Raw genomic sequence first — 57,328 nt, forward strand, 5'->3', positions numbered from 1 at the left:
CGCGCCGGAGGGCGCGGCGGGCGGGTGGGTCAGCGGGGCGCGACGGGTGACGTCGCGTCACGCAAGGTGGCCGTGACGGCCGGCCTCGCTCCCTGCGCGCATGCGCCTGCTCCCTCGAGCTCCGTGCTGATCGGCCGCGGCGGTCCCGCGGCACCGGAGTGATTCTGCCACCACCCCCGGCGGGGTCGTCGACCTCTTTGCCGCGCGGACGACGACGGCCCCCCGACCGCGGGGGTCGGGGGGCCGCCGTGGCACGTGCGTCAGCGGGCGGTGCGCACCCGGCGGGCGACGACCACCAGGCCGGCCCCGACCAGCAGCAGGAGCCAGGCCCCGGCCATCAGGGCGCCGCTCTGGGCACCCGTCACGGCGAGGTCGTCGCCGGCCGCGGCCGGGCTCGCGGCCGGAGTCGCCCCGGGGACCGCGAGCACGACCGGGAGGCTCGCCCAGCGACCGGAGGTGCCACCGGTCGCGATGACCGTGTGCGCACCCGTCGGGACGTCCGCCGGGATGCTCGCCAGCAGGCGGGCGACACCGTTCGCGTCGGCCACCGCGGTGCCCAGGAACACCGGGTCGGAGTGCAGGTAGAACGCGACCGTCTCACCGGGCTCGAAGCCCTCGGCGACGAGCTCCATCTGCTGACCCGGGGCCGTGGCGGCCTTCGGGGTCTCCAGCTCCGCGGTCGGCAGCGCGCCCACGCGCGTCGGCTCGCCCCCGACCGTCACCCGGACCGCGCCGGAGGCGGCGAGGGTGGAGGCGGTCTCGGGCAGGTCGACGACGAGGTCGTGCGTGCCGGGCGTGAGCACCGGCAGGTCGATGGCGATGACGCCGTCCTCGGCGAGCTGGCCCTGGCCGAGCACCGTCTCGCCCTCCCGGACGACGAAGGTCTGCGGCAGGACGAACCCGCCGACGGTGACCTTCAGCGCGCCCTGCGTCGCCACCGGGACGTCGAGCGTCGCCGGCGCGGACACGGCGAGCGTGGCCTTGGTGACGGTGACGGCGCCGGACCCCTGGGCCTCGAGGTACGGGTTGGTCGACATGTCGACGGCCGTGACCGCGTACCGGGCGAGCATGCTCGGGGTCGGCAGGTAGGCCACCGAGACGGCGTAGGTGCCCACGGCCAGGCCGGGGACCGTGACGGAGGCCGAGCCCTTGCCGTTCAGCAGCGCGTCGTCCAGGACGATCGCCGGGCCGCCGGCCTTCGGGGTCAGCGTGACCCGCACGTCGCCGGCGGGCACGGGGGCGCCCGCGGGGCCGCTCACCTTGACCGGGACGACCGCGTCGCGGCCGACGACGACGGTCGACGAGCCGACGGTGACGGTCGGGGTGGCCACGGCCGCCCACGCCCAGGCGTCGTCGTGGACGGTCGTCATGCCGGGGGCGGTGACGGTGGCACGGACGCGGATGGTCTTGCCGAGGTCGGCCGCGGTGGGGGTGTAGGTGGCGCCGGGGACGGAGAACTCGTTGTCACCGATGAACCACTCGTACGCGATCGACGCGCCCGCCCAGCCGGACGGCCGCGGGGTCAGGACCTGGCCGAGGACGGCCTGGCCGTCGACCGTGCCGTCGAGGCCCAGGTCGCCCGCCGCGATCGTGCCGCGCTGGATCGTCCCCAGGGTCTCGGAGACCGACTTCGCGGTGCCGGGCGCGAGCGTCGGGTGCGAGCCCGTGACGGTCACGCTCAGCACCTTGCCCTCCTGGCCGGGCTGCGGGGTGAAGGTCGGGTCCTCGCTGACCGGCACGCCGTCGAGCGCCCACGACCAGCTCAGCTGCAGGCCCTGCTCGACGGTGGGCCTCCAGCCGGTCGTCTCGAAGTACGCCGGCTGACCGACGGTCGGGAACGGGCTGTAGTGCGTGCCGCCGGCGGTGACGTCGGTGATGACGTCCACCGAGGAGTAGGACCCCGACGGCTTGAACCCGGGCGCGCCGTAGTAGTTCGCGCGCAGCTCGGACCACTCGGTGAAGGTGTAGGTGATCTCCGCGCGGCCGTTCGCGTCGACCGGCGCGGTGCCGACGACGGCCGCCCCGACCTTGAACTCGATCGGCGAGCCGACCGGCACGCCGGTCGTGGTCGCGGCGAGCGTGGCCGGCTGGCCCGCGACGACCGTGCCGGGGGAGACGACGGAGGTGACGGTCTCGACGTCGCCGGCGAGGGTGACGGTCCGCGTCTTCCACGCAGTCGCGCTGGAGGAGGTGTAGCAGGCGAGGGTGATCGTGTACTGCCCGGGCTGGAGACCGCGGTAGTCGATCGTGAAGCTGCCCTCGCGGTGCAGGAGCGTGTCGACGTCCGGCTGCAGCTCGGCCCCGGAGACCCGGCCGCTGCTCGAGCTCAGGGCCCAGAAGCCGCCCGTCCGGTCGGTGCCCTCGTCGAGGTCGCAGGTGTAGTCGTACGTCGCGCTCTGGTCGACCCGCTCCGCGCCGGCGACCGGCTCGGAGATGGCGACGGTCGCCGCCGACGCGGACGCCGCGGGGACGCCCACGGCGAGCAGGGTGGCCACGGCCACCAGGGAGGCAGGGCGTCGCACGCGGCCCCACCAGGTCAGTCGTTCGCGTTGCATGGGCTTCCCCCGTCTCGACGGGGGACCACCCCGGCCGGTTCATGGACGACGCCCCTATCGACCGCGGTCCCCGACACATCAGGCATCTGCGGAAGCCTCACCCGGGACAGGGGTGCCAGCACCCAGAGCGGCCCCCCGACCCGTGAGGGTCGAGGGGCCGCCGTGGGCACGGGTCAGCGCGTGGCGCGCGCCCGACGGGTGGCGACGACCAGCGCGCCGCCGACCGCCACGAGGAACCCGGCGGCGAGGCCGATCGCGCCGGACTGCGAGCCCGTCACGGCCAGGTCACCGTTCGCGGAGGGCACCGCGGCCGAGGCAGCCGGGGCGACCGCCACGGGGACGGAGACCGGGCTGACCGCCGGCACGACGACCGGCACGGCCAGGGTCACCGGCAGCGAGGCCCAGCGGCCCGAGGTGCCGCCGGTCGCCATCACGGTGTGCGCGCCGGCCGGGACGTTCGCCGGGATGTCCGCCAGCAGGCGGGCGATGCCGTTGGCGTCGGCGACGGCCGTGCCGAGGAACACCGGGTCGGAGTGCAGGTAGAACGCGACCGTCTCACCGGGCTGGAAGCCCTCGGCGACGAGCTCCATCTGCTGCCCCGGGGCCGTGGCGGCCTTCGGGGTCTCCAGCTCGGCCGTCGGGACGGCGCCGACCTGGGCGGGCTCACCGGCGACGACCACCTGGACGGTGCGCGACGCGGCTGCGGTCCACTTCGTCGCCGCGACGTCGATGACGAGGGAGTGCGAGCCGACCGGGAGCACCGGCAGCTTCACGGTGAACGTGCCGTCCTCCCACGCCTCGCCCTGGGCCAGGACCGTGCCGCCCTCGCGGACGGTCCAGAAGCCGGGCATCGGGACGTCGGTCGCGGAGACCTTCGCCTCGAACGAGGCGCGGGTCGCCACGGAGACGTTCACCGTCGCGGGGGCCGTGATCGTCGGCACCGCCGCGGTCACGGTGAGGACGCCGGTGCCGGTGGCCGCGGTGTAGGCGTTCGGCGCGACCGGGCCCAAGGTGCGGAAGGAGAGGATTGCGTCCGGCAGATAGCGTGCCTCGACGGCGTACGAGCCGGTGGGCAGGTACGACACCGAGAACGGGGCGGCGCCCGCGGAGAGGGCGCGGGTCGCGAGGAAGGACTGCTGACCACCCTGCGGGGTCAGCCACAGGTCGACGGCACCGGTCGGCGTGGGGCCGCCGGGGACACCCGCGACCGTCACCGAGAGGGCGGCGTCGCTGCCGTACGCCACCGTCGTCGACGGCACGAGGACCGTCGGCTTGGTGAGGACCGTGCCGAGCCACCGGCCGGCCTGGGTGTCGGAGAAGCCGTCGGCGTGCGCGTCGACCTCGACGGAGATCTCCTTGCCGAGGTCCGCGACCTCCGGGGTGAACGTCGGCGCGGTGCCGCGGACGACACCGTCGACCTTCCAGCGGTACGCGACCGGCGTGGTGCCCTCGACCCAGCCCTGCAGCGAGACGGACAGGGTCTGCCCGACGAGCGCCTCGTGGCCCTGGATCCCGGAGACCTGGAGGTCGCCGCGCGGGAGCGCCGGGAGCTCGACCGGGTCGGAGCCCTTCGGGGCGATGGTGTCGACCGCCACGAGGCCACCGGCGCCGTACTGCACCTCGTCGGAGCCGGGGACGGACGGGTCCGCGACCAGGTAGATCTCCCGGCCGAGGTCCTCGACGCCCGGGACGTAGGACGGGCCCTCACCGCGCACGGGGCCCTCGTAGCCGTCGACGCGCCACTCGTACTCGAACGTGGTGCCGGGCTCCCAGTTGGTCGTGGGCAGCGCGGTGATGGTCTCGCCGATCACGGCGACGGGCTCGTCCCACTCGTTGCTGCCGAGGCCGGTGTAGACGAAGTCGGTCCACTCGTCCGGCGCCTCGACGAAGCCGCCGTCGCCGGGGGTCGGGTTCGGGTTGTCGCCCCCGATCGTGTACTGGGTGATGACGCGCTGGTAGCCCGGTCCGAAGCCCGCGTCGGAGCGCTGGGCGATGTCCAGGCGGATCTCCTTGCCGTAGTCGGCCTCGGAGGGCGTGTACTCGCTGGTCGCCGAGCGCCACTCGCCGCCCGCGTACCAGGCGTAGAACAGCGTCACGCCCGCGGGGACCTCGCCGACGTGCTCCACCGACAGGGTGCGGTCGATCTCGGCCACGTGCACACCGAGCTCGTCCACCAGGTAGCCCGAGACGACGAAGGCCTCCTCCGGGATGGCCGGCACCTCGACCTCGGGCTCGGTCTGCACCGGGTCGCTGCCGCTGCCGCTGTCCGTGTCCGTCTCGGTCGGCGTCGAGCCGCCCGAGCCCGAGCCGCCGGACTCGCCGTCGACGGGGACCTGCGTCGGCCCCTCCTCCTGCGGCGGAGTCTGCTCGACGGGCGGCTGCTCCTCGACGGGCTGCTCCTCCGTCGGCTGCTCCGGCGTCGGCTGCTCCGGCGTGGTCGCGCCGTCGCCGGTGACCTCGGTGGTCGTCGTCGGCTGCGGGTCGGACGGGTCGGACGGGTCGGCGACTGCTGCCCCTGCCGGGACCAGCATCGCCGCGACGACCGCTGCGGTCGCCAGGGCGACGGGCCGCCGCACGCGGCCTCGTCGCACGTCTCGCACTGCTTGCACTGGGAACTCCCCCCTCGGACGGGGAGACGTCCCCGTGCCTGTCGTTCGATCGGGGCCCAGATCGGCGGGAGATCACGACGCGTCAGGAAAACTGAGGGTCGGCTGCGACGGTCCAGGTGCTACCACCCACAGCGCATGCACAGCACGGCTCGTCGCGCGAGGCGCGAGCACGGCCCGTACGGTGAGGCGATGGCGATCGGGGAGACTCCCGGCCACGACGACGGCCGGGTGCTGGTGCGTGGCGACCTCGTGGTCGAGATCCCCGCGCGGTGCGTGCGCGTCGCGGACCGGCCGGTGCCGCTGACCCGCAGCGAGTTCGAGATCCTCGTGGCGCTCGCGGAGCGCGCCGGCCAGCCGGTGTCGAAGGACGAGCTCGCGCTCGCGGTGGCGGTGCACGGGCCGCACGCGGTGCCGTCACCGACGGACGCCGACCGGCGCAGCGTCGAGGTGCACATGGCGAACCTGCGCCGCAAGCTCGCGGAGGGCGTGGGGGACCGCGGGTCGATCAGCACGGTGCGCGGGCTGGGGTACCGCCTGGCCCCCGAGGTGCTCGTGCCCGGGCAGCGGGACGGCGACGCGGACTGAGCGCCGCCGCCCCGGTCGGGGTGCGGGTCAGTCCCGGGTGGCCTGCGCCAGCGCGGCGCGGAGGCCCTCGGCGTCGAGCTCGGTGCCGTACGCCGGCATGTCGCGCTGGAACCGCCAGCCCTCGGAGAGCGGGCCGGCGTCGACGACGTCGAAGCCCCACCGGTCGATGAGCTGCGTGACGACGGCCTTCGCCTCGGCGTCGTCCCCGGCGATCGCCAGCGCGCGGCGTCCGGGCGTCCCGGCGGGCGTGCCCTTCGAGCCGAGGTCCGCGGCGGTGATGTGGTTGAAGGCCTTGACGACGCGCGCGCCCCCGAGGTGCTCGGCGAGGAGCTCGGCGCTCGTGGTCGAGCCGTCGTCCAGCGCGGCGACGTGGCCGTCGCGCTCCCAGTAGTAGTTGTTCGTGTCGATGACGACCTTGCCCTGGAGCGGGGCGGCCGGGACCTCGCGGTAGGCGTGGAACGGCACGGTCACCACGACGACGTCCCCGTCGGCCGCGGCCTCCTGCGCGGTGCCGGCGCGGGCGTTGTCCCCGAGCTCGGCGACCAGGTCGACGAGGGTGTGCGGGCCGCGGGAGTTGCTGACGACGGCTGCCTGTCCGTGCTCGACGGCCAGCCGTGCGAGGGCGCCGCCGATGTGGCCGGAGCCGATGAATCCGATCGTGGTCATGCCGGGGCCAACGGGCTGGGTGCCCTCGTTGTTCCAGGTCACCGGGCCGGGTGTCCGCTCTGCGGAAAACCGGTTGGCCGGTCGCGGATCGCAGTCGTACGGTTTTTCCACACGGGAAGGAGGTGGTCCGAGACATGAAGTCTTCCAGGACGCGTGAGGTGACTGTCCGCTAGTCGCCCGAGCACATCGGACGGATTGCTCGATCCGTTCGCCCGCCCTGCCGGTCCGACCGGCACGGCGACGAGCGAATCCCCGCAGTCACCGCAGCCCGTGGGAGCCGCGACCTCGTCCTTCGCGGCAGGGCATCCCGATGGAGGCCCGGCCCACGGGCTGTTCCCTGCCCGGGCGCCGTCGTCCGGACCGCGATGCGGGACGCGCGCACCGCCGCCGCCGGCGGATCCCTAGAGTCCGGGCCGTGACCCCCGGACCGCCCGCATCCCCGCACCTCGCGCCCGTCGTGGGCGCGGACTGGCTGGCCCAGCACGCCGCCGACCCCGACCTCGTCCTCGCCGACGTCCGGTGGTACCTCGACGGGCGCTCCGGGCGCGCCGCCTACGACGCGGGGCACCTGCCCGGCGCGGTGTTCGTCGACCTGGACGCGTGGCTCGCCGGCGACCCGGGAGCCGGCCGCGGCCGCAACCCGCTCCCCGAGCCGGCCGTCTTCGCCCGGGGGATGTCGGTCCTCGGCATCGGGGACGCCTCGACGGTGCTGGCCTACGACGACGCGGGCGGCGTGATCGCGGCCCGCCTGGTGTGGATGCTGCGCGCGCTGGGCCGGGAGGCGGCGCTGCTCGACGGCGGCCTCCTGTCGCCCGACGTCCTCGCCGTCGCCGGCCCCGTCACGACGGCGGTCGCCCCGTGCCCGGAGGCGTCGTTCACCGCGCAGCCGTGGCCGGCGGAGCTGCTGGCCGACCTGGGCGACGTCGCACCGGGCTCGCGGGCCGCCGGCACGGTGGTCGTCGACGCCCGGCCGGCCGACCGGTTCCGCGGTGCGGTCGCGGACGTCGACGTCCGCGCGGGCCACGTGCCCGGGGCGGTGAACGTGCCGTGCCGGGAGCACCTCGACGCGTCGGGTCGCCTGGTCGGGGTCCCGCGGCTGCGCGACCGGTTCGACGCAGCGGGCGCCACGGCCGACGCGGTCGCGGCGGGGCGGGTCGTCGTGATGTGCGGGTCGGGCGTCACCGCGTGCCACGACCTGCTCGCCATGGAGCTCGCCGGCCTGGGCCGGGCGCGGCTGCACCCGGGGAGCTGGTCGCAGTACGCGGCCACCTCGCTCCCGGTGGCCACCGGCGGCTGATCCCGGCTCAGGCGGTGGCACCGAGCCGGGCCCGGAGCCCGTCGCGCACCGCGGGCCACTCCGCCGGCAGGATCGAGAAGTACGCGGTGTCCCCGCGGGTGCCGTCGGGTGCCAGCCGGTGGTTCCGCAGCACGCCCTCGGGCACGGCGCCCAGCCGGGTGATCGCGCCCACCGAGCGGGTGTTCCGGGTGTCTGCCCGCAGCGCGACCCGCGCGCAGCCCCACGTCTCGAAGGCGTGCGTGAGCATCAGCAGCTTGCACGCCGGGTTGTTGTCCGTGCCCCACCAGCGCGGCGCGAAGAACGTGTGCCCGATCTCGACGCGGCCGACGCGCGGGTCCCAGTCGTAGAACGAGGTGCTCCCGCGGACCTCGCCGCTCGCGGCGTCCAGGACCGCGAACGCGAGACGCCCGGGAGCGGCCTGCGCCGCCGTGATCTCGGCGCGCCACCCGTCGACCCCCACGGGCAGCGGGGACGACATCCCCGCCCACACGCGCGCGTCGACGAACGCGGCCAGCGCCTCGGCGTGCGGGGCGTCGAGCGGGACGAGCCGGGTTCCGTGGCCCTCCAGGGCGAGGTCGTGCTGCACGGGGTCGAGGATGGCAGAACGCACTTGCCACGCATTGGCTAATGGCACTAGCCTGTGGGCTATGGACACATCGACAGCACGGCGCACGCTCCACCTGCAGCGTCCCGAGGGGCTGGTGGCCTACGACGACTCCGGGACCGGCCCGCTCGTGGTCGCGGTCCCCGGCATGGGCGACCTCCGGTCCACCTACGACGAGCTCCGCGCCGCGCTGCTCGCCGCCGGGTACCGCGTCGTCACCACCGACCTGCGCGGGCACGGGGACTCCGACGCCGGGTTCCGCACCCACGGCGACGAGGCCACCGCCGGCGACGTCGCCGCCCTCGTGGAGCACCTCGGTGCCGGGCCCGCGGTCCTGGTCGGGAACTCGATGGGTGCCTCCGCCGCGGCCGTCGTCGCGGCGGACCGGCCCGAGCTCGTGCGCGCGCTCGTGCTCATCAGCCCGTTCCTGCGCGACGCACCGGGCGGTGCCGCCAAGCGCGCGCTGCTCGGGGTCGTGCTCCGCGTCATGCTGGCAGCGCCCTGGGGCGCCCGGGCCTGGGCCGCGTACTACGGCGTCCTCAACAGGGGCACCCGGTCGCCGCGCCTGGCCGCGCACATCGCCGCGATCCGCGCGAGCCTGCGCCGGCCGGGGTACCTGCGGGCGTTCCGCCGGCTCGCCCTCGGCCTCACGCACGCGGTCGTCGAGCCGCGCGTGGCCCGCATCCAGGCCCCGGCGCTCGCGGTGGTCGGGGCGCTCGACCCCGACTGGACCGACCCCGCCGCCGAGCTCGCGTGGATCGCGTCCGTGGTCGACACCCGCACGCTGCTCGTCCCCGACGCCGGCCACTACCCCCAGCACCAGACGCCCGAGGTGGTCTCCGCCGCGGTGCTCGCGCTCCTCGCCGACGCCGCCCCGGTCCCGGAGGCCCGTCGTGCCTAGGGCGGGGCTGTCCCGGGACGCGGTCGTCCGGATCGCGCTCGGCCTGGTCGACGCCGGCGGGCTCACCGGGTTCGCGGACCTCACGCTGGCCAAGGTGGCCGCCGAGGCCGGCGTCGCCACCCCCAGCCTCTACAAGCACGTCGCGTCGCTGGCGGCGCTCCGGCGCGACGTCGCCGTCCTGGCCGCCGGCGACCTCACGTCCCTGCTGGTGGACCGCACGCTCGGCCGGTCCGGACCCGAGGCTGTGCGCGCGCTCGCGGAGGCGATGCGGGAGTACGCCCACGCCCGGCCCGGCCGGTACGCCGCGGTGCAGGTCGCGCCCGACCCCGACGACCCCGCCGACGCGGAGCTGTCCGCCGCCGGCGCGCGGACCGTCGAGGTGATGATCGCCGTGCTGCGGGGCTTCGACCTGCCGGACGACCGGGCCGTCGACGCCGTGCGGGCCCTGCGCGCCGGGGTGCACGGGTTCGTCACGCTCGAGCTCGGCGGCGGCTACCGGCTGCCGCGGGACCTGGACCGGAGCTTCGACGTCCTCGTCGACATGCTCGTGGCCGGGGTGCAGGAGCTGGCGCGCGCATAGGGTGGCCGGGTGGTCGAGCTGAAGACACCCCGGGAGATCGAGGCGATGCGTCCCGCCGGCGCGTTCGTCGCCAGCGTGCTGAGCAGCCTGAAGGACGTCGCCCGCGTGGGCATGACGCTCGAGGAGCTCGACGCGCACGCCCACCGGATGATCGACGACGCCGGCGCGCACTCCGTCTACCTCGGGTACCACCCGTCGTTCGGCGCGATGCCGTACCCGGGCGTGCTGTGCACCAGCGTGAACGACGCCGCCCTGCACGGGCTGCCCTCGGACCGCGTGCTCGCCGACGGGGACGTGCTGAGCATCGACTTCGCGGCCCAGGTGAACGGCTGGGTCGCCGACTCCGCGCTGACGTTCCAGCTCGGCACCACCGACCCGGAGTCCCAGCGCCTCATCGAGGTCACCGAGCAGGCGCTGGCGGCGGGCATCGCCCAGGCGCGGCCCGGCAACCGGATGGGCGACATCTCGGCGGCGATCGGCGAGGTCGGGCGCGCGGCCGGACTCGGCATCAACGCGGACTTCGGCGGCCACGGCGTCGGGCGGACCATGCACGAGGAGCCGCACGTGCCGAACCTGGGACGCCCCGGCAGCGGGCTGAAGCTGCGCGCCGGCCTCGTCATCGCCATCGAGCCGTGGTTCATGGCCGGCGGAGACGACTACGAGATCGACCCCGACGGCTGGACGATCCGCACCGCCGACGGCGCACGCGCCGCGCACGCGGAGCACACCGTCGCGATCACGCCCGACGGGCCCCTGGTGCTGACCGCCCGCACGCGCTGACGGCGCCCGATGGTCGCCGCGGCGACGGTGCGCGTTCACCCGGCGGACTCCCCGCGGTCAGCGGGGCGGGTGATGCTTCGGTGGAACCTCCTCCCCAGGAGCTCCGGGCCGGTGGGGGTGGCGCGCGCTCGGGGGAGGTCGCGCGTCGCCCTCGCCACTCGGCCGCGGTTCAGGACCGCAGGTGCGCCCACTCCCGGGGGTTCAGCGTGAGCCACTCGGAGAACGACTGCGCGGGGCGTCCCGACAGCCGGCGCACCGTCGGCGCGGTCGCCTCGAGCTCGCCCGCGGCGATGGCGGCGTAGGACGACACCCAGCCCTCGACCTCCCACGGCTCCGCGGCGTACCGGGCGCGGGACGCGTACGCCTCGTCCAGGGTCTCCGGCACGTACGTGATGGTGCGGCCCGTGGCGCTGGACAGCACCTGCGCGGCCTCCGCGAGCGTGTACGCCGTCGGCCCCGTCACGTCGTAGGCCTGGCCGTCGTGCGCGGACGGCCGCTCGTCCAGCAGCACCGCGGTGGCCACGTCCGCGACGTCGTCGTGCGCGACCGCCGCCACCCGCCCGTCGCCCGCGGGCCCGCGGATGACGCCGTCCTCGCCGACGAACCGGGCGATCGCGTCGTGGTACAGGCAGTCCCGCAGGAACGTGAACCGCAGCCCGGAGGCCCGGATGTGCTCCTCCGTCGCCCAGTGGTCGCGGGCGAAGGTGAAGGTCGCGTCCGGTGCGGCCCCCATGAAGGACAGGTAGACGACCCGCTCGACGCCCGCGTCCACGGCCGCGTCGACCGCGGCGCGGTGCTCGGTCACGCGGTCCGCCGACTCCCGCCCGGACACGAGGAACACGCTGCGCGCCCCGGCGAACGCGGCCCGCATCGACTCCACGTCGCGGTACCCCGGGCTGATCGCCACCTCGGTCTCCGTGCCGGGCAGCGCGGGCGCGCGGTCCGGGGAGCGCACCACCAGCCGCTGGTGGGCGCCCTCCGCGGCGAGCCGGACGGCCAGCCGCCGCCCGATGCGCCCGGAGGCCCCGGTCACCACGATCAGGTCGTCGTCCATGTCAGCTCCTCGGCGCCGCGGGCGGTGCGCCCGGCTGGCAGCGACGGTAGCCGCCCGCGGCCGCGACGGCAGAGGGGGCACGGCGACCTGGGGGCGCGCCGGTGGGTGGGCGGTCCGCGGTGCCACGATGAGGGCATGCCCCTGTTCGCGCCGGACCAGCCGCACGCCCACGGCCGCCCCGACCCCACCGTCCGGGTTCGGGCCGCTCGCCCGTCGGACGTGGCCGGCATCGTCGCCGTCGCGGCCACGCGCGGACGCCCCTCGGACGACGTCGAGGACCGCGTCGCCGGGTGGGTCCGTGACCACGGACGGCTGGTGCTCGTGGCCGAGCGCGAGGAGGAGGTCGCGGGCTGGGCGATGCTCGCGGCGTGGGCGGGGTTCGACGACGCCCCCGACGGCCGGTACGTCTCGGCCCTGACCGTGGACCCCGGCTCGCGGCGGCGCGGCATCGGGAGCACGCTGCTCGCGGAGCTCAGGGCGTCGACGGGCGACGACGTGCACAGCGTCGTCAACGCCCGTAACCGCCCGTCGTTGGCGTTGCACGCACGGCACGGGTTCCGTGAGCTCCGGCGAGGGCGGACGTTCGCCGGGGTCGACTTCGACGGCGGCACGGGTGTGCTGCTGCGCGCACCAGGAGCGGAGGAGGGCACGTGACGGACGACCGCGGGCGGTACCGCGTCATGACGGTGTGCACCGGCAACATCTGCCGGTCGCCGATGGCGGAGGTCGTGCTGCGCGCGCGGCTCGACGAGGCGGGGCTCGGCGACCGGGTGGTCGTGGACTCCACCGGGGTCAGCGACGAGGAGCACGGCAACCCGATCGACCGGCGCGCCCGCGCGGCCCTCGCCGCCCGCGGCTACCCCGTCCCGGACCGCGCGGCGCGGCAGGTGCGCGCGAGCGACCTGCGGGAGCGGGACCTGGTGCTCGCCATGACCGCCTCGCACGCCCGCGCCCTGCGCCGGATCGCCGGCGACGACGAGGCCGCCTCCCGCGTGGTGATGTTCCGGACGTTCGACCCGGCCGCCCCGCGCGTGGCCGACGTGCGCGACGAGCACCTGCTCGACGTCGACGACCCCTGGTACGGCGGCCCGGAGAACTTCGAGACCTGCCTGGACGAGATCGAGGCGGCCGCGGACGGGGTGGTCGACGCGGTGCGTGCCGGGCTGGACGGGCGGGACGCGGCCACGGTCTGAGTGCGCCGACCGGGGTGAGCCCCCCCGCGGGTCCCGGCGGTCAGTCCGCGAGGAACGCCGTCGCGCGCCGGCCCCAGCCGCGGATCGCCTCGGGCGTGGCCGCGACCTCGAGCGTCGCCGACGGCAGCAGCCCGGTCAGCCGCTCGGCGGTGCTCACCGGGTGGCTCGGGTCGGTGGTCCACGGCAGGACGAGCGCCGGGTGGGGGAGCGCCGCCAGCGCGTCCGGGTCGGGCAGGTCCGACAGCGCCGCGCCGCGCAGGACCGACGGCAGCAGGTCCTCCGTGACGTCGGGGGAGCCCCCGCGGGGCCAGCCGCCCTGGGCCAGGACCGGCGTCTGCGGCTGCGCGGCGGCGGCACGCTCCCACACCGCGAGGCCGTGCCGCTCGATCGTGCGGGCGCCGATCTCGTAGCCCTCGGTCTGCGCGGCGCGGGTCGCCCACGCCGTCGGCGGGATGGTGAGGACGAGCCGGCGGAACCGGTCCGGGCGGAGGGTCGCCGCCCAGAGGATCGTCGCCGTGCCCATCGACGCGCCGACGGCGTCCACGGGCGCGTCCGGCGACACCGCGTCCACGAGCGCGAGCAGGTCGCCGGCGAGGGACCGCCACGTGTACTGCTCCGCCACGGGCTCGCCCGTCGACCGCCCGTGCCCGCGGGCGTCGTACCGGACCAGGCGACCGCGCCCGGCGAGAGGGCTCCAGTCGAACACCCCGCGCGCGTCGTCGGCCGCGCGGCTGGCGGTGAGGCCGTGCGCGGCGACGACCACAGGCCCCGGGGCGCCGGCGTCCGGGGACCAGGCGATGCGGGCGCCGGGGCGGTCGAGCAGCAGGTCGGGCACGACGCCACGGTAGGGCCCGGGAGCTCGCGCCGGGGACGGAGCAGCGCGCGGGAGCAGCGCGCCGCGCGGGCGGCCGGGGCAGGATGGCCGCATGAAGGTGTCGAGGCGCTCGCACGTGCCCCCGTTCGCGGTCATGGACATCGTCGCCGCGGCGAACGCGCGCCGGGCGGCGGGCCAGTCGGTGCTCAACCTCTGCGTCGGGGAGCCGTCGACCGGCGCGTCCGACGTGGTGCGCGAGCGCGCGGTGCAGCTGCTGGCGGGCGGCGACCTCGGGTACACGGAGGCGATGGGCTCGCCGGCGCTGCGGGCGGCGATCGCCGGGCACTACCGCTCCTGGTACGGCCTGGACGTCGACCCGGCGCGGGTCGCGGTGACGACCGGGTCGTCCGGCGGGTTCATGCTCGCGTTCCTGGCGGCGTTCGACGTCGGTGACCGCGTGGCGCTCGCCCGCCCGGGCTACCCGGCGTACAAGAACATCCTCGCGTCGCTGGGGTGCGAGGTCGTCGAGCTGCCCTGCGGGCCGGAGACGCGGTACCAGCCGACCGTCGAGCAGCTGGAGGCGCTGGACGCGCCGATCGACGGGCTGGTCGTCGCGGGCCCGGCGAACCCCACCGGGACGCTCGTCGACCGGGCCTCGCTGGACGCGCTCGTGCAGTGGTGCGCGGAGCACGGCGTCCGGCTGGTGTCCGACGAGATCTACCACGGCATCACCTACGCCGACGCGGCTGCCGCCGAGCCGGGCCCCGCCGGGGCGCCGACCGCCGCGACCGCCCTCGCCTCCGGCGTCGTGGTGGTGAACTCGTTCTCGAAGTTCTGGGCGATGACCGGCTGGCGGCTCGGCTGGCTGGTGCTGCCGGACGACCTGGTCCGGCCGGTCGACGCGCTGGCCGGGAACGTGGCGTTGTGCCCGCCCGCGCTCGCGCAGCACGCCGGGGTCGCGGCGTTCACGCCGGAGGGGTACGCCGCAGCGGAGGCGAACGTCGCGCAGTACGCCGCGTCCCGGCGCACCGTGCTCGACCGGCTGCCCGAGCTGGGCTGGTCCCGCGTCGCGCCGGCGGACGGGGCGTTCTACGTCTACGCGGACGTCTCGGCGTCGGGGCTGGACTCCCGCACGTGGTGCGCGCGCCTGCTGGACGAGGCCGGCGTCGCGCTGACGCCCGGGACGGACTTCGACCACGTGGACGGCCACGACTGGGTGCGGCTGTCGTTCGCGTCGGCACCGTCGGTGGTGGCCGAGGCGGTCGACCGCGTCGTCGCCTGGCAGGCCGGTCTCTGAGCGGCGCGCGGAACCCACGGTCCGGGTCGTTCGTTCGGCACCCCGAGCGCTGCGCCGGCCACCGGCGCGACGAGGCGAGGAGGACGACATGAGGTGTCCCACCGACGGGGCCGAGCTGGTGATGGCGGAGCGGCAGGGCGTCGAGATCGACTACTGCCCGTCGTGCCGCGGGATCTGGCTGGACCGCGGGGAGCTCGACAAGATCCTCGACCGCGCCGCGAGCCTGGGCGCCGGCGCGGCTCCGGCACCCGCCGCCGCGCCCGTCCCGCCGCCCGCAGCCGCGCCCGACCGCGGGTTCGAGCGGTTCCCGACCACCCCCGTGCCCGGCTACGGCGGCTACCGGGAGGACGGCTACCGGGACGACCGGTATCGCGACGACCGGTCCCGCGACGACCGGTACCGCGAGGGCGACCGCCGGTACGACGAGCGCGGCGGCGTCCGCGACCCGCGCTCCCCGTACGGCCGGAAGAAGAAGCGCGAGTCCTGGCTCGGCGACCTGCTCGACTTCGACTGATCCCGCGTCGGGGCCGTCACGCGGCCGTCATGCGGCTGACCTAGTCTCGGGCGCGTGGACGTGGCGGTGCTGGGTGCGACAGGGGACGTGGGGCGCCAGGTGTGCGCCCAGCTCATCGAGCGGCGGGTGCTGCCGACGACGTCGCGGCTGCAGCTGGTCGGGCGGCCCGGGGGTGCGTCGGGCCGCGCGTCCTACGGCCTGCGGGCCGACCTGGTCGACGCCTACGACGAGCACGCGCCGCTGATCGACGTCGCGCTGGACCCGGACGACGTGGTCGCCGACGTGATCGTGCTGACCGCCGGCCGCACGGCGCCGGCGCGGGCGGGTGCGAGCACGGACCGGGCGGCGCTCGCGGCCGAGAACCACGCGGTGTTCGCGTCGTACGCCCGGGCGATCGCGGAGCACGGGTCCGGCCACGAGGTCGTCGTGGTGGTGTCCAACCCCGTCGAGCTGGGCGTCGCGGTCGTCGCGCGCGAGCTCGGCCGGCACCGGGTCATCGGGATGGGCGCATGGCTCGACACGCTGCGGTTCCGCCGGGAGGTCGCGGTGTCGCTCGGCCTCCGCCGGCACCGCGTCGGCGGGTTCGTCGCGGGCCAGCACGGGGACGACCTCGTGCCGCTGTGGTCGACCGTGCGGATCAGCGGGCTCGACGCGGACGAGCGCCGGCGGGCCGTCGCGGGGCTGCGCGGCGGGCGGTCGCTGGACGGGTTCGCCGCGGAGATCGACGCGGCGAAGGAGACGCTGGCGGGGCTGATGGCGGACGACGTCGCGGCGGCGTTCGACCTGATCGAGTCCTGGCCGCCGGACCTGCGGGGCGTCGCGCGGCCGTGGCTGACCCACCAGAGCGGCGCCAAGACGGCGGCGGCCACCGCGAACGCGACGGTCGACCTGGTGGACACGATCCTCGACGGGCGCGACATCGTCGTCGCCGGGCAGGTCGCGCTGGACGGGGAGGTCGCGGTCGCCGGGACGCCGCTGCGCGGGGTGCTGGGGGTGCCCGTGGTGCTGGGGCCGGAGGGGTGGACGCGGGTGCTGCTGGACGAGCCGGACCCCGACGAGGCGCGACGGCTGCTGGCCTCGGCCGGGCGGATCGACGCCATGCTGCGGGCGTGGGACCTGGGCAGCGCGGCGGACGGGGGCGACCGGTGACCGCGACCGTGGGGACCGTGGGCAGCGCGGCGGACGACCCGCGCTGGGTGGCGTTCGTGGCCGGCGCGGACGCGACCGGGACGCTGACGGCGGTCGCCGGCGTGTTCTCGACCCGGGGCGTCTCGTTCGACTCGCTCAGCACGGGCGACGTCGCGGACGGGGTCGGCCTGATCGTCGTCACGTTCACCGCCTCCGAGCGCCGGCAGCGGCTGCTGATGCGCACGGTGCGGCGGCTGGCGGCGGTGCGCTCGGCGGAGGTCCGGCGGGCGGAGGACCCCACGGTGCGTGCGGCGGCGGTCGTGCACCTGTCCGCGACCGCGGACGGCTTCGCGCCGCCCGCCGCCGCCGCGGTGCGCTGGTCGGGCGACCCCGGCGTGGGTCAGCCGGTGCTCGTGGAGGGCACGCTGCGCGACGTCGAGCGCGTCGTGGCGGACGCCCGCGCCCTCGGCGCCCTGTCGACGGCCACGGTGCTGCTGCCGCCCCCGGGGGTCGCGGCGGACGCCGCCGAGGTGGCGCGCCCCGACGGGGTCCCGGGGGCAGACGCCGCGCCCGGGCCCGGCTAGGCTGGCGCGCAGACAACTCAACACGCTGCTCGAACCGCGGCGGGAGAGCCCTCCCGCACGGCCCCGCGCGCCCGCCCTTCCGGGTCGGGCACGCACGGCCGGACGCGAGGCGCCGAAGGAGCAACCCTCCCCGGGAAACTCTCAGGCCCCCGTACCGTCGTGGCGAGGCAACTCTGGAAAGCGACCGGCCTCGGCCGGTCCACCGACGGTGCAAGTCGGCGCGCCCCGGCCCTGACGGGCACTGGCGGACCGGCAAAACTCTCAGGTCGCACGTCCCGGGCTCCGTGCCCGTGGCCGGCGGATGACAGAGCGGGGAGGCGCACGCCCCATCCGCTCGTCCGACCCCGGAGCAGCCGCGTGACCCAGCTCGAGCACCTCCCGACCGACGCCCGCACGACGGACGCCGGCACGCCCGCCGACGCGTCCCGCACGGACGCCGCCCGCGGCTTCGCCGACCGGCACGTCGGCCCGCGCACGGCCGACCTCGACCCGATGCTCGCGCACGTGGGCGACGGCTGGCCCAGCCTGGACGCGCTGATCGACGCCGCCGTCCCGGCGAGCATCCGCACCGACCGGCCGCTGGCCCTGCCCGAGGCCCGCGGCGAGTCCGAGGTGCTGGCGGCGCTCCGCGAGCTCGCGGACAAGAACACCGTGCTGACCCAGATGATCGGCCTGGGCTACCACGACACCGTGACGCCGCCGGTGATCCGCCGGAACGTCCTCGAGTCACCCGCCTGGTACACCGCGTACACCCCGTACCAGCCCGAGATCGCGCAGGGCCGGCTCGAGGCGCTGCTGAACTTCCAGACCGTCGTCGCGGACCTCACCGCGCTGCCGGTCGCGAACGCGTCCCTGCTGGACGAGGCCACGGCCGTCGCCGAGGCGGTCGCCCTGATGCACCGCTCCGCGAAGGGCCGCACCGGCGTGGTCGTGCTCGACGCCGACTGCCTCCCGCAGACGCTCGCCGTCACGCTGGGCCGCGCCGAGGCCGCCGGGCTGGCCGTCCGGGTCGCGGACCTGTCCGCCGGCCTGCCGGACCTCGGCGACGAGGCGCTGGTCGGCCTCGTGCTGCAGGCGCCCGGCGCGTCCGGCGCGGTGCGGGACCTGGCGCCCCTGATCGCGGCGGCGAAGGACGCGGGCGCGCTCGTGACCGTCGCCGCGGACCTGCTGTCCCTCACGCTGCTCACGCCGCCCGGCGAGCAGGGCGCGGACATCGCCGTCGGCTCGGCGCAGCGGTTCGGCGTCCCGCTGTTCTACGGCGGGCCGCACGCGGCGTACATGGCCGTGCGGACGGGCCTGGAGCGCTCGCTGCCGGGCCGCCTGGTCGGCGTCTCGATCGACGCGGACGGCGCCCGCGCCTACCGCCTGGCCCTGCAGACCCGCGAGCAGCACATCCGCCGCGAGAAGGCCACGAGCAACATCTGCACCGCGCAGGCCCTGCTGGCGATCGTCGCCTCGATGTACGCGGTCTACCACGGCCCCGACGGCCTGCGGGAGATCGCCGAGCGGGTGCACGCGCGGGCGGTCGCGCTCGCGGACGGGCTGCGCGCCGGCGGCGTGCGGGTCGAGCACGCTCAGTTCTTCGACACGGTCCGCGCCGTGGTGCCGGGCCGGGCCCGCGCCGTGGTCGCCGCCGCGGCCGCCCGCGGGATCAACGTCTGGGCGGCCGACGACGACCACGTCCAGGTGACCTGCGACGAGGTGACGACCGAGGCCCACGTGGCCGAGGTGCTCGCGGCGTTCGCGGACGCCGACGCCGCGGCCGGCGCGCCCGGTGCCGCCGGGGGCCTCGACGCGCCCGCGATCCCCGCGTCGCTGCGCCGCACCAGCGCCTACCTCACCCACCCGGTGTTCCACCGGCACCGGTCCGAGACCGCGATGCTCCGGTACCTGCGGGCGCTGTCCGACAAGGACCTCGCGCTGGACCGGACGATGATCCCGCTCGGCTCCTGCACGATGAAGCTCAACGCGACGGTCGAGATGGAGGCCATCTCGTGGCCGGGCTTCGCCGGGCTGCACCCGTTCGTGCCGGCCGAGCAGGCCGCCGGGTACGCGGAGCTCATCGGGGACCTGACCGCGTGGCTGGCGGAGATCACCGGGTACGCCGCGGTGTCCGTGCAGCCGAACGCCGGCTCGCAGGGCGAGTTCGCCGGGCTGCTCGCGATCCGCGGGTACCACGAGGGCCGCCGGGCCGAGGCGGTCGCCGCCGGCGCCTCCCCCGAGGACGTCCCGGTCCGCGACGTCTGCCTGATCCCCGCCTCCGCGCACGGCACCAACGCCGCCTCGGCCGCCCTGGCCGGCATGCGGGTCGTCGTCGTCGCGACCGCCGAGGACGGCTCCGTGCAGCTGGACGACCTGCGCGCGAAGCTCGAGCAGCACGGCCCCCGGGTCGCGGCGATCATGATCACCTACCCCTCGACGCACGGCGTCTACGAGGAGGACGTGCGCGAGGTCTGCGACCTGGTGCACGCCGCGGGCGGCCAGGTCTACATCGACGGCGCCAACCTCAACGCCCTGGTCGGCCTCGCGCGGCCGGGCGAGTTCGGCGGCGACGTGTCGCACCTCAACCTGCACAAGACCTTCTGCATCCCGCACGGCGGCGGCGGCCCCGGCGTCGGGCCGATCGGCGTGGCGGCGCACCTGGTGCCGTACCTGCCGGCGACCGACGCGGTGTGGACCGGGGACGAGGGCGCGCTCGCGGGCGGGTCCGCCCCGGCGGTGTCCGCGGCGCCGTTCGGCTCGGCCGGCATCCTGCCGATCTCGTGGGCCTACGTCGCGCTGATGGGCGGCGACGGCCTGCGCCGGGCCACCGAGACCGCGGTGCTGTCCGCGAACTACCTGGCCTCCCGCCTCGCCCCCCACTTCCCGGTGCTCTACACCGGCCCCGCGGGGCTGGTCGCGCACGAGTGCATCCTCGACCTGCGCGCGATCACCAAGGAGACCGGGGTCACCGCGGAGGACGTCGCCAAGCGGCTGATGGACTACGGGTTCCACGCCCCGACGCTGTCGTTCCCGGTCGCGGGGACCCTCATGGTCGAGCCCACCGAGAGCGAGGACCTGGCCGAGCTCGACCGGTTCGTCGACGCGCTCGTCGCGATCCGCGGGGAGATCGACGCGGTGGCCGCCGGTCGGTGGACCGTCGCGGAGTCCCCGCTGCGGGGCGCCCCGCACACCGCCGCGGCCGTCACCTCGGACACGTGGGACAAGCCGTACGGCCGCGAGCTGGCCGCCTACCCGGTCGCGAGCCTGCGCGCCGGCAAGTACTGGCCGCCGGTCCGGCGGATCGACGGCGCGCACGGGGACCGGAACCTCGTGTGCGCCTGCCCGCCGATCGAGGCCTACGCCGAGGGAGCCGCACTGTGAGCGAGCCGACGACCACCGCGACCGAGCCGGTGCTGTCCCCGCTGCACGACGAGCACGTCGCCCTCGGCGCGACGATGACGCCGTTCGCCGGCTGGATGATGCCGCTGCGCTACGCCGGCGACCTCGCCGAGCACCAGGCGGTCCGCACCGCCGCCGGCCTGTTCGACCTCTCGCACATGGGCGAGCTGCACGTCGACGGCCCGCAGGCCGGGGTGGGGCTGGACCGCGCGCTGGTCGGGAACATCTCGGGTCTCGCGATCGGCCGCGCCCGCTACACGATGATCGTGCAGGAGGACGGCGGCATCGTCGACGACCTCATCGTCTACCGGCTGGGCGACGCGTCGTACCTGGTGGTGGCGAACGCGTCGAACGTCGACGTCGTCCGCGACGCGCTGGCCGAACGACTCGCCCCGTTCGACGCCTCGCTGACGGACCGGTCCCTGGAGACGGCGCTCGTCGCGGTGCAGGGCCCGCTTGCGGCGGAGATCGTCACCGGGCTGACCGACCCGGCGCAGGTCGAGGCGGTGCGCGACGTGAAGTACTACGCCGCCGTGCCCGCGACCGTCGCCGGCGTGGAGGCGCTCGTGGCGCGCACCGGCTACACCGGCGAGGACGGGTTCGAGCTGTTCGTGCCCGCCGCCGCCGCGCCCGGCCTCTGGCAGTCGCTGCTCGCGGCGGGCCGGCCGCTCGGGCTCGTGCCCGCCGGCCTGTCCGCGCGGGACAGCCTGCGCCTCGAGGCCGGCATGCCGCTGTACGGCAACGAGCTGGACCGGACCACGGCGCCGCACGACGCGGGCCTCGGGCGGGTCGTGCGCCTCGACAAGGTCGACGCCGACGGGAACCCGCTGCCGTTCGTCGGCCGGGAGGCCCTGGCCGCCCGCGCGCACTCGGCCCCCTCCCGCGTCCTCGTCGGCCTGGTCGGGACCGGCCGCCGCGCCGCCCGGCACGGGTACGAGGTCGTCGCCGGCACCGACCCGGACGCCGCCACCGTCGGGCGGGTCACCTCCGGCGCGCCGTCCCCGACGCTCGGCACGCCCATCGCGATGGCGTACGTGACGCCCGAGGTCAGCGCGGTCGGTACCGAGCTGGCCGTCGACGTGCGCGGCCGCCGCGAGCCCGTCCGCGTGGTCGCGCTGCCGTTCTACCGTCGGTCCTGACCGACCTCCCCGCCCGCCGCTTCCCACCGAGTCCCCGGAGAACCCCATGAGCGACGTCCCCGCCCACCTGCAGTACACCGCCGAGCACGAGTGGATCGAGGGCGAGACCCCCGCGACCGTCGGCATCACGAAGAACGCTGCCGACTCGCTCGGCGACATCGTCTACCTCGAGCTCCCGACCGTCGGCAGCGAGATCGCCGCGGGCGCGGTGGTCGGGGAGGTCGAGTCCACCAAGTCGGTCTCGGAGCTGTTCTCCCCCGTGTCCGGCACCGTGGTCGAGGTGAACCAGGAGGCGGTGGACGAGCCGTCGGTCGTGAACGCCGACCCGTACGGCGCCGGGTGGCTGTTCCGCGTGGACGTCACGGGCACCGGGGCGCTGCTCACGGCCGAGGAGTACGCGGCCCGGATCACGGACTGAGATGCACCCGAAAGGGTGTTAGCCCGTTCGGGTGGACTTGTGCCGGGGGGCTGGATATCGCTTGCCGGAGGGTGACCTGGGACTTCGGACCTACCACGGTACCCACCAGTACCGTCTGGTCCGCCGCGGGTGAGAAGCGGGTGAGATCCGAACTGCGACACCGACGGCCACACTTGCCGATCAACGGGGAGTAGGCCGCCGGAGACCCCCAGCAGCCGGTTTCTCGTCACTCGCACACGGAGGACACCCATGGCCACCCTGGAGCTCGCCCCCACGCCGTCCACCACCAGCATCCTCGGTGAGCCGCTCACGGTCCGTGAGCGGGTCGTACTCGCCGAGCTGGCGGAGGACGTCACGCTCGAGGACATCGCCCGCCGCCTGTTCGTCACCCGCAACACGGTGAAGTCCCAGGTCCGCTCGGTGTACCGCAAGATCGGCGTCTCCACGCGCGCCGAGGCGGTCGCCTGGGCGAAGGCCGCCGGCATCCGCTGACCCACGTCGGCCGGCCCCCGGGCCGACCGCCGCCGGACGCGTCCCGCCGCGCCGCCCCCACGGCGCAGGGACCGCCCCGCGGATCAGCGCCGCGCGCGCCCCGACTCCCGCAGCACGTGCTCCGCGAGGTCACGCGCCGCCGGGGACGGCCGGCGCCCGCGGGCCCAGACCACCCGCAGGGTGCGCCGCAGGTCGACCCCGTCGACCGGCACGCGGCGCAGGTCCCCGCGCGCGAGCTCGTCGGCCACGGTCAGCGCCGACAGCACGGCCGCCGCGGAGCCGCCCCGCACCACGTTCTTCACCGCCGACGTCGAGCCCAGCTGCGCCGGCGACCCGCCGAGCGGGTGTCCCGCCGCGACCAGCGCCCGCTCCAGCACCGCGCGCGTCCCCGACCCCGCCTCCCGCACGGCGAGCGGCGCCGCGCTGAGCTCGGCCGCGGTCACCGGCCGGCGCCGGCGGGCCCACGGGTGCCCGGGCGCGACCACCACCACCAGCTCGTCGTCGCCGACCGGGCGGGCGTGCAGCCCGTCGGGGACGTCCGGTCCCTCCACGAACCCCAGGTCGGCGCGACCGTGCAGCACGGCGTCCACCACGTCGCGGGAGTTGGCGACCTCCAGGTCCACCACGGGCGACCCGGCCGGGCGGGAGGCGAGCCAGCCGGGGACCAGGTACTCCGCGACGCTGAGGCTGGCCGCGACCTGCACCCGGCCCTGCTGGGCGGTCCGCAGCGCCGCGACCTCCCGCTCCAGGGCGTCCGACGCGGCCAGCACGTCGCGCGCGCGGCCCAGCAGCGCGGTCCCCGCGTCGGTCAGCCGCGTCCCGGACGCCGTGCGCACCACGAGCGCCAGGCCGGTCTGCCGCTCGAGCCGGCGCAGGCCCGTGCTCACCGACGGCTGGGCCATCCCGAGCGCGCGGGCGGCCGCGGACAGCGAGCCGTGCGCGTCCACGGCGTCGAGCAGCTCGAGCGCGCCGAGCGGGACGCGTCGGCCGGGTGCGTCCGGGGCCATAGCGTCAGGCTAGAGGGTGCGAGGGCATCGGGCGTTCCGGCGGGCGCCGGCGTCGCGGATCGTGGCAGGGTGCCGCAGCCCGTCCCCCCGTCCCCGCCGTCCCCCGCCGCTCCGCCCTCGCCGGGCGCGCGCTCCTGCCCGTGCTGCTGCCGGGCGTGCTCGTCGCGGTCGGCGTCTCCGCGGCGTGCCTCGCGCTCACCCGCGCCGTCCCCGTGCTCCCGGGGCTGCTGGTCGCGATCCTGCTCGGGGCGGTCGCGCGGTCCGCGGGGCTGCTGCCCGCGGCGCTCGAGCCCGGCCTCGCGTGGACCGGCCGGCGGGTGCTGCGGGCGGGCGTCGTGCTGCTGGGGCTGCAGCTGTCGGTCGGCGACCTGCTGGGGCTCGGCGTCGCCGAGGCCGCGGTCCTGCTGGTCACGGTGGCGGCGACCTTCGCGGCGACGCGGTGGCTCGGGCCGCGCCTCGGGGTCGGGCGCGCGCTGACGCTGCTGGTCGCGACCGGGTTCTCGATCTGCGGCGCCGCCGCGGTCGCCGCGATGAGCCCGGTCGCCGACGCCGACGAGGAGGAGGTCGCCACCGCGGTCGCGCTGGTCACCGTGTACGGCAGCCTCGCGATCGTCGGGGTGCCGCTCGCCGCCGCCGCGCTCGGGCTCTCCGACCGGACCGCCGGGCTGTGGGCGGGGATGTCGGTGCACGAGGTCGCGCAGGTGGTCGCGGCGGCGGGCACCGTGTCCGCCGCCGCGCTGTCGGTCGCCGTGGTCGCGAAGCTCGCGCGCGTGGTGCTGCTCGCGCCGCTGGTCGCGGGGGTCGGGGTCGCGCGGCGGGCGTCCGCCCCGCCGGACGCGGGTCGGCCGGGTGCCGGACGGCCGCCGCTCGTGCCGCTGTTCGTCGTCGGGTTCGTCGTGGCGGTGGCCGTGCGGTCGTCGGGCGTGCTGCCCGACGCGGTGCTGCCGGCGGTGAAGCCCGTGACCACCCTGCTGCTCGGCGCCGCGATGACCGCGCTGGGGACGCAGATCCACCTGGGCCGGCTGGTCCGCACGGGCGGCCGGCCGCTCGCGCTCGGTGCGGCGTCGACGCTCGTCGCGGCCACCGTCAGCCTGGCGGGCCTCGTCCTGGTCGCCTGACCCGCCCGCTGCCTCCCGGGTGGACGGTTCCGGCCGACACGCCCACGACGTGTCCGCTCGAACGTTCCACCCGGGGCGTCGCGACGGCGCAACGCGCAGGACATGTCGCGCTGGCAGACTTTCCGCATGGACCTCCCCGTGCTCGTCGTGGCCGCCGCGATCGTCGACGACCTCGACGCCCCCGCGGAGCTGCTGGCCGCGCGGCGGCGGTCGCCCGCCAGCCTCGCCGGGCGGTGGGAGTTCCCCGGCGGCAAGGTCGAGCCCGGCGAGGCGCCCGAGGACGCCCTGCACCGCGAGCTGCGCGAGGAGCTCGGGGTCCGCGTGGGCCTGGGCGACGAGCTGCCCGGGCCGGACGACGGGTGCTGGCGGCTGAGCGAGCGGTACACGATGCGGCTGTGGCTCGCGGAGGTCGTCGCCGGCACGCCCGAGCCGCTGGTCGAGCACGACGCGCTGCGCTGGCTGCCGCGCGGTCAGTGGCTCACGGTGCCGTGGCTGGACGCCGACGTGCGCATCGTCGACGCCCTCGGGCGACGGGTGGAGGGCGACGTCCGCAGCGCCTGACCAGCGCGTTCATCTCTGAGCGAACACCCGGGGACCGATCTGGCACTCACCACACGAGAGTGCTAAAACATGTCTCGTAGCCCTCCCGGGCCGACCAGGCCCGGGACAGCACCGCGGTCCCGGACCGTCCGGGGCCCGATCGCTCGGAGGAGGTGACGGGCTGTGGCTACGCGATTCGACCCGTTCCAGGAGATGGACCGGCTGATGAACCAGGTGCTCGGCTCGCAGCGGGCCGCGGCGACCATGCCGATGGACCTGTACCGCGCCGGCGACCACTACGTCCTGCACGTCGACCTGCCGGGAGCCGACCCGGGCTCGATCGACGTGAACGTGGACGACCGCACGCTCACCATCCGCGCCCAGCGCACGGCGCGGACCGAGGACGGCGTGCAGTGGCTCGCCAAGGAGCGCCCCGTCGGCACCTACGCGCGGCAGCTGACCGTGGGCCGCGGCCTGGCGCTCGACGCCATCTCCGCGTCGTACGCCGACGGCGTGCTGACGCTCACCATCCCCGTGGCCGAGGAGGCCAAGCCGCGCCGCATCGAGGTCACCACCGGTGGGACACCGGCGACCATCGAGCAGCGGGCCGACGCGTCGCAGCCGGAGCAGCACGCGAACGCCTGAGCCGGCGGCACGGCGCGCACGACGCCCCGGTCCCCCGCGCGGGGAGACCGGGGCGTCGTCGCGTCCGGGGCCGTCAGGCGGTCGGCACCGCCAGGCCCGCCCGCACCGTGCGCGTCGCCGCGAGGATGTGCTCCAGCGACGGCGTGACCTCGGCGTACCGCCGGGTCTTCAGCCCGCAGTCCGGGTTCACCCACAGCTGCGCCGGGTCGATCGCGCGGACGGCCTCCGAGAGCAGCTCGGTGACCTCCGCCTCGCTCGGCACGCGCGGCGAGTGGATGTCGTAGACGCCCGGGCCGATGCCGCGCGGGTAGCCCTCGGCGGCGATGTCGGCCAGGATCTCCATCTTCGAGCGGGCCGCCTCGATCGACGTCACGTCGGCGTCCAGGCCGTCGATCGCGCCGATCACCTCGCCGAACTCCGAGTAGCACAGGTGCGTGTGGATCTGGGTGTCCGGCCGCACGCCCGACGTCGCCAGGCGGAACGACCGCACCGACCAGTCCAGGTAGGCGGCGTGGTCCTCGGCACGCAGCGGCAGCAGCTCCCGCAGGGCGGGCTCGTCGACCTGGACGATCGCGGTGCCGGCGGCCTCGAGGTCGGCGATCTCGTCCCGCAGCGCCAGCGCCACCTGGTTCGCGGTGTCGGCGAGCGGCTGGTCGTCGCGGACGAACGACCACGCGAGGATCGTGACCGGCCCGGTGAGCATGCCCTTGACCGGCTTCGGGGTGAGCGACTGCGTGTAGGTCGTCCACGGCACGGTGATCGGTGCCGGGCGCGACACGTCGCCCCAGAGGATCGACGGGCGGGTGCAGCGCGAGCCGTAGGACTGCACCCAGCCGTGCTGCGTCACGTCGAACCCGTCGAGGTTCTCGGCGAAGTACTGCACCATGTCGTTGCGCTCGGGCTCGCCGTGCACGAGGACGTCCAGGCCGATCTCCTCCTGGAGCTCGACGACGCGGCGGATCTCCGCCTTCATCTCGTCCTCGTACTGCGCGGCGGTCAGCTCCCCGCGGCCGAACGCGGCGCGGGCCACCCGGATCTCCGGGGTCTGCGGGAACGACCCGATCGTCGTGGTGGGCAGGGCCGGCAGGCGCAGGCGGGCGGCCTGGGCGTCGCGGCGGGCGTCGAACGGCCCGCGGTGGAACGCGTCGGCGGGCAGCGCGGCGAGCCGGTCGCGGACCTCCGGGCGGACGACGCCGGGCGCCTCGGCGCGGCTCCGGCGGGCGTCGGCGGCGGCGAGCAGCTCCGCGTGCACGGCCTCGCGGCCCTCGGTCAGGCCCGTCGCCAGGGTGACGACCTCGCCGACCTTCTGGTCCGCGAACGCCAGCCACGACCGCAGGGTCGGGTCGAGCTGCTGCTCCTCCTCCACGTCGTGCGGGAGGTGGAACAGCGACGTCGAGGTCGCGACCGCGACCTGCGCGGCGCCCAGGCCCTCCAGACGCTCGAGCGTGCCGAGCGCGGCCGAGAGGTCGGCGCGCCAGACGTTGTGGCCGTCGACGACGCCGCCGACGAGCACCTTCGACCCCAGGCCCGGCACCGGCTCCGCCGGGACGTCGCCCCGCACGAGGTCGATCGCGAGGCCCTCGACGTCGGTGCCCGCGAGCACGGGCAGGGCGTCGCGGAGGTCGCCGTAGGGCGCGGCCACGAGGATCGCGGGGCGCTCGGCGGCGGGCAGCGCGGTGGCCAGCGCCCGGTACGCCTCGGCCGCCGCGGCGAGCAGCCGGTCGGCGGGCACGCCGGTCGACTCCGACACCAGCGCGGGCTCGTCGAGCTGCACCCACGTGGCGCCGGCGCGGGCGAGGTCCCGCAGCAGCTCCGCGTAGACCGGCAGCACGTCGGCGAGGCGGTCGATCGGCAGGAAGTCCTCCGGCGCGTCCTCGGTCGGCTTCGCCAGCGCCAGGAACGTCACCGGCCCGACGAGCACCGGGCGGGTGAGCACGCCGTCGGCCAGGCCCTCGGCGAGCTCGCGCACCGGGCGGTCGCTCGCGTAGCGGAACGTCGTCGTCGGGCCGATCTCCGGGACCAGGTAGTGGTAGTTCGAGTCGAACCACTTGGTCATCTCGAGCGGCAGGTCGTCCCCGCGGCCGCGGGCGACGGTGGAGTACCCCGCGAGGTCCAGCCCGCCGTCGGCCGTCGTCAGGTCGGCGAACCGCTCCGGCACCGCGCCCAGCACGGTCGCGGCGTCGAGCACGTGGTCGTAGAAGGAGAACGCGCTGGGGATCGCGGGCAGGCGGGTGTCCAGGCCCAGCCCGGCCAGGTGGGTGCGGGTGCGGCGGCGCAGGTCGGCGGCCGCCGCCTCGACCTCCTCGGCGCTCGCGCGGCCGGCCCAGAACGCCTCGAGGGCCTTCTTCAGCTCGCGGCGCGGCCCGATGCGGGGGTAGCCCAGGATCGTGCCGGCGGGGAAGGGGTGCGTGTGCTCGGTCATGTCTCGCCTCAGCTGGTGGGAACGGGGGTCGGGTCGTCGAGGGGGGCCGCGGTGACGCGGCTGTGCGCGCTGGGGGCGTCGCCACCGAGGCCGGCGCCCTCCAGCAGGTCCAGCGCGGGGCCGGGGGTGTTGAAGGTGTAGAGGTGGACGCCGGGCGCGCCGCCGTCGAGCACGGCGTTCGCCAGGTCGACGCCCAGGCGGGTGCCCGCGCGGTGCCGGCGGCCGACGTCGACGGGGTCCTCGGGGTCGAACGCGTCGAGCACGTCGAGGACCTGCGCCGGCACCTCCACGCCGGTGAGCTGCTGGACGCGGCGCAGGCGTGCGGGGTCGGTCATCGGGATGATCCCCGGGATGATCGGGATGACGACGCCCGCGTCCCGGGCCAGCGCCACGAGCTCGCAGTACGAGTCGACGTCGTAGAACACCTGGGTGATCGCGAAGTCCGCGCCGGCCTCCTGCTTGGCGAGCAGCGCCGCGATGTCCTGCTCCCGCGTGCTGCCCGAGCCGGCGTTGCCCCGCGGGAACGCGGCGACCGCCACCGACAGCGGCCGGCTCGCCGCGCGGACGGCCTGCGCGGGGCTGGTGGCGCACCGGCGCCGCTCGATCTCCCGGAGCAGCGCCACCAGGGCGCTCGCCGTCGGCAGGCCCTCGGGGTGCGGCCGCCAGGACTCGTCGGCGGGCGGGTCGCCGCGCAGCGCCAGGAACGAGCGGACGCCCTCGTCCAGGAACTCCTCGACCGTGCGGGTCAGGTCCTCCCGCGAGGTGCCCACGCAGGTCAGGTGCGCGATCGGGCTGAGCGACGTCTCGCGCAGCAGCCGCCGCACGAGCGCCCGGGTGGTCTGCCGGGTGCTGCCGGACGCGCCGTAGGTGACGGACACGAAGTCCGGGCGCGCGGCGGCGAGCTGCTGCACCGTGGACCACAGCCGCGGTGCGGCGTCCGGGTTCCGCGGCGGGAACAGCTCGAACGACACGGTGGGGCGGTCGACGGCACCGAGGCCGTCGGCCACCGCGTCGTCGGCCGTGGGGTGCGCGGGTGCGCCAGTACTGCTCATCGTCAGCTCCATCGAACCTGGCGGAAGCACCCACACCCTCACGAGGAGGGGGGTTGCTGCGACGTCGACGAGCCAGGTCTCTCGGCCGCTCTGGATGGTGTGGCCACCGTAGAGCCCGCCCCGGAGGGTGTCCAGTGCCCCTGATGCGTCATCTACTCGTGACGGGGACCACACGCGGAGGGCTGCGCGTGCGGGTCGCTGGGCGGCGTGCCAGGGTCGGCCGATGACCGACCTGCGCGCCGTCCCGCTGCCCGCCACCCGCCTCCGGGTCCCCGACCTGGTGGCCGCTGCCCGGGCGGCCGGCACCGTGACCGGTCGCGCCGAGGTGCTCGGGGACGCGCGCGCGGAGCTGGGGGAGCGGCCCCTCTGGGACGCGTCGGCGGACGCGCTGGTCTGGGTCGACATCGACGGCCGCACCGTGCACCGGTGGGCCGGCGGCGACCCCCTGCGGGACAGCCTGTCGAACGTCCCGTCGCAGGTGGGGGTCGCCTGGCCCACCGCGTCCGGGGGGCTGCTGCTCGCGACCGCGGACGGGCTCGGCGTCCACGACGGCACCACGCTCGGACCGGTCACCCGGCCCGGCGACATGCCGGCCGGGTACCGGTTCAACGACGGCGGGTGCGACCCGGCCGGGCGGTTCTGGGTGGCGAGCATGCCGCGGGACGGGTCACCCGGTGACGGCACGGTCTACCGGGTGTCGTCCGGCGGGTCCGCCGACGGGTCCGCCGCTGCGGACGGGCTCGACGTCCGGGCGGTGCACACGGGCGTCGGCATCGGGAACGGGCTGGCGTGGAGCCCCGACGGCGGCACGTGCTACCTGACGGACACCGCGGCCGGGGTGGTGTTCCGGATGCCGTACGACGTCGCGTCCGGCACGTGCGGGGAGCCGGAGGTGCTCCTCGCGTTCGACCCGGACGGGCCGACCCCGGACGGCACCGCGGTGGACGCCGAGGGGTGCCTGTGGCTCGCGGTGTACGGCGCCGGGTGCGTGCTGCGGGTCTCGCCGGACGGGACCCCGGTGGGCGTGGTCGAGGCGCCGACGCCGGACGTGACGTGCCCGGGGTTCGGGGCGCCGGGTGCCGGGCGGCTGTTCGTGACGACCGCCGCGGCCGACGGCGACCCGCTGGGCGGGGCGGTGCTCGGGTGCGCCGTCGCGGTCGACGGGCTGCCGGTGCCGCGGTTCGCCGACCGGTGAGCCGGCGCTCCCCGGCGCGTTGCCCGCGGTCCCACCTCAGTCCTCCCCGGGAGCAGGCTCACCGACGACGGTGAGGCGCCCACCCAGCGCGGACGCGAGGCGCACCAGCGTGTCCCTGGTCGGGTTGCCGAGCCCGCGTTCGATGCGGCTGATGTCCGCCTGCTGAACCGACGCCCGCTGCGCGAGCTGTGCCTGACTGAGGTGGTTCTCCCGGCGGAGTGCCGCGATGTCCTGGCCCAGCCGTTCGTCCGCTGCCAGCCGGGCACGGAGATCGGCCCCCGTCCGGTTCGCGACGGCCTGGACGTCGGGGGTCCACCCCGCTCGGACGTCCTCTGCGATCTGGCGGTACGGCGTCGTGGCCATGGCGCACCTCCCGTGCTGTCCTGGCTGATCTTATGTGCTGACGCACATGGGACGTCAAGTGCTCGCCCGCCAGGCGGCGAGGTGGCGCCTGGCCGCCGCGATCTCCCGGCGCTGCCGTCGTTCCGACGGGTCACGTCCCTTGTCGTACGCGTGGAGCAGCAGGACGACGCGATCGCCGTGGAAGGTCGCGAAGATCCGCAGGAGCACCGTGCGGCGAGCACCGCGGAACGGTTCGGAGGGCGACCTCTGGCCGCGGGAGAGGACGGCGGCGAGGGACTGCCGGACACGCAGCTCGTACAGGCCGCCGCCGAGAGCGCGGCACCACTCGGTTCCCACCAGGTCGAGGCCGTGCGGCTCGACGACATGAGTCAGCACCGCGTCGACCACGGCCTGCGTGTACGGGTCGGCCCGGCGGAACCACCGCTCGAACCCGGACGTTCCCGTGGCGTCGTCCCCCCAGACCTCGACCTGCCAGCGCCGTGGCGGTGGAGGATCGGCCGCCATCTGTGGTCAGCCCGCGGCGCGGGCCAGGACGACCGGGCAGTCCGCGAGGTGGTCGTCGACGATCCCGCACGCCTGCATCGCCGCGTACGCGGTGGTCGGGCCGACGAACCGGAACCCCCGCCGCTTCAGCTCCTTGGCGAGCGCGACGGAGGACGGCGTGGTGGCCGGCACCTCCGCGAAGCTGCGGGGGCGGGGCGCGTCGGCGCGGTCCACGGCGTAGGACCAGAACAGCTCGTCGAGGGTCCCGCCCGCGTCGTGCAGGTCGAGGAGCGCCCGCGCGTTCGCCACGGCGGCGACGATCTTCGCGCGGTTCCGGATGATCCCCGCGTCCGCCATGAGGCGCTCCACGTCGTGCTCGTCGTAGGTGGCGACGACCGCGGCGTCGAAGCCGGCGAAGGCCTCGCGGAACGCCTCGCGCTTGCGGAGCACGGTGATCCAGGCGAGGCCCGACTGGAACGCCTCGAGCGTCATGCGCTCGTACAGCTCGCGCTCCCCGTGGACGGGCCGGCCCCACTCCTCGTCGTGGTACCGCTCGTACAGCGGGTCGCCGTCGCCGAAGCAGCGGCGACCCGGGAGGGTCGGCCCGGCCGTGGCGGCGGTGACCGGGTGCACGGCGCCCGGTAGGAGCGGGCCGTCGTCGGGGGTGTCTGCGCTCGTCATGGCCGTCACTCTGCCCCACGGCGCCCACACCCCGCGGCCGTCCTCCACAGCCCGCGCCGCACCCGGAGCCTGTGGTCGGCTGGGCGCCCGGCGATCGGCCGACCGTCCGGGATGTGAACAAGATCCGTCTACGCACTGAGACGGCGTAGGGTCCATCCCGCGCTGGAGCACCACGAGCGTCACCTGAGCCGACCTGCGAGCCGACCACCACCGGGACGTCCACGGTGGTCCGCGCGCCGTCGACCGTCGCCGAACCGGAGCCCTCCCGCCATGTCAGCACCAGCAGTGCCCACCACCACGCCGGCCGCCCCGCGGCCGCTGAACTCGCCGTCCCGCGTCATCGCAGCGAGCCTCGTGGGCACCACCATCGAGTTCTACGACTTCTACGTCTACGCAACCGCCGCGGTCCTCGTGTTCCCGAAGCTGTTCTTCCCCACGGGGAACGACACGACGGCCCTGCTCGCGTCCTTCGCGGTGTTCGGCGCCGCGATGGTCGCCCGCCCGGTCGGCGCGATCTTCTTCGGCCACCTCGGGGACCGGCGGGGCCGCAAGACCACACTCGTGCTGTCCCTGCTCACCATGGGCGTCGCGACGTTCCTCATCGGCGTGCTGCCGACGTTCGGCCACATCGGCGTGGCGGCGACGGTCGCCCTGCTGGTGCTCCGGCTCGCGCAGGGCTTCGCGCTCGGTGGTGAGTGGTCCGGTGCGGCGCTGGTCGCCACGGAGAACGCCCCCGCCGGGAAGCGCGCCTGGTACGGCACCTTCCCGCAGCTCGGCGCTCCGCTCGGCTTCATCATCGCCAACGGCCTGTTCCTCGTCATCAACGGCGTGCTCGGCGAGGGGTCCGACGCGTTCATGTCGTGGGGCTGGCGCGTGCCGTTCCTGTTCTCCGCCGTCATGGTGATCATCGGCCTGTGGGTGCGGCTCCGGCTCGTGGAGTCCGAGGCGTTCACCGCCGCGGAGAAGAAGGGCCAGATCACCAAGATCCCGCTGGGCACGACGCTGAAGTTCCACTGGCGTGCCACGCTGCTCGGCACGTTCATCATGCTGGCGACGTACGTGCTGTTCTACCTGATGACGAACTTCACGCTCACCTACGGCACCCGCGCCGTGGCGCCGGAGGACGGCGAGCCGGGCGGCCTCGGCATCCCGTACGTGCACTTCGTGCTCATGCAGATCATCGGCGTGGTGTTCTTCGGGATCTTCACGCTGCTCGCCGGCCCGCTGGCCGACCGGGTCGGCCGCCGCAAGCTCCTGCTCTGGGTGACGTCCCTGATCATCGTGTTCGGGCTCAGCTTCAGCCTGTTCCTGACCGTGCGGGAGGACGTCGCGTTCACCGGCGCGATGACGCAGGCGTTCCTGGTGTTCGGCTTCACGCTCATGGGCGCGACGTTCGGCCCGATGGGCGCGCTGCTGCCGGAGCTGTTCCCGACGAACGTCCGGTACACCGGCTCCGCGATCGCCTACAACGTCTCGTCGATCCTGGGTGCCGCGCTGGCGCCGATCGTCGCGCTGGCGCTGTGGTCGGCGGCCGACGGGAGCACCTGGCTGGTCGGCGTGTACCTGTCGGGCGCCGCCGTCCTCACCCTCGTCGCGCTGATCCTCACGCGCGAGACGAAGGACCAGGACTACGGCCGCCTCTCCCACGAGGCCTGAGCAGCCCCACCCCAGCCGAGGTCGTCACTCCCGGCCGAGGTCGTCACGTCTGACGGACGACCTCGCGCCTGGGTGACGACCTCGCGGTGTGTCCGGGGCCTGTCCGGGACCGCTACGCCAGCGCCGCGAGGGCCTTGCGGATGCGCTTCTCGCTCACCGGGACCGGCGTGCCGAGCTGCTGGGCGAACAGGCTCACGCGCAGCTCCTCGAGCAGCCACCGCACCTCGGTCAGGGCGGCGAGGTCGGCCGGGACCGGCGTGCGGGACGTGACGCGGGCGCGGGTCTGGCCGAGCAGCTGCTCCAGGTCCCGCACCTGCCACGCCAGCTGCTCGTCCCGGGCGGGGTTCGACGAGGCGCGGTCGAGCCGGTACGCCGCGGCGCGCAGGTAGCGGCCGAGCTGGGGCAGCCGCTCGGCGCCGGTCTCGGAGACGAAGCCGTCGTGCACCAGCGCCTCGGCCTGGGCCTTCACGTCCTGCACGGTCCCGAGCAGCGCGATCGACCGGGTGCCGCGCACCGCCCCGTCGAGCTCCCGCGCGGCGGTGAGCACCGGGACGAGGTCGCCCACCACCCGGTGCACCGCGTCCTCGAGGCGGTCGCGGACGAACGAGCGGACGGCGGCGTAGGCGTCGGCGCTCCGCACCGTGGTCGCCGGGCGGCCGGCCAGGTGCTCGCCGAGCAGGGCGTCGACCGCGGTGAGCTGCACGTCCGCCACCAGGGCCTCGGTGCTCGGGTACGGGCTCGCGGCGAGGGTGAGCGCCTGGGTGCCGGTCCACCGGGACGTGATCCGGCCGGTGGCCAGCCCCACGTCGAGCAGCAGCAGCCGGCGGAGCCCGGCGCGGTGCCGCAGCGCCTGCTCGCCGGCGTCGGCGAGGACCTCGACCCGGACGGTCGCCGCGGCGCCGCGCCCGTGCTCGACCAGCGCGGGGTAGCCGCGGACGGTCAGCCCGCTCGGGTCCTGGGTCTCGACGCGCTCCGGGAGCGTCCCGCCGGGGAGGTCCGCGGGCCAGGTGGTGAGGTCGGCGCCGTCGAACCCGGGCAGGGCCGGTGGGGCGGCGTCGGCGCGGGGTCCGGCGCCGGGCCGGGGCGCCGGTGCCGCGACCCCTCGGGACCCGTCCGCCGCCCGCGCACGGGACCCGTCCGCGGCGCGGGCGTCCTGCATCGCGTCGCGGACGGCGCTGCGCACCGCGGTGCTGACGGCGTCCTGGGTGCGCGCCGCGAGCCGCCGCTGCAGCACCGCGAGCTCCTTGCCCTCGTCGACCACCCGCCCGCGGTCGTCGACCACCCGGAACGTCACGCGCAGGTGCGGCGGCAGCCGGTCGTCGTCGAACGCGTCGGCCGGCACGTCGACGTCCCGCAGCGCGCGCACCGCCTGCCGGAAGGCGTCGTGGAACGACGGCGCCGCGTCCGCCGCCCGGACGGTGTCCTCCCACGACGCGGTGTGCGCGTCGAGCCAGGCGACCACGTCCCGCGCGACGTCCGGCGCCGGCACGAGCTGGACCCGCACCGGCTTGGGCAGGGCGCGGATGGTGGCGGTCGCCAGCTCCTCGCGCAGCCCCGGCACCATCCAGTCGAAGCCCTCGGGACGCACCCGGGCCAGGGCCACGAGCGGCACGTGCACCGTCACGCCGTCCGCGTCGGCTCCGGGCTGGAACTGGTAGGTCAGCGGCAGCGCGAGGTCGCCCTGCGGCCAGGTCGACGGGAACGACGTCTCGTCCACCCCGGCGTCGTCGGCCACGAGCAGCTCGCGCGTGAAGCTCAGGAGCTCCGGCTGCGTGCGCCGGGCGCCCTTCCACCACTGGTCGAAGTGCCGGGCCGAGACGACGTCGTCGGGGATCCGCTCGTCGTAGAAGTCGAACAGCGCGTCGTCGTCGACCACCAGGCCGCGGCGCCGGGACCGCGCCTCCAGGTCCTCCGCCTCCTGGAGCAGGCGCCGGTTCTCCGCGAAGAACGCGTGGTGCGTCGTCCAGTCGCCCTCGACGAGCGCGTGCCGGATGAACAGCTCCCGCGCGTGCTCGGGATCGACCGTGCCGAACAGCACGCGGCGGCCGGTGACGATCGGCACGCCGTAGAGCGTCACGCGCTCCAGGGCCGTCGCCGCGCCCTGCTTGGAGGACCACGACGGCTCCGAGTACGACCGCTTCACCAGGTGCGCGGCCAGGTCCTCGGCCCACTCCGGCTGGACGCGGGCGACGTCGCGGCCCCACAGCCGGGACGTCTCGACCAGCTCGCCCGCCATCACCCAGGCCGGGGGCTTCTTGGCCAGGCCCGACCCCGGGAAGATCGCGAACCGGGCGCCGCGCGCGCCCAGGTACTCGTTCCGGGCGCGCCGGTCGGGCGTGCGGCCGCCGTCCCGGCCGCCCTTGCCGCGCGGGGGAGCGCCGCCCGACAGGTCCGACGCCTCCTGCATGCCGATCTGCGACAGCAGCCCCGCGAGCAGCGCGACGTGCACGCGGTCGGCGTCCCACTCGAGCCGCAGCGCGCCGCGGCCCTCGGTCGCCGGGTCGCGGTCGGCCGCGAGGTCCCGGTCGGTGCGCCGCGGCGGGTTCACCGTGATGCCCAGCGGCTTCGCGAGCTCCTTGAGCTGCGTCACGACGTCCTGCCACTCGCGCAGCCGCAGGTAGTTGAGGTACTCCGACCGGCACATCCGCCGGAACGCCGAGCCCGACAGGTCCCGCTGCGCGTCCCGCACGTACTGCCAGAGGTTCAGGTACGTGAGGAAGTCCGACGTCGGGTCCGCGAACCGGGCGTGCAGCTGGTCGGCCTGCGGGCGCTGCTCGACCGGGCGCTCCCGCGGGTCCTGGATCGACAGCGCCGCCGCGATGACCATGACCTCGCGGGCCACGCCGCGCCGGCCGCCCTCGACGATCATCCGGGCCAGCCGCGGGTCCATCGGCAGCTGGGCGAGCGCCCGGCCGGTGTCGGTCAGGCGCGTCCCGCCGGGCCCCTGCTCCAGCGCGCCGAGCTCGGTGAGCAGCTGCACGCCGTCGCGGACCGCCCGCACGTCCGGCGGGTCGACGAACGGGAAGCGCGCCACGTCGTCGGGCCCGGCCGCGACGCCCACCGAGATCATCTGCAGGATCACGGACGCCAGGGACGTCCGCAGGATCTCCGGCTCGGTGAACCGGGGGCGGGACGCGAAGTCCTCCTCGGAGTACAGGCGGATCGCGATGCCGTCCGCGACGCGCCCGCACCGGCCGGACCGCTGGTTCGCCGACGCCTGCGAGATCGGCTCGATCGGCAGCCGCTGGACCTTCGTGGCCTTCGAGTACCGGGAGATGCGCGCGGTCCCGGGGTCGACGACGTACCGGATGCCCGGCACCGTCAGGGACGTCTCCGCCACGTTCGTCGCGAGGACGACGCGGCGGGTGCCGTGCTGCTGGAACACGCGGTGCTGCTCGGCGGCCGACAGCCGGCCGTACAGCGGCAGCAGCTCGACCGCGTCGGGCCGGCGCGCGTCCTGGACCCGCGGCCCGAGGTGCCCGCGCAGGGCCTCCTCGGCGTCGCGGATCTCGCGCTCCCCGGACAGGAACACGAGGACGTCGCCGGGGCCCTCGGTCGCGAGCTCGTCGACGGCCTCGCAGATGGCCGTCATGAGGTCCCGCTCCTCGCCGCGGGCCGGCGCGGGCGGCGTCTTCGCGCGGGCGGCCGGGCGCGCGGGGGCGGCGTCGTCCAGGTCGTCGGGGTCGTCCGTCGGCCGGTCGGGGGACAGGGGCCGGTACCGGATCTCGACCGGGTAGGTGCGGCCGGTGACCTCGACGACCGGGGCCGGCGCGCCCTCGGGGTGCTCGGGGCTGGCCGGCCCGGCGAAGTGCGCCGCGAACCGGGCCGAGTCGATCGTCGCCGACGTGATGACGACCTTGAGCTCGGGGCGGCGGGGCAGCAGCTGCGCCAGGTACCCGAGGATGAAGTCGATGTTGAGCGACCGCTCGTGGGCCTCGTCGATGATCAGGGTGTCGTAGGCGCGCAGCTCCGGGTCGCGCTGGATCTGCGCGAGCAGGATGCCGTCGGTCATCACCTTGACGAGCGTCCGCTCCGACGACTCGTCGGTGAACCGCACCTGGTAGCCCACCAGCTCGCCGATGCTCGTGCCCAGCTCCTCGGCGATCCGCTCCGCCACCGTGCGCGCGGCGATCCGGCGGGGCTGGGTGTGGCCGATCTGGCCGTCGCGCCCCCGGCCGAGCTCCAGGGCGATCTTCGGCAGCTGCGTCGTCTTCCCGGACCCGGTCTCGCCCGCGACGATCACCACCTGGTGGTCGCGGATGGCGGCGGCGATCTCCGCGCGGCGGGCGGACACCGGCAGCTGCTCGGGGTAGACGACCGGCGGGAGCACCACCGCGCGGCGGGCGTCGGCGAGCGCGGCGAGGCGCCGGGTCCGGCCCTCGCGGCCCTGGGCGCGGGCATCACACCCTCGCGCGCGGCCGTCGCGGCCCGGGGGCTGGCCCTCGCGCCCGGAGGTGCGGGCCCCGGGCGTGCGGGCCTCGGCGTCACGGGCCGGCTGCGCGTCGCGCGGACGGCCGCCGCGGCCCCCGCGCCGCCCGCGTCGCCGCGGCGCGCCGGTCCCCTCGGAGGCGTCCCCGGGGCGCGCGTCGTCCCGGGGTGCGGGCGCGGCGGAGGTCGGGTCGGTGGCAGTCACGGGCCTCCATTGTCACCGCACGGGCCGTGCGCGGCGATCCCGATTCGCGCAGGGCGATCAGGGCGATCGGGCAGCACGCGCGCCCGGAGGCACGCGGACGCCGGGACCGGTGCGCCGTGCACCGGTCCCGGCGGGGCGACCCTGCGTGCGGCTGCTACCGGAGCAGCCGGTCCGAGATCGCCACGGACCCGCGCAGCCGGATGTCCTGCACGGACGCCCCGACCAGCACCGGGATGGTCCCCGTCGGGGTCCGCCAGGCGTCGAGGTCGACGTCCCAGTAGGACATCGACTCCGGGCTGAGGGTCACGGTGACGGCCTGCGTCTGCCCGGGCGCGAGCGTCACGGTGCCCCACCCGGCCAGGGAGACGGGCGCGCTGCTGACCCGGCGGGTCGGCAGGTTCCCGACGTAGACCTGGACCGTCTCGGTACCCGCGACCGCCCCGGTGTTCGTGACGTCGACCGTGGCCTGGAGCTGCGTGCCCTCGCCGTCCGGGTCGGGGACGGCGGCGGTGCGCAGGTTCGCGTAGGCGTACGACGTGTAGGACAGCCCGTGCCCGAACGGGTACTGCGGCTCGATGCCCTGCTCGGCGTAGCCCCGGTACCCGACGAAGATGCCCTCGCTGAACTGCTGGTCGAGCCCGTCGCCCGGGTACTGCGACGGGTCGCTGACCGGGGTGGACGCCTCGTCGACGGGGATGGTGACCGGCAGCCGGCCGGACGGGTTGACGTCGCCGAACAGGATCCGCGCGATGGCGTTCCCCTGCTCCTGCCCGCCGAACCAGTTGTGCAGGACGGCCGGCACGGCACCGTCCCAGTCGGACGTCTGGACGACGCCCCCGGCCTCGAGCACGACGATCGTGCGCGGGTTGGCCGCGGCGACCTGCCGGATCAGCTCCGCCTGCCCCTGCGGCAGGTCGAGGCTCGGCTTGTCGCCGCCCTCGCTGGAGTAGTCGCGGACCACGACCACCGCGGTCTGCGCGGACCGGGCGGCCTGCGCCGCGGCCTGCACGGAGGGCGTGACGACCGGCTCCGGCGGGGTCCAGCCGAGCCGGAACGCGGCCCCGGCGTCGGTGCCCTGCGGGGAGTCGTTGGTGTACTCGGCGCGCAGGGCGTACGTCGTGCCGGCGGTCAGGTCGACCGACGCCGTGGTGACCGCGGGGTCGCCCGACGGCCCGGTCGTCAGCACCGGCTCGTCGTCCAGGTACACCGTGCTGGTGCCGTTGGTGGTGACGGCGAGCTCGTACGTCCCGGAGACGGGCGGCGTGAGGGTGCCCGTCCAGCGGATCGACGCGTTGTGCTCGTTGTCCTGCACCGGGAAGTGCGGGGACTGCGCGTTGAAGCCCTCGAACAGGAAGAACCCGCCGAAGATGCCGGCGAACGGCTCGGTGCGGTCGACCGCCGGCGTGCCGGACAGGTCGGGGGTGTCGAAGTACTCGACCCGCAGGCCCTCCCCGTCGCCCAGCGCGGACGTGAGGAAGTCGGACGGGATCGCGTCCGGCCCCGGGAGCAGCGCGGCGGACGTCACCGGGTCGGTGCCGGGCGTGTGGGTCACGGAGACCCCCGCGCCGGCGCGCGCCTGGATGCCCTGCAGCGGACTGACCGTCTGCGTCGGGATCACCTGCGAGGAGCCGCCGCCCTGCACCACCGCGTCGGCGTCCGTGCCGATGACGGCGATCGAGCCGACGGTCGCGGCCAGCGGCAGCGCGCCGGCGTCGTTCTTCAGCAGCACCGAGGCACGCTCGGACACCGAGCGGGCGAACGCGGAGTTCGCGGCCTCGGGCAGCGGTCGGACCGTCGCCGGGTTGTCCAGCAGCCCGAGCGCGACGACCGGCCGCAGGATCCGCAGCACGGCGTCGTCGATCCGCGACATCGGGACCTGGCCCGACCGGACCGCGTCGAGCAGCGGGCCGCAGAAGAAGCAGGTGCCGGGCCCGACCTCGGGCGTGGTGTTGCCGGGCATCTCCTGGTCCAGACCCGCGAGGATCGCGGGGACGGTGCTGTGCGTGGCGCCGTAGTCGCTCATCACCCAGCCCTGGAACCCGAGCTGCTGCTTGAGGATCTGGTTGAGGAGCTCGTCGTTCTCGCACGCGAAGGCGCCGTTCACCTTGTTGAACGCGCACATGGCCGACCCGGGCCGGCCGTCGCGGACGCCGATGGCGAACGGGCGGGTGTAGATCTCCTGGAGCGTCCGCTCGTCGACGACGGCGTTGCCGCCCGCCAGGCGGTTCTGCTCCTGCGTGTAGACGTTGTAGTGCTTGATGTCCGCGACCACCGGGTTGGCCTGGATGCCGCGGATCCCGGCCGCGCCGAGCGTGCCGGACAGCAGCGGGTCCTCGCCGAACGCCTCGAACGCACGCCCCGCCTGGGCCACCCGCGCGATGTCGACCGCCGGGGACAGCAGGACGTTGTGCCCGGTGCGCAGGGCCTCGTCGCCCGAGCGCCGGCCGTACTCCTGCGCGAGGGCGGTGTCCCACGTCGCGGCGAGCGCGAGCGGGGACGGCAGCTGGGTCGACTGCTGCTCGTTGACGTCGGGGTTGGCGATCCGCACGCCCGCCGGCCCGTCGGCCATGGTCAGGGCGGGGATGCCCAGGCGCTCGAGCGGCCGGTTGTAGAACCCGTAGTAGTTGTTGAGCTCCCCGTGCAGCATGTCGACCTTCTCGTCGAGGGTCATCTGCCGCACCAGCGCCCGGGCCCGCGCCGTGTCGTCGGGGGACTCGTCCCACCAGAAGTCCGCGGGGAACGAGAGCCCCTCCTGCAGGCTCTCCGTGACGGCCCTCTCGACCGCCGGGTCGTCCTCGGCCGCCGCCGCGCTGCCGATCGGGACGGTCAGCGCCAGCGCCGCGAGGACGGCGGGCACGCTCACGCGCCGGGTTCCTGGATGCATCATCGACACCCCCTGTTGCACGAGGACCCGCCGGCACCGCTCCCGACCGGCCGTCCCCGCCGGTGCTCAGTACGTCACCGGTCCGGGTGATGGTCAAGGACTGCTTGCCCCGGTCAACGACGCCGGGCGGGCGCCGGTGTCGCCGGGCGCGACGCTGACCACCGGACTCGCACCCCCGCCGCGCCTGCCGCCCTCCGCGCCGCCGGGGAAATCCCTCGACCCGTCCCGGTCCTCGGACGTAGCGTCGTCACCATGTGGATCTGAGCGGCCCCGAGTCCTGACGTCCCGACTCTGCCGACCCGCGCTCGCGGCGTCGGCGCCGCTGGTGGTGATCTGCATGCCGGTACCCGGCAGCCCCGCGGACCCCGAGGTCCGTACCCCCGAGTCCCCCGTCCTCCGCGCCGTCGGCGTGTCCCGCCTCTTCGGCGACCGCCGGGTGCTCACCGACGTCAGCCTCGCCGTCGCGCCCGGGCACCGGCTCGGCGTCGTCGGCGAGAACGGCGCCGGCAAGTCGACCCTGCTCCGGCTGCTCGCCGGTGCCGACCGGCCCGACGCCGGCACCGTGCACCGGCCGGCCGACCTCGCCCACCTGCACCAGGAGCCGCCGTTCGGCCCGGACGCGACGCTCCACGACGTGGTCGAGGAGGCGCTCTCGGCGGTCCGGGCGCTGGCCGGGGAGCTCGAGCGTGCGGCGACGGCGCTCGCGGGCGGCGACGGCCCGGACGGCGACGCGGCCACCCGGTACGACCTCGCGCTCGCCCGCGCGCAGGCCGCCGAGGTGTGGGACGCCGACGCCCGGGCGCAGCGCGTCCTGGCCGGCCTCGGCCTGGCCGGCGTCGACCCCGCGCGGCCGAGCGGCTCCCTGTCCGGCGGTCAGCGCAGCCGCCTCGCGCTCGCGGCGGTGCTGGTCCGCCGGCCCGGTGCGGTGCTGCTCGACGAGCCGACGAACCACCTGGACGACGCCGCGTCCGAGTTCCTGGCCGCCTCGCTCGTCGAGCTCCCCGGCGCGGTGGTGCTGGCCAGCCACGACCGGGTGTTCCTGGACGAGGTCTGCACCGAGGTCCTCGACCTCGACCCGGTGCTGGGCGGCCCCCGCGTGGTCGGCGGCCGGTTCGCCGACTACCTCGACGCGCAGCGCACGGCCCGGCGGCAGTGGCAGGAGCGCTGGGAGGCGGAGCGGGAGCAGGTCGCGCTGCTGCGCGCCTCCCTGGCCGGCGACGGCAGCGCTCGCGCGGTGGCTCCGGGCCGCGCCATGACAGACCGCAACAAGATGGCCTACGGCCGGTACGGCGACCGCGTCGGCCACCAGGTGGCGCACCGGGTGCGGGACGCCCGCCGGCGCCTCGCCGACCTGGAGGCCTCCCCGGTGCCCCGCCCGCCGCGCGAGCTGCGGTTCCGTGGCACCCTCACCGCCGCCACCCGGTCGGACGGGCTCGCGGTGGCGGTCCGGGGCGCCGAGGTGCCGCGGCGGCTCGTCGTCGACGCGCTCGACGTGCACCGCGACACCGCGCTGCTGGTCACCGGGCCCAACGGCTCCGGGAAGTCGACGCTGCTGCACCTGCTGGCCGGGGACCTGGACCCCGCGCGGGGCACCGTGCACCGGGCGCGCGGCGCGCGGGTCGCGCTCCTGGAGCAGGACGTGGGGCTCGCCGACGACCCGCGCACCCCCCGCGGGGTCTACGGGCTCGTCACGGACGGCGTGCCCGACGCGGTCCCCCTCGTGGAGCTCGGGCTCGTCGCGCCGCGCGACGTGGACCGGCCGCTGCGCGAGCTGTCGGTCGGGCAGCGCCGGCGGGTCGTGCTCGCGCTCCTCGTCGCCCAGGCGCCCGACGTGCTGCTGCTCGACGAGCCGACCAACCACATCTCCCTCGCGCTCGCGGACGAGCTGGCCGACGCGCTGCGGTCCGCCCCGGGCGCCGTCGTCGTCGCGTCGCACGACCGGTGGCTGCGGCGGACGTGGCACGGGACGCGCGCGGAGGTGGTCGACGGCCGGCTCGTGTCGTAGCCCCCTCGTAGGGTGGCGGGCATGACGAGCACGGACGACGGCGCGGTGCCGCCCACGGAGGGTGAGCAGCGCGCGGCGCAGGCCCTGGAGGACGCCGGTATCGCGTACCGGATCGTGCGGCACGGGCCCGCCCGGTCCCTCGCCGAGGCCGCCGCCGCCCGCGGCATCGACCCGTCGGGCATCGTCAAGACCCTGGTGGTGCGCCGCGGGGACGACGACTACCTGTTCGTGCTCGTGCCGGGGGACCGGACCATCTCGTGGCCGAAGCTGCGGACGCTGCTCGGCGTGAGCCGCATGTCGATGCCCGACGCGGCGACGGCCAAGGAGGTCACCGGCTACGAGCGGGGCACCATCACGCCCTTCGGGTCGCTGCGCGCGTGGCCGGTCGTCGCGGACTCCCGCGTCCCGGGGCGGCCCGCGTCGATCGGCGGCGGGGGGCACGGCGTCGGCGCGACCGTCGACGGGGACGACCTCGTACGGGCGCTGGGCGCGACCGTGGCGGACGTCACGGAGCCGGTGCCCGACGCCGGGGAGTGACCTCCCCGCCCCGGAAAGCGCCCCGCGCGGTGGGGGAACGATGACGGCGGGCGTCGCGTTGACGCAGATGAGGACGACGCCCGCGGGTGCGGGGCGGGCGCGGACGGTCCATGATCTCCGCGGCCCCACGAACGACGACGAAGACGAGGACCGATGGACCTGACCGAGGATCCCACCCCTGTCGGGGGGATCGACGTGACCGCCGTGCAGGGACGCACCGTGGTCCGGTTGTGGGGCGAGGTCGACGGCGCGCTGCGGGCCGAGGCCAGCAGCTCGATGGCGCAGGCGCTCGCGAGCACCGCGCCGATCGTGGTGGACACGACCGGGGTGACGTTCATCGACTCCTCGGGCCTGGCGTTCGTCCTGCAGCTGCACCTGGCGGCGACGGAGACGGGGCAGCCCCTGACGCTGCGCGACCCGCACCGCGAGGTGCTGGAGAAGCTCGACATGCTCGGGATGGCGGGGGAGCTCGAGCTGGAGCCCGAGCGCGCGATCGCCTGACGCCCGGGCCGGCCGCCGCCGGAGGTGCGGGTGCGGGTGCGGGTGCGGGTGCCGAGACGACCACCGGCGGGCGCCACGCCGCTCGTCCACAGGCGACGCGGGCGCTGCGGGGTGATGTCGGTGCCGGCGGCTACGTTCGGGGCATGCGGCTGCTCCACACCTCCGACTGGCACCTCGGTCGCACCCTGCACGGCGTCGACCTGACGGCGCACCAGCAGGCGTTCCTCGACCACCTGGTCGAGGTCGTCCGCGACGAGCGGGTGGACGCGGTGCTGGTGGCGGGCGACGTCTACGACCGGGCGATCCCGCCGGTCGAGGCCGTCGCGCAGCTGTCGGACGCGCTCCGGCGGCTGGCGGAGCACGCGGTGGTCGTCGTGACGCCGGGCAACCACGACTCCGCGATCCGGCTCGGGTTCGGCGCCGACCTCATGCAGGACCGGGTGCGCGTGCTCGCCCGCCCGCAGGACGTCGGCCGGCCGGTGGTGCTGCCCGGCGAGGGCGCCGACGTGCTGGTGTACGGCCTGCCCTACCTCGACCCCGACGCGGCCCGGCACACGCTCGCGGACGGCGACGAGCCGCTCGCCCGGTCGCACGCCGCCGTCCTGGGCACGGCGATGGACCGGGTGCGGGCCGACCTGGCCACCCGCCGGGACGCGTCGGCCGCCGCCGGCCGGCCCGTGCCGCGCTCCGTCGTCCTGGCCCACGCCTTCGTCGTCGGGGGCGCCGCGACGGAGTCCGAGCGGGACATCCGCGTCGGCGGTGTGGACCACGCCCCCGCGGCGGTGTTCGACGGCGTCGACTACGTCGCGCTCGGGCACCTGCACGGCCCGCAGCGCGTGGGCGACGCCGGGGCGCCGACCGTCCTGCGGTACTCCGGGTCGCCGCTCGCGTACTCGTTCTCGGAGGCGCGGCACACGAAGTCGACCGCGCTGGTGCAGCTCGGCGCGTCGGGCCCGGCCGAGGTGCGCCTGGTGCCGGCGCCGGTGCCCCGCCGGATGACCGACCTCGCGGGCGCGCTCGACGACCTGCTGGGAGCCGCGGGGGAGCCGCACCTGGACGACTGGGTGCGGGTCACGGTGACCGACGCGCACCGTCCCGCCGACCTGTACCGCCGCGTGCGGGCCCGGTTCCCGCACGCCCTCGTCGTGCAGCACCAGCCGCCGGTGCAGGACGCCGGCGCCCGTGCGGCCGAGGTCACCGCCGCGCGCGACCCGCTGGAGGTCGCGGCGGAGTTCGTCGCGCACGTCAGCGGCAGCCGGCCCACGGACGCGGAGGCCGCGGTGCTGCGGCAGGCGTACGAGCACGTCGCCGCCGCGGAGCGGAGCGCCTGATGCGGCTGCACTCGCTCACGCTGCAGGCCGTCGGCCCGTTCGCGGGCCGGCACACGGTCGACTTCGCCGCCCTCTCCGCGGGCGGCCTCTTCCTCCTGGAGGGGCCGACCGGCGCGGGCAAGTCCACGGTGATCGACGCGATCGTGTTCGCCCTGTACGGGAAGGTGGCGTCGGCCGCGGCCAGCGAGGACCGCCTGCGCTCGGCGTTCGCCGCGGACGACACCGAGACCGTGGTGGAGCTGGTCTTCGAGACCGGCTCCGGCGTCTACCGGGTCCGGCGGACGCCGGCGTACGAGCGCGCCAAGCGCCGCGGCACCGGACGCGCGCGGCAGCAGGCGACCGTGAAGCTGTGGCGGCTGACGGCGGCACCCGAGGCACCCGCGGCCGAGGGTGCGGAGCCGGCCGGCGAGCTGATGACCACCCGCCTGGACGAGGCCGGTGCCGAGCTGACCCGGATCGTCGGCCTCGACCGCGCGCAGCTCACCCAGACCATGGTGCTCCCGCAGGGCGAGTTCGCCTCGTTCCTGCGCGCCGACCCCGAGCGGCGCCGCGGGCTGCTCCAGCGGATCTTCGGCACCGAGGTGTACGAGCGGGTCCAGCAGCGGCTCGACGAGATGCGCCGCGAGGCCCAGCGCGGCCTCGCCGACGCGCGCGCGGGCGTGCAGGAGTGCACCGCCCGGTTCGCCGGGGCGTCCGGTGCGGACGACGAGACGGCCGCCGCGCTGCGGGGGGCCGCCGCCGACGACCCGGCCGGGCTGGGCGCGCTCGTCGAGGCCCGCCTGGAGGTGCTCCGCGCCGAGTACGGCACGGCGCGCTCCGCCGCGCGGGACGCCGCCGACCGGGCCGCTGCCGCGAGGGCCGCCTCGGACGAGGCGACGGGCCGGCTGCGGCTGGTGCGGCGCCGGGTCGCCCTCGTCGCCGAGCAGGACCGGCTGGCGGCCGGTGCCGACGCGCACGCCGCCGACGTCGCCGGGCTGGACCGCGCCCGCCGTGCCGCGGTCGTCCGCCCGGTGCTGCGCGGGCTCGACGACGCGCGCGCCGCGCTCGCGGGGACGGAGAAGGAGCTGCGCGCGGCGCTCGACGCCGCACCGGCCGGCCTCGCCCCGCGGGACGTCGACGCCGCGCTCGCCGACCCGGCGCTGCCCACGGTCCTGTCCGCGGTCCGGGCCGCCAGCGCCGCCCTGGTCGCCACGCTCCGGCGGGTCGTCGACCTGGAGCAGGGCCTCGCCCGCCGGCGCGCGGAGGTGGAGCGGCTGCGGGGCGTCCAGGCGGCGCGCGCCGCCACGATGGCCGAGGCGGACGAGCTGCTCGCCGCCCGCCCCGACGGCCGCACCGCCCTCGCCGACGCCCTCGAGGCCGCGACCGACCTGGCCGCCACCGCGCCGGCACGCGCGCACGAGCTCGCGGACGCCGAGGCCGTGCTCGCCGCCGTGCGCGACCTCGCCGCGGCGCACGACCAGCTCACCCGGGCGGAGGCTGCCCGGGGCGAGGCAGCGGCCGCGGCCGTCGCCGCCGTGCAGGAGGAGGCGCGGCTGCGCACCGCCCGCCTGGACGGCTTCGCCGGCGAGCTCGCGGCCGGCCTGACCTCCGGCGACCCGTGCCCGGTCTGCGGGGGCACCGAGCACCCGCGGCCAGCCGCGCTGCACGCGGACCACGTCGACGAGGCGCACGTCGCCGCCGCGGAGGACCGCCGGCGCGCCGCGGAGGAGGCGGTGCGGGACCGCGACGCACGCGTCGTCGCCCTCACCGAGCGGTGCGCCGCGCTGCGGGAGCGGACCGGCGGGCTCGCAGCCGGGCAGGAGGACGTCGCCCGCACCGCCGTGCAGGAGCGTCGCGCCGCGCTCGCGGAGGCGGAGGCGGCCGCGACCGCCCGGGACCGGCTCCGCCGGGACCTCGCCGCGCACGACCGCGACACCGAGGAGCTGCGGGCCACCCGCGCCGCGGTCGCCGAGGAGCACGCCGCCGCCGGCCACGCCCTGGACCGTGCCGAGCAGGACCTGGCACGCGACCACGAGGAGGTCGAGGCGGCCCGGGAGGACCACCCCACCGTGCTCGCGCGGCAGGGTGCCGAGCAGGCGCGCGTCGACGCGGCGGACTCCGTGACCGACGCGCTCGCCCGGTACGCGCAGGCGGCGGCGTCCGTCACCGGGCGCTCCGCGGAGCTCGCGGACGTGCTCGACGAGCACGGCTTCGCCGACGAGGACGGCGCGCGCGCGGCGATCGCCGAGACCGGCGACGTCGCGGCGGTCGAGCGCACCGTGGAGGCCTACCGGACGGCGGTCGCGCGGGTCGAGGACGGGCTGCGCGACCCCGAGCTCGCCGACCTCGCGGCCGCGGACCCCGACGAGCTCACCGCCCACGCCGCAGAGCTCGACGCCGAGGTGACCGAGGCGCTCGCCGCCGCCGACACCGCCGGGGCCGCCCTCGGGTCCGTGCGGGACCGGGTCGAGCGCGCGACCGAGGCCGCCGCGCACGTGACCGCGTCGGCCGCCGCCCTCGCTGCGGCGGAGGCCGACGCCGCACCGGTGACCCGGATGGCCCGGCTCGCCGGAGGGGCGGACGCCGACAACGCCCGCGCGCTCTCGCTGGCCACGTACGTCCTGGTCCGGCGGTTCGAGGACGTCGTGGCGGCGGCCAACGACCGGCTCCGCGTGATGTCCGACGGCCGGTACGAGCTCGAGCGGAGCGACGAGCGCGAGGACGTCAGCACCCGGCGGACCGGCCTGGCCATGCGGGTCGTCGACCACACCACCGGCTCCGCCCGCGACCCGCGCACGCTGTCGGGCGGCGAGACCTTCTACGTCTCGCTGTGCCTGGCGCTCGGCATGGCGGACGTCGTCACCGCCGAGGCGGGCGGCGTCGAGCTCGGCACCCTGTTCATCGACGAGGGGTTCGGCACGCTCGACCCGCACACGCTCGACGCGGTGCTCGCCGAGCTCGGCCGGCTCCGGGCGGGCGGCCGGGTCGTCGGCGTCGTCTCGCACGTGGAGGCGCTCAAGCAGGCGGTCGCCGAGCGGATCGAGGTCCGGCGGCGCGGGGACGGTTCGAGCACCCTGACCGTCGTCGCGGGCTGACGCCGCCCGTCACCGTCCCGCCGCGGGCTCACCGCGCGCCGCCGCGGGCGCACCGCGCCCCGCCGCGGGCGCACCACGTCCCCCGCGGGCTCACCACGTCCAGCCGCGGGCGGCGAGCTCGACCTCCTCGCGCATCCGCTCCCACGGGTCGCCCTTCGCCCGCGGCAGCACCTCCACGCCGGCGAGCTTGCACGCGTCCGCCAGCAGCGCGTCGTACGCCAGCTGGCTCGCGATGATCCGCTCCGCCCGCGCCCACGCGTGCCGGTCCTCCTCCAGCCGCTGCAAGTGGTCCGCCACGATGCCCAGCCGCATCTGCACGTGCAGGGCGTCGAACGGGTCGGGCGCCGGCGGCGTGTGGCTCCCGTGGCGGACCCGCGAGGCCACCCGGTCGAGCACCCCGGCCACGCGCGCCCGGCGCCGCTCCCGGGCCGCGCGCCGCCGTGGCGACACCTCGGCGCCCGGGGCGAGTCGCAGCAGGGCGGCGAAGGTGAACGCCGGTAGCACCATCCAGATCAGCAGCGACCACGCCATCGGAGCACCTCGTGCACCAGACTAGATCCGCGGTGTGACGCACGCCACACTCCGGGACCGGTCTCCGGGTCAGGGTGAGGGACCTTCGGCCCCGGGGTCGGATCAGGGACCGACCAGGGTGCTCACGGATGCCGGTGGCGTCCCGCGCGGCGGGACGATCGACCGGCCACCACTCGACACGAAGGAACAGGACACCATGACCAGCGACGACGCCACACCGATCGCCAGCGCCCGCGGCCTGGTCAAGACGTACGGCAAGGGCGACACCGCGGTGCGCGCGCTGGCGGGGGTGGACGTCGACTTCGGCCGGGGCGAGCTCACCGCGATCATGGGGCCGTCCGGGTCGGGCAAGTCGACCCTCATGCACTGCATGGCGGGCCTCGACCGCGTCGACTCCGGCTCCGTGGTCGTGGACGGGCTGCAGGTCGGGCAGATGAACGAGCGCCAGCTGACCCGCCTGCGCCGCGACCGGCTCGGGTTCGTGTTCCAGGCGTTCAACCTGGTGCCGACCCTGACGGCGCTGGAGAACATCACGCTGCCGCTCGACATCGCGCGCCGGCCCGTCGACCGCGCGCACCTGGACGCGGTCGTGCAGGCCGTGGGCCTGGCGGACCGTCTCGACCACAAGCCGGCCGAGCTGTCCGGTGGCCAGCAGCAGCGCGTCGCGTGCGCCCGGGCGCTCGTGTCCCGTCCCGCGGTCGTGTTCGCCGACGAGCCGACGGGGAACCTCGACTCCACGTCGTCGGGCGAGGTGCTCGGCTTCCTGCGCCGGTCCGTCGACGACCTCGGGCAGTCCGTCGTCATGGTGACGCACGACCCCACCGCGGCCTCCTACGCCCACCGGGTGCTGTTCCTCGCGGACGGGCGCCTGGTCGGGGAGATCACCGACCCGACGCCCGACACCGTCCTCGCGGCGCTCGCCGCGCTGCGCCCGGTCCCCGCGGCGCCGGTGGGGGCGCACGTCGCCGACGGCGCGGTCGTCTGATGGGCCGCGTCGCGCTGCGCGGGATCCGCGCGCACCTGGTCCGCTTCGTGCTGTCGCTGCTGGCCGTGGCGCTGGGCGTGGCGTTCGTCGCCGGCACCTTCTCGCTGCGGACGATGATGTCGAGCACGTTCGACGGCATCGTCGACGCCGCGGCGCCGGCCGACGCCTACCTCCGTCCGCAGCCCGCGGACGGGGCCTCGGTGGTGGAGGACGCCGCGGTCACCGGGACCGTCCCGCGCGAGCTGGCCGCCGAGATCGCCGACCTCGACGGGGTCGCGCACGCGATCCCCGAGGCCCAGGGGTCGATCGTCCTCGTGGGGGCCGACGGCACGGCGGTGCAGAGCACCCAGGCGCCGAGCTTCGCGTTCCCGTGGGTGCCGGACGACCCGTCGATCGACGTCGCGGAGGGCCGCGGCCCCGAGCGCGCGGGCGAGGTCGCGCTGGAGACGGCCACGCTCGAGTCGTCGGGCCTGGCGATCGGCGACACCACCACGGCCGTGCTCGCCGGGCAGGTCACCGACGTCGAGATCGTGGGCCGGATCGACCTGGGCGGCCCGATGGCGGGCGCGACGATCGTGCTGGTCGACGAGGACACCGGGTTCACGCTGTTCGCCCCGGACGGCGGCGTCGCGGACATCGCGCTGTACGCCGCGGACGGGACCACGCCCGAGCAGCTCGTCGAGCGCCTGGAGCCGTTCGCCACGGGCGACCTGCAGGCCGTCACGGGTGCGGAGCTCCGCGAGGACAACAAGGCCGCGATCGACGACATGCTCGGCTTCGTCACGACGTTCCTGCTGGTCTTCGCCGCGATCGCGCTGTTCGTCGGGGCGTTCATCATCTCCAACACGTTCGCGATGTCCGTGCGGCAGCGGATGCGGGAGTTCGCCCTGCTGCGGGCGGTCGGCGCGTCCCCGGCGCAGGTGTTCGCGTCGATCCTCGTGCAGGCGGCCGTCGTGGGGCTGCTCGGCTCCGCGATCGGGATCGCCGGCGGGCTGGGCCTCGTGCAGGGGCTCAAGGCCGTGTTCGAGGCGATGGGCATGGACCTCGCCGGTGACATCCCCGTCGACGCCGCGACCATCGGGGTCTCCCTCGTGGTCGGCACGCTCGTCAGCGTGCTGGCCGCGGCCGTCCCCGCCCGGCGCGCGGCGCTGGTCCCGCCGGTCGAGGCCATGCGGGACGACGTCACCGTGCCGGAGCGGTCCATGCGGGTCCGCGCGGTGCTCGGCCTGGTCGTCGCCGGTGCGGGCGTCGCGGGGGTGCTCGCGGCGGTGCTGAACCCGGAGGCCGAGCAGGCCGGGACCGCGCTGGGCGCGGGCGCGGGCGCCGTCCTGGTCGGGGCGCTGATGCTCGCGCCGAGCCTCGCGCGCAGCGTGATCGGCGTGCTGGCGTGGCCGTTCGTCCGCCTGATCCGGCCCGTCGGGCGCCTGGCCCGCGGGAACGTGGTCCGCAACCCGCGCCGGACGGCCAACACGGCCGGTGCGCTCATGATCGGCATGGCGCTCGTCGGCGGCGTGTCGGTGATCGCGGTGTCCGCGCAGCAGTCCGTGGCGGGCGTCGTCGAGTCGCAGACCCACGCCGACCTGGTGCTCCAGTCCGCGACCTTCCAGATCCCTGCCGGTGCCGTGGCGGACGTCGAGGCGCTCCCGGAGGTCGGGACGTCGGACGCCATCGCGTTCGCGCCGCTGTCCGTGGGCGCCGACGAGCCGGACGGGGACGACGCCGCCCTGCAGTACGTGGCCGGCGTGCCGGAGGACCTGTTCGGCCGGTCCGTCGACGCCGAGACGATCGACGGCGACCTCGCCACGCTCGGCGACGGCCGGGCGGGGGTGCAGGAGGCGGCCGCCGACGCGAACGGCTGGGCGGTCGGCGACACGCTGACGGTCGCGTCCACGACCGGGCCGCAGGACCTCACCATCGGCGCGGTGTTCTCCAGCAACGTGCTGGGCTCGGCGGTGGTGGTCGCGCAGGACGTCCTCGACACGCTCGCGCCCCCGGAGCAGCAGACGGTCGACACCGTCCTGGTCAGCGCCGCGGACGGTGTCACGACCACCGACCTGCAGGACGACGTCACCGCGGCGGTCGCGCCCTACGTGGTCGTCTCGGTGCTCACGCAGGACGAGTTCGTGTCGAACCTCGCGGACCAGGTGAACCAGGTGCTGGTCATCCTGTACGCGCTGCTCGGGCTGTCCGTCGTCATCGCGGTGCTGGGCATCGTGAACACGCTGGCGCTGTCCGTCATCGAGCGGACCCGGGAGATCGGGCTGCTGCGGGCCGTCGGCCTCGGGCGCGTGCAGCTCGCCGGGACGGTGATGGTCGAGTCCGTGCTGACCGCGGTGTTCGGGACGGTCGTCGGGCTCGTGGTCGGGGTCGGCCTCGCCTCCGCGCTGCCGACCGTGTACGCCGAGGAGGGTCTGTCCGAGCTGGTGATCCCGTGGGGCAGCCTCGGCGGGATGCTGGTGCTCGCGGTCGTCGTCGGGGTGCTGGCCGCACTCTGGCCGGCCACACGGGCGGCGCGGATGCGGGTGCTGGACGCCGTCAGCTACGAGTGACGGGCGTCAGTCCCGACCCAGCACCCACCCGTCCGGGCCGGCCAGCGCGTCGGCCCGGGCGGGCCCCCACGTCCCCGGCTCGTACGGCTCCGCCTCCGGCCGGCCGGGGCCCAGCAGCGGGGCGAACGCCGCCCACGCCGCCCGCAGGCCCCCCGGCGTGGTGAACAGCGTGCGGTCGCCGGCCAGGACGTCGTGCAGCAGCGAGGCGTACGGCGGCAGCGGCTCGCCGGGCGACACGTCGTCGAGCGCCAGCGACGCGGTACCGGTGGCCAGGCGCAGGTCCGGCCCGGGCTGCTTCACCGTCGTCGTGATGTCGATCCCGCCGTCGCCCGCCAGCGAGACGCTGATCCGGCCGGGCCCGGTCGGCTCGCCGAACAGCTCGTCGGGCGTCTTCAGCACCAGCGTGACCCGCTGGCCCGACGCCGCCATCCGCTTGCCGGTCCGCAGCAGGAACGGCACGTCGCGCCATCGGTCGTTGTCGATCCACAGCCGGGCCGCGACGAACGTGTCCGTCGTCGAGTCGTCCGCGATCCCGTCGATGTCCCGGTACCCCTCGAACTGGCCCAGCACCACGTCGTTCTCGGGGTCCAGCGGGCGGAACGAGCCGATGACCTTCTCGCGGGCCGCCGCGAGGTGCGCGGCGTCCATCCGGGCCGGCGGCTCCATCGCGACCTCCGCCGCCACCTGGAACAGGTGCGTCACCAGCATGTCCAGCGCCGCGCCGGTCTCGTCGTAGAAGTCCGCGCGGTCCGCGACGTCGAGCGTCTCCGGCACGTCGACCTGCACCTGGGCGACGTGCCGGCGGTTCCACACCCCGCCGAACAGCTCGTTGGCGAACCGCAGCACGTGCAGGTTCTGCGTCGCCTCCTTGCCGAGGAAGTGGTCGATCCGGAACACCTGGTCCTCGTCGAGCACCTCGTGCACGAGCGCGTCGAGCTCGTCGAACGACTCGGGGGACGTGCCGTACGGCTTCTCGTAGACGACCCGCACCCCGTCGGCCAGGCCGTGAGCGCGCAGCGCCCGCGTGGTCGGGGCGAACGCCGACGGCGGGACCGCGAGGTAGTGCACGACGGAGACCTCGCCGTCGTCGGCCGCCGCCTGGGCGAGCTCCTGGCGCGCGCTGCAGATCGCGTCGACCAGCTCGCCCGGGTCGTCCTCGGTGAACGTCGCGGCGTACCGCAGGTGCCCGTCGAGGGCGTCCGCGTGGTCCGCGTCGCCGTGCTCGGTGAGGGAGTCACGGACCAGCTCCGCGAACTCGCCGTCGTCCACCGGCTTGCGGCCGGTGCCGATCAGCAGCCAGTGCTCCGGCAGCAGCCCGCGCCGGGCCAGCTGGGCGATGCCCGGGTAGACCATCCGCTGCGCCAGGTCCCCGCGGGCACCGTGCAGCACCAGGAGGACGGGGCGGTCGTCGGGGGTCGTGGTGGTGGTCATCCGGCTCCGCCTCAGCGCGCCGACGGGTCGGCCGGGTGGGCCGGGCCGGTCGGGTCGGCCGGCCCCGCCGGCGGGTGACCGGAGCCACCCGCGTGCTTCTGCTTCTCGAGGAAGTCCCGGGCCTTGCTGCTCGCCTGGTCGATCTTCCGGTCGGTCGACGCCGAGGTCCGCGTCTTGGCGACCCCCGCGGCCTTGTCGATCGCGCCCGCGATCTGGTCCTCGCGCCCGGCGACGGCCCGCTTGGCCTTGTCGACGAAGTCCCCGATGCCCATGTCCGCTCCCGTCGTCGAAGGTCGTGTCCCGGATCGAGTCAACGTCGGGGTCCGGGGAGCCGCAACCGGTGCCGCACCCTCCCACCACGCACCTGCCGTGGGTCCCCGGGGTGAAGGTCCTGCGGACGCCGCGCGGTTCCGGCCCCCCGCGCTCGCCCGCCTCGTACCCTCGGGGCGTGACCCGCACCCGCACCTCCCGCCGCCGCGTCGGCTGCCTCGTCGGATCCGTCATCGCGGTCGTGGTGCTGGTGGGCGGCGCGCTGCTCGCCGACCGCGTGACGCACTCGATCGCGCAGGACGTCGCCGCGGACGCCGTGCGCTCGAAGCTCTCGGCGTCCGACCTCGACGTCAGCATCGAGGGCTTCCCGTTCCTCACGCAGGTGCTCGGCGGCACCCTCGACGACGTCCGGATGACCGCCCCCACCGCCACGGTGCAGGGCCTGTCCGTCGTCGACCTGGACGTGACGGCCACGGGCGTCGCCGTGCAGGAGCCGCGCGGGGCGGAGCACGTCGTCGCCACCGCGACGGTCCCGACCGCGGCGCTCGAGAGCCTGCTGCGGGAGCGGACCGGCTGGGACCTCACGCTCACGGTCGACGGCGAGACGCTGGTCGCGGGCGGCGCGGCGGCGGGGGTCCCCGCGTCCGTCGCGCTCACGGTGGCGCCCGCGGGCGCCGAGGGGCTCACGGCCGCGGTGACCAGCGCCTCCCTGGCCGGCCTCAGCATCGACGCCTCGCTGCTCCCCGACGGCCTCGCCTCCCGGTTCACCGAGTTCGACGTCGCCGACCAGATGCCGGCCGGCGCGCAGATCACGGGAGCGACCGTCGAGGCCGACGGCCTGCACCTCGTGGTCGAGCTCGACGACGTCACCGTCGACCAGCTGTGACGGGCCTCGGCGACACGCTGCGGGCACTGCCGGGGGAGATCTGGGACCGCGCGACGACGGTCCAGCCCGCCCCGGGCCAGGCGGTGGTGCTCGGCACGCTCGCGTTCGCCCTCGTGTGCCTGGTGGTGCCCTGGCTCTGGCACCTGTCGCGGCACGTGCTGACGATCGTGCACGAGGCGGCGCACGGACTCGTCGCCGTGCTGTCCGGGCGGCGGCTGTCCGGGATCCGCGTGCACTCCGACACCTCCGGCCTCACCGTCTCGGTCGGCAGGCCGCGCGGGCCGGGCATGGTCGCGACGGCCTTCGCCGGCTACGTCGGGCCCGCGGTGCTCGGGCTCGGTGCTGCCTGGCTGCTCGGGCGCGGGTACGCGGTCGGCCTGCTGTGGGCGCTGGTGCTCGCCCTGGCGCTGCTGCTGGTGCAGATCCGGAACTGGTACGGGCTGTGGGCGGTGCTCGTCACGGGCGTGGTCCTGGTCGGCGTGACCTGGTGGGGATCCGAGCCGGTGCAGGTCGCCGTCGCGTACGCGGTCACCTGGTACCTGCTGCTCGGGTCGCCGCGCGCCGTGCTGGAGATGCAGTCCCAGCGGCGGCGGGCGCGCGGGCGGGGGACGTCGGACGCGGACATCCTCGGCCGGCTGACACCGCTGCCCGGCGGGTTCTGGGTGTGCGCGTTCCTGCTCGTGTGCGGCGGGGCGCTGGTGCTCGGCGGCTCGTGGATCCTGGACCGGCCGCTGCTCTGACGCCGCGGCACGGCCCGCGCACGGGTCACTCCGCGACGACGCACCGGTCCAGCTGCCGGTCCATCGCGTCGTGCTCGGCCTGCGTCACCCACAGCCCGTAGGCCGCCTTCACGCGGACCTGCCGGACGACGTACGCGCACCGGTACCCGGTGCTCGGCGGCAGCCACGTCGCCGCGTCCCCGTCGCCCTTCGCGGAGTTGAGCGAGCCGTCGACGGCGAGCAGGTTCGCCGGGTCGTTCGCGAACTGACGGCGCTTCTCGGCGTCCCACTGCTGGGCGCCCTTCTGCCAGGCGTCCGAGAGCGGCACCACGTGTTATCCGGGGCGGTCCCGGCGTGCCGTCCATACGGGTGACACGGCGCGAACTAGCCCCTCGGATGTGCGAGCGGTGCTGTAATCCGTAGGAGTCTAGGAGGGGAGGAAGAGTGTCGAGTCGTACGCAGCGAGTCGATCTCGGCCGGCATCCGACGTGGACGGTGATTGGCGCCGACCACCGGGTCGTCATGCCGGCAGAGCAGTACCTGGAGTACCTGCGTCTGATGGAGTACTCCCCGAACACGGTTCGCTCGTATGCCCGGTCGTTGGCGCTGTGGTGGTCGTTCCTCGAGCACCGTTCGGTGAGCTGGGACGACGTACGACTGGAGCACTTCGGGCAGTACCTGCACGCTCTGCGAACCGACACGGTCGAGTCCGGGGTGACGGTCATCGCGGACAGGGCGCCGCGCGCCCCGATGTCCACCGTCGCGACCCGGGTGCGGGCCGTCATGTCGATGTACCGGTACCACGCGGCGAATGGAGTGCGGGTGTCGAGCGACCTGTACGACGTTGTGCAGCGACGTCCCGGACCGTACCTGCCGTTCTTCGAGCACTTGGCGGCGAAGTCCGGGTACGTGCGGTCGCGTGTACGGCTGACCGTCCCGAACAAGCTTCCGCCGGTCCTGTCTCCGGCGCAGATCACCGCGCTGCTCGATCACGAAGCGACCTGGAACGTCCGCACCCAGGAATGGGTCGGGGACCTGCGGTACCGGCTGCTGTGGTCGCTGCTCGCAGAGACTGGCGCGCGGATCGGCGAGGCGCTGTCGCTGCGTCACGGCGACTGGAGCCCGGGGCGCGGCGGCACAGCGAGCGTGTCGTTCGAGCCGAGCGAACACCCCCACGACCAGCGCCTCAAGAGCGGCCCTCGCGTCGTGCACATCGGGTCGCGACTCGACCGCCTGTAC

The 57,328-nt window shown here is 75.9% G+C and carries 48 protein-coding genes and 2 riboswitches (1 of these 50 cut by a window edge); of the genes, 30 read left to right on the forward strand and 18 right to left on the reverse strand.

Annotated elements, in window-relative coordinates; all coding sequences use genetic code 11:
- Window positions 1–260 precede the first annotated feature (260 nt).
- Both QNH85_RS16925 and QNH85_RS16930 read right to left on the reverse strand, forming a co-directional pair.
- On the reverse strand, window positions 261–2,522 hold the full coding sequence (locus QNH85_RS16925) for a hypothetical protein (protein WP_282948284.1): 2,262 nt from the start codon (window positions 2,520–2,522) through the stop codon (window positions 261–263).
- A 206-nt stretch (window positions 2,523–2,728) separates the two neighbouring features.
- A complete protein-coding gene (locus QNH85_RS16930) occupies window positions 2,729–5,131 on the reverse strand; it encodes an Ig-like domain-containing protein (protein ID WP_282948285.1) in 2,403 nt (800 codons plus the stop codon).
- Between the two features lie 222 nt (window positions 5,132–5,353).
- On the opposite strand from QNH85_RS16930, the gene QNH85_RS16935 reads away from it, so the two are divergent.
- Complete coding sequence (locus QNH85_RS16935; RefSeq protein WP_282948286.1) at window positions 5,354–5,749, forward strand: winged helix-turn-helix domain-containing protein; 396 nt, start codon at window positions 5,354–5,356, stop codon at window positions 5,747–5,749.
- 27 nt (window positions 5,750–5,776) lie between these two features.
- On the opposite strand, the gene QNH85_RS16940 is transcribed toward QNH85_RS16935, so the two are convergent.
- Window positions 5,777–6,415 carry an NADPH-dependent F420 reductase gene (locus QNH85_RS16940; RefSeq protein ID WP_213284429.1) on the reverse strand — a complete coding sequence of 213 codons (639 nt, stop codon included), beginning with the start codon at window positions 6,413–6,415 and terminating at the stop codon, window positions 5,777–5,779.
- Between the two features lie 415 nt (window positions 6,416–6,830).
- Between QNH85_RS16940 and QNH85_RS16945 the strand changes: the two genes are divergently transcribed.
- Window positions 6,831–7,712 (forward strand): sulfurtransferase, encoded by an 882-nt coding sequence (locus QNH85_RS16945; RefSeq protein WP_282948287.1) that lies wholly within the window; start codon window positions 6,831–6,833, stop codon window positions 7,710–7,712.
- Between the two features lie 7 nt (window positions 7,713–7,719).
- On the opposite strand, the gene QNH85_RS16950 is transcribed toward QNH85_RS16945, so the two are convergent.
- Window positions 7,720–8,298, reverse strand: coding sequence for a GNAT family N-acetyltransferase (locus tag QNH85_RS16950; RefSeq protein WP_282948368.1), 579 nt, complete (start codon window positions 8,296–8,298; stop codon window positions 7,720–7,722).
- Between the two features lie 61 nt (window positions 8,299–8,359).
- On the opposite strand from QNH85_RS16950, the gene QNH85_RS16955 reads away from it, so the two are divergent.
- Genes QNH85_RS16955 through map form a run of 3 tightly spaced genes read left to right on the forward strand, consistent with a single transcriptional unit; the run spans window position 8,360 to window position 10,577 of the window.
- Window positions 8,360–9,217: an alpha/beta fold hydrolase gene (locus QNH85_RS16955; RefSeq protein WP_282948288.1), complete on the forward strand. Its 858-nt coding sequence runs from the start codon at window positions 8,360–8,362 to the stop codon at window positions 9,215–9,217.
- Window positions 9,210–9,797: a TetR/AcrR family transcriptional regulator gene (locus tag QNH85_RS16960; protein ID WP_282948289.1), complete on the forward strand. Its 588-nt coding sequence runs from the start codon at window positions 9,210–9,212 to the stop codon at window positions 9,795–9,797. The genes QNH85_RS16955 and QNH85_RS16960 overlap by 8 nt, the downstream gene beginning before the upstream one ends.
- Window positions 9,798–9,806: 9 nt before the next feature.
- Window positions 9,807–10,577 (forward strand): type I methionyl aminopeptidase, encoded by a 771-nt coding sequence (map, locus tag QNH85_RS16965; RefSeq protein ID WP_282948290.1) that lies wholly within the window; start codon window positions 9,807–9,809, stop codon window positions 10,575–10,577.
- A gap of 169 nt (window positions 10,578–10,746) precedes the next feature.
- On the opposite strand, the gene QNH85_RS16970 is transcribed toward map, so the two are convergent.
- A complete protein-coding gene (locus tag QNH85_RS16970; protein ID WP_282948291.1) occupies window positions 10,747–11,631 on the reverse strand; it encodes an SDR family oxidoreductase in 885 nt (294 codons plus the stop codon).
- A 135-nt stretch (window positions 11,632–11,766) separates the two neighbouring features.
- On the opposite strand from QNH85_RS16970, the gene QNH85_RS16975 reads away from it, so the two are divergent.
- A complete protein-coding gene (locus QNH85_RS16975; RefSeq protein ID WP_282948292.1) occupies window positions 11,767–12,285 on the forward strand; it encodes a GNAT family N-acetyltransferase in 519 nt (172 codons plus the stop codon).
- Between the two features lie 26 nt (window positions 12,286–12,311).
- Window positions 12,312–12,824 carry a low molecular weight protein-tyrosine-phosphatase gene (locus QNH85_RS16980; RefSeq protein ID WP_282948369.1) on the forward strand — a complete coding sequence of 171 codons (513 nt, stop codon included), beginning with the start codon at window positions 12,312–12,314 and terminating at the stop codon, window positions 12,822–12,824.
- A gap of 40 nt (window positions 12,825–12,864) precedes the next feature.
- On the opposite strand, the gene QNH85_RS16985 is transcribed toward QNH85_RS16980, so the two are convergent.
- Window positions 12,865–13,659, reverse strand: a complete 795-nt coding sequence (locus tag QNH85_RS16985; protein WP_282948293.1) for an alpha/beta fold hydrolase — start codon at window positions 13,657–13,659, stop codon at window positions 12,865–12,867.
- Between the two features lie 91 nt (window positions 13,660–13,750).
- Between QNH85_RS16985 and QNH85_RS16990 the strand changes: the two genes are divergently transcribed.
- The 8 genes from QNH85_RS16990 to QNH85_RS17025 all read left to right on the forward strand — a co-directional run bounded on the left by QNH85_RS16990 (window position 13,751) and on the right by QNH85_RS17025 (window position 22,591).
- Window positions 13,751–14,935 carry a pyridoxal phosphate-dependent aminotransferase gene (locus QNH85_RS16990; protein ID WP_282948294.1) on the forward strand — a complete coding sequence of 395 codons (1,185 nt, stop codon included), beginning with the start codon at window positions 13,751–13,753 and terminating at the stop codon, window positions 14,933–14,935.
- An 88-nt stretch (window positions 14,936–15,023) separates the two neighbouring features.
- A complete protein-coding gene (locus tag QNH85_RS16995; RefSeq protein WP_282948295.1) occupies window positions 15,024–15,449 on the forward strand; it encodes a TFIIB-type zinc ribbon-containing protein in 426 nt (141 codons plus the stop codon).
- 54 nt (window positions 15,450–15,503) lie between these two features.
- Window positions 15,504–16,598 carry a lactate/malate family dehydrogenase gene (locus QNH85_RS17000; protein ID WP_282948297.1) on the forward strand — a complete coding sequence of 365 codons (1,095 nt, stop codon included), beginning with the start codon at window positions 15,504–15,506 and terminating at the stop codon, window positions 16,596–16,598.
- Window positions 16,595–17,161, forward strand: coding sequence for an ACT domain-containing protein (locus QNH85_RS17005; protein ID WP_282948299.1), 567 nt, complete (start codon window positions 16,595–16,597; stop codon window positions 17,159–17,161). Before QNH85_RS17000 ends, QNH85_RS17005 begins: the two co-directional genes overlap by 4 nt.
- A gap of 30 nt (window positions 17,162–17,191) precedes the next feature.
- Window positions 17,192–17,328, forward strand: a riboswitch (glycine riboswitch).
- Window positions 17,329–17,518: 190 nt separating this feature from the next.
- Window positions 17,519–20,524 carry an aminomethyl-transferring glycine dehydrogenase gene (gcvP, locus tag QNH85_RS17010; protein WP_282948301.1) on the forward strand — a complete coding sequence of 1,002 codons (3,006 nt, stop codon included), beginning with the start codon at window positions 17,519–17,521 and terminating at the stop codon, window positions 20,522–20,524.
- Window positions 20,521–21,681, forward strand: a complete 1,161-nt coding sequence (gcvT, locus tag QNH85_RS17015; RefSeq protein WP_282948303.1) for a glycine cleavage system aminomethyltransferase GcvT — start codon at window positions 20,521–20,523, stop codon at window positions 21,679–21,681. Before gcvP ends, gcvT begins: the two co-directional genes overlap by 4 nt.
- A gap of 46 nt (window positions 21,682–21,727) precedes the next feature.
- Window positions 21,728–22,099: a glycine cleavage system protein GcvH gene (gene gcvH / locus QNH85_RS17020; RefSeq protein ID WP_282948305.1), complete on the forward strand. Its 372-nt coding sequence runs from the start codon at window positions 21,728–21,730 to the stop codon at window positions 22,097–22,099.
- A 249-nt stretch (window positions 22,100–22,348) separates the two neighbouring features.
- Window positions 22,349–22,591 carry a helix-turn-helix domain-containing protein gene (locus QNH85_RS17025; RefSeq protein ID WP_213284419.1) on the forward strand — a complete coding sequence of 81 codons (243 nt, stop codon included), beginning with the start codon at window positions 22,349–22,351 and terminating at the stop codon, window positions 22,589–22,591.
- A gap of 83 nt (window positions 22,592–22,674) precedes the next feature.
- On the opposite strand, the gene QNH85_RS17030 is transcribed toward QNH85_RS17025, so the two are convergent.
- On the reverse strand, window positions 22,675–23,598 hold the full coding sequence (locus tag QNH85_RS17030) for a LysR family transcriptional regulator (RefSeq protein WP_282948308.1): 924 nt from the start codon (window positions 23,596–23,598) through the stop codon (window positions 22,675–22,677).
- Window positions 23,599–23,738: 140 nt separating this feature from the next.
- Between QNH85_RS17030 and QNH85_RS17035 the strand changes: the two genes are divergently transcribed.
- The 3 genes from QNH85_RS17035 to QNH85_RS17045 all read left to right on the forward strand — a co-directional run bounded on the left by QNH85_RS17035 (window position 23,739) and on the right by QNH85_RS17045 (window position 25,901).
- Window positions 23,739–24,716: a YeiH family protein gene (locus QNH85_RS17035; protein WP_282948310.1), complete on the forward strand. Its 978-nt coding sequence runs from the start codon at window positions 23,739–23,741 to the stop codon at window positions 24,714–24,716.
- A gap of 126 nt (window positions 24,717–24,842) precedes the next feature.
- Entirely contained in the window at window positions 24,843–25,277 is a 435-nt protein-coding gene (locus QNH85_RS17040; protein WP_282948312.1) for a (deoxy)nucleoside triphosphate pyrophosphohydrolase, read from the forward strand.
- A gap of 162 nt (window positions 25,278–25,439) precedes the next feature.
- Window positions 25,440–25,901: an Hsp20/alpha crystallin family protein gene (locus QNH85_RS17045; RefSeq protein ID WP_213282179.1), complete on the forward strand. Its 462-nt coding sequence runs from the start codon at window positions 25,440–25,442 to the stop codon at window positions 25,899–25,901.
- A 73-nt stretch (window positions 25,902–25,974) separates the two neighbouring features.
- Here the strand turns inward: QNH85_RS17045 and metE are convergent, their stop codons facing one another.
- Together metE and QNH85_RS17055 are read right to left on the reverse strand one after the other, a co-directional pair.
- Window positions 25,975–28,323: a 5-methyltetrahydropteroyltriglutamate--homocysteine S-methyltransferase gene (gene metE / locus QNH85_RS17050; RefSeq protein WP_282948314.1), complete on the reverse strand. Its 2,349-nt coding sequence runs from the start codon at window positions 28,321–28,323 to the stop codon at window positions 25,975–25,977.
- 8 nt (window positions 28,324–28,331) lie between these two features.
- Complete coding sequence (locus tag QNH85_RS17055; protein WP_282948316.1) at window positions 28,332–29,375, reverse strand: methylenetetrahydrofolate reductase; 1,044 nt, start codon at window positions 29,373–29,375, stop codon at window positions 28,332–28,334.
- 5 nt (window positions 29,376–29,380) lie between these two features.
- Window positions 29,381–29,476: riboswitch (SAM riboswitch) on the reverse strand.
- Between the two features lie 122 nt (window positions 29,477–29,598).
- Here QNH85_RS17055 and QNH85_RS17060 point away from each other — a divergent pair.
- Complete coding sequence (locus tag QNH85_RS17060; protein ID WP_282948318.1) at window positions 29,599–30,570, forward strand: SMP-30/gluconolactonase/LRE family protein; 972 nt, start codon at window positions 29,599–29,601, stop codon at window positions 30,568–30,570.
- Window positions 30,571–30,606: 36 nt separating this feature from the next.
- On the opposite strand, the gene QNH85_RS17065 is transcribed toward QNH85_RS17060, so the two are convergent.
- From QNH85_RS17065 to QNH85_RS17075, 3 genes are all read right to left on the reverse strand, one after another.
- Window positions 30,607–30,933: a helix-turn-helix domain-containing protein gene (locus QNH85_RS17065; RefSeq protein ID WP_282948319.1), complete on the reverse strand. Its 327-nt coding sequence runs from the start codon at window positions 30,931–30,933 to the stop codon at window positions 30,607–30,609.
- 54 nt (window positions 30,934–30,987) lie between these two features.
- Window positions 30,988–31,320, reverse strand: coding sequence for a hypothetical protein (locus QNH85_RS17070; RefSeq protein WP_282948320.1), 333 nt, complete (start codon window positions 31,318–31,320; stop codon window positions 30,988–30,990).
- A 123-nt stretch (window positions 31,321–31,443) separates the two neighbouring features.
- On the reverse strand, window positions 31,444–32,097 hold the full coding sequence (locus QNH85_RS17075) for a DNA-3-methyladenine glycosylase I (RefSeq protein WP_282948321.1): 654 nt from the start codon (window positions 32,095–32,097) through the stop codon (window positions 31,444–31,446).
- Between the two features lie 270 nt (window positions 32,098–32,367).
- Between QNH85_RS17075 and QNH85_RS17080 the strand changes: the two genes are divergently transcribed.
- Entirely contained in the window at window positions 32,368–33,753 is a 1,386-nt protein-coding gene (locus tag QNH85_RS17080) for an MFS transporter (protein WP_282948322.1), read from the forward strand.
- A gap of 112 nt (window positions 33,754–33,865) precedes the next feature.
- On the opposite strand, the gene hrpA is transcribed toward QNH85_RS17080, so the two are convergent.
- Together hrpA and QNH85_RS17090 are read right to left on the reverse strand one after the other, a co-directional pair.
- The gene (gene hrpA, locus QNH85_RS17085) at window positions 33,866–38,386 is read right to left on the reverse strand and encodes an ATP-dependent RNA helicase HrpA (protein WP_282948323.1); all 4,521 of its coding nucleotides are present in this window, start codon (window positions 38,384–38,386) and stop codon (window positions 33,866–33,868) included.
- A gap of 154 nt (window positions 38,387–38,540) precedes the next feature.
- Window positions 38,541–41,249, reverse strand: coding sequence for a beta-glucosidase (locus QNH85_RS17090; RefSeq protein ID WP_282948324.1), 2,709 nt, complete (start codon window positions 41,247–41,249; stop codon window positions 38,541–38,543).
- Between the two features lie 358 nt (window positions 41,250–41,607).
- Here QNH85_RS17090 and QNH85_RS17095 point away from each other — a divergent pair, with 358 nt between their 5' ends.
- From QNH85_RS17095 to QNH85_RS17115, 5 genes are all read left to right on the forward strand, one after another.
- Window positions 41,608–43,275, forward strand: a complete 1,668-nt coding sequence (locus QNH85_RS17095) for an ABC-F family ATP-binding cassette domain-containing protein (protein ID WP_282948326.1) — start codon at window positions 41,608–41,610, stop codon at window positions 43,273–43,275.
- Between the two features lie 21 nt (window positions 43,276–43,296).
- A complete protein-coding gene (locus QNH85_RS17100; protein ID WP_213282169.1) occupies window positions 43,297–43,812 on the forward strand; it encodes an aminoacyl-tRNA deacylase in 516 nt (171 codons plus the stop codon).
- Between the two features lie 153 nt (window positions 43,813–43,965).
- A complete protein-coding gene (locus tag QNH85_RS17105) occupies window positions 43,966–44,313 on the forward strand; it encodes an STAS domain-containing protein (protein WP_282948328.1) in 348 nt (115 codons plus the stop codon).
- Between the two features lie 143 nt (window positions 44,314–44,456).
- Window positions 44,457–45,644 carry an exonuclease SbcCD subunit D gene (locus tag QNH85_RS17110; protein WP_282948330.1) on the forward strand — a complete coding sequence of 396 codons (1,188 nt, stop codon included), beginning with the start codon at window positions 44,457–44,459 and terminating at the stop codon, window positions 45,642–45,644.
- A complete protein-coding gene (locus QNH85_RS17115; protein WP_282948332.1) occupies window positions 45,644–48,718 on the forward strand; it encodes an AAA family ATPase in 3,075 nt (1,024 codons plus the stop codon). Before QNH85_RS17110 ends, QNH85_RS17115 begins: the two co-directional genes overlap by 1 nt.
- A gap of 90 nt (window positions 48,719–48,808) precedes the next feature.
- On the opposite strand, the gene QNH85_RS17120 is transcribed toward QNH85_RS17115, so the two are convergent.
- Window positions 48,809–49,249, reverse strand: coding sequence for a hypothetical protein (locus QNH85_RS17120; RefSeq protein ID WP_282948334.1), 441 nt, complete (start codon window positions 49,247–49,249; stop codon window positions 48,809–48,811).
- A gap of 196 nt (window positions 49,250–49,445) precedes the next feature.
- Here QNH85_RS17120 and QNH85_RS17125 point away from each other — a divergent pair, with 196 nt between their 5' ends.
- A complete protein-coding gene (locus QNH85_RS17125; protein WP_282948336.1) occupies window positions 49,446–50,234 on the forward strand; it encodes an ABC transporter ATP-binding protein in 789 nt (262 codons plus the stop codon).
- Window positions 50,234–52,783: an ABC transporter permease gene (locus QNH85_RS17130; RefSeq protein WP_282948338.1), complete on the forward strand. Its 2,550-nt coding sequence runs from the start codon at window positions 50,234–50,236 to the stop codon at window positions 52,781–52,783. Before QNH85_RS17125 ends, QNH85_RS17130 begins: the two co-directional genes overlap by 1 nt.
- A 6-nt stretch (window positions 52,784–52,789) precedes the next feature.
- Here QNH85_RS17130 and QNH85_RS17135 read toward each other — a convergent pair whose 3' ends face one another.
- Complete coding sequence (locus QNH85_RS17135; RefSeq protein ID WP_282948340.1) at window positions 52,790–54,214, reverse strand: glucose-6-phosphate dehydrogenase; 1,425 nt, start codon at window positions 54,212–54,214, stop codon at window positions 52,790–52,792.
- Window positions 54,215–54,225: 11 nt separating this feature from the next.
- On the reverse strand, window positions 54,226–54,486 hold the full coding sequence (locus QNH85_RS17140; protein WP_282948341.1) for an antitoxin: 261 nt from the start codon (window positions 54,484–54,486) through the stop codon (window positions 54,226–54,228).
- 176 nt (window positions 54,487–54,662) lie between these two features.
- On the opposite strand from QNH85_RS17140, the gene QNH85_RS17145 reads away from it, so the two are divergent.
- Window positions 54,663–55,370: an LmeA family phospholipid-binding protein gene (locus tag QNH85_RS17145; protein ID WP_282948343.1), complete on the forward strand. Its 708-nt coding sequence runs from the start codon at window positions 54,663–54,665 to the stop codon at window positions 55,368–55,370.
- The gene (locus QNH85_RS17150; RefSeq protein ID WP_282948345.1) at window positions 55,367–56,110 is read left to right on the forward strand and encodes a M50 family metallopeptidase; all 744 of its coding nucleotides are present in this window, start codon (window positions 55,367–55,369) and stop codon (window positions 56,108–56,110) included. The genes QNH85_RS17145 and QNH85_RS17150 overlap by 4 nt, the downstream gene beginning before the upstream one ends.
- Before the next feature lie 25 nt (window positions 56,111–56,135).
- Here QNH85_RS17150 and QNH85_RS17155 read toward each other — a convergent pair whose 3' ends face one another.
- Window positions 56,136–56,420, reverse strand: a complete 285-nt coding sequence (locus tag QNH85_RS17155) for an HNH endonuclease family protein (RefSeq protein WP_282948347.1) — start codon at window positions 56,418–56,420, stop codon at window positions 56,136–56,138.
- 191 nt (window positions 56,421–56,611) lie between these two features.
- On the opposite strand from QNH85_RS17155, the gene QNH85_RS17160 reads away from it, so the two are divergent.
- On the forward strand, window positions 56,612–57,328 hold the 5' portion of the coding sequence (locus QNH85_RS17160) for a tyrosine-type recombinase/integrase (RefSeq protein ID WP_282948348.1). Its footprint extends 378 nt past the window's final position; 717 of the gene's 1,095 nt are visible here — the first part of the coding sequence; its start codon is at window positions 56,612–56,614; its stop codon lies off the right edge, out of view.

Origin of the sequence: Cellulomonas endometrii, from assembly GCF_949769265.1 — a bacterium.
In the GTDB taxonomy this organism is placed as follows: domain Bacteria; phylum Actinomycetota; class Actinomycetes; order Actinomycetales; family Cellulomonadaceae; genus Cellulomonas; species Cellulomonas endometrii.

Bases quoted from the DNA above. Each gene is read 5' to 3' on its own strand.
- gcvH (WP_282948305.1), top strand. From the start codon at position 21,728: ATGAGCGACGTCCCCGCCCACCTGCAGTACACCGCCGAGCACGAGTGG.
- QNH85_RS16990 (WP_282948294.1), top strand. From the start codon at position 13,751: ATGAAGGTGTCGAGGCGCTCGCACGTGCCCCCGTTCGCGGTCATGGAC.
- QNH85_RS17130 (WP_282948338.1), top strand. From the start codon at position 50,234: ATGGGCCGCGTCGCGCTGCGCGGGATCCGCGCGCACCTGGTCCGCTTC.
- QNH85_RS17040 (WP_282948312.1), top strand. From the start codon at position 24,843: ATGGACCTCCCCGTGCTCGTCGTGGCCGCCGCGATCGTCGACGACCTC.
- QNH85_RS16980 (WP_282948369.1), top strand. From the start codon at position 12,312: ATGACGGTGTGCACCGGCAACATCTGCCGGTCGCCGATGGCGGAGGTC.
- QNH85_RS16955 (WP_282948288.1), top strand. From the start codon at position 8,360: ATGGACACATCGACAGCACGGCGCACGCTCCACCTGCAGCGTCCCGAG.
- QNH85_RS17030 (WP_282948308.1), bottom strand. From the start codon at position 23,598: ATGGCCCCGGACGCACCCGGCCGACGCGTCCCGCTCGGCGCGCTCGAG.
- QNH85_RS16940 (WP_213284429.1), bottom strand. From the start codon at position 6,415: ATGACCACGATCGGATTCATCGGCTCCGGCCACATCGGCGGCGCCCTC.
- QNH85_RS16935 (WP_282948286.1), top strand. From the start codon at position 5,354: ATGGCGATCGGGGAGACTCCCGGCCACGACGACGGCCGGGTGCTGGTG.
- QNH85_RS17125 (WP_282948336.1), top strand. From the start codon at position 49,446: ATGACCAGCGACGACGCCACACCGATCGCCAGCGCCCGCGGCCTGGTC.
- QNH85_RS17140 (WP_282948341.1), bottom strand. From the start codon at position 54,486: ATGGGCATCGGGGACTTCGTCGACAAGGCCAAGCGGGCCGTCGCCGGG.
- metE (WP_282948314.1), bottom strand. From the start codon at position 28,323: ATGACCGAGCACACGCACCCCTTCCCCGCCGGCACGATCCTGGGCTAC.
- QNH85_RS16975 (WP_282948292.1), top strand. From the start codon at position 11,767: ATGCCCCTGTTCGCGCCGGACCAGCCGCACGCCCACGGCCGCCCCGAC.
- QNH85_RS17065 (WP_282948319.1), bottom strand. From the start codon at position 30,933: ATGGCCACGACGCCGTACCGCCAGATCGCAGAGGACGTCCGAGCGGGG.
- QNH85_RS17060 (WP_282948318.1), top strand. From the start codon at position 29,599: ATGACCGACCTGCGCGCCGTCCCGCTGCCCGCCACCCGCCTCCGGGTC.
- QNH85_RS17135 (WP_282948340.1), bottom strand. From the start codon at position 54,214: ATGACCACCACCACGACCCCCGACGACCGCCCCGTCCTCCTGGTGCTG.
- QNH85_RS17115 (WP_282948332.1), top strand. From the start codon at position 45,644: ATGCGGCTGCACTCGCTCACGCTGCAGGCCGTCGGCCCGTTCGCGGGC.
- QNH85_RS17100 (WP_213282169.1), top strand. From the start codon at position 43,297: ATGACGAGCACGGACGACGGCGCGGTGCCGCCCACGGAGGGTGAGCAG.
- QNH85_RS17105 (WP_282948328.1), top strand. From the start codon at position 43,966: ATGGACCTGACCGAGGATCCCACCCCTGTCGGGGGGATCGACGTGACC.
- QNH85_RS17120 (WP_282948334.1), bottom strand. From the start codon at position 49,249: ATGGCGTGGTCGCTGCTGATCTGGATGGTGCTACCGGCGTTCACCTTC.
- QNH85_RS16995 (WP_282948295.1), top strand. From the start codon at position 15,024: ATGAGGTGTCCCACCGACGGGGCCGAGCTGGTGATGGCGGAGCGGCAG.
- QNH85_RS17055 (WP_282948316.1), bottom strand. From the start codon at position 29,375: ATGAGCAGTACTGGCGCACCCGCGCACCCCACGGCCGACGACGCGGTG.
- QNH85_RS17075 (WP_282948321.1), bottom strand. From the start codon at position 32,097: ATGACGAGCGCAGACACCCCCGACGACGGCCCGCTCCTACCGGGCGCC.
- QNH85_RS17110 (WP_282948330.1), top strand. From the start codon at position 44,457: ATGCGGCTGCTCCACACCTCCGACTGGCACCTCGGTCGCACCCTGCAC.
- QNH85_RS17080 (WP_282948322.1), top strand. From the start codon at position 32,368: ATGTCAGCACCAGCAGTGCCCACCACCACGCCGGCCGCCCCGCGGCCG.
- QNH85_RS17025 (WP_213284419.1), top strand. From the start codon at position 22,349: ATGGCCACCCTGGAGCTCGCCCCCACGCCGTCCACCACCAGCATCCTC.
- QNH85_RS16970 (WP_282948291.1), bottom strand. From the start codon at position 11,631: ATGGACGACGACCTGATCGTGGTGACCGGGGCCTCCGGGCGCATCGGG.
- QNH85_RS17095 (WP_282948326.1), top strand. From the start codon at position 41,608: ATGCCGGTACCCGGCAGCCCCGCGGACCCCGAGGTCCGTACCCCCGAG.